General features: G+C 71.1%; 49 protein-coding genes and 1 tRNA gene (2 of these 50 only partly in view). 30 read left to right on the forward strand and 20 right to left on the reverse strand.

What is annotated here, in order from left to right:
- Positions 1 to 886: the 5' portion of a zinc-dependent alcohol dehydrogenase family protein gene (locus ACFQS2_RS08750; RefSeq protein ID WP_377793400.1), read on the reverse strand. It extends 149 nt beyond the left edge of the window; the window shows 886 of its 1,035 coding nt (coding positions 1-886); it begins with the start codon at positions 884 to 886; its stop codon lies off the left edge, out of view.
- A gap of 133 nt (positions 887 to 1,019) precedes the next feature.
- On the opposite strand from ACFQS2_RS08750, the gene ACFQS2_RS08755 reads away from it, so the two are divergent.
- Positions 1,020 to 2,030 carry an alpha/beta fold hydrolase gene (locus ACFQS2_RS08755; RefSeq protein ID WP_377793401.1) on the forward strand — a complete coding sequence of 337 codons (1,011 nt, stop codon included), beginning with the start codon at positions 1,020 to 1,022 and terminating at the stop codon, positions 2,028 to 2,030.
- 10 nt (positions 2,031 to 2,040) lie between these two features.
- On the opposite strand, the gene ACFQS2_RS08760 is transcribed toward ACFQS2_RS08755, so the two are convergent.
- The 4 genes from ACFQS2_RS08760 to ACFQS2_RS08775 all read right to left on the reverse strand — a co-directional run bounded on the left by ACFQS2_RS08760 (position 2,041) and on the right by ACFQS2_RS08775 (position 7,151).
- Positions 2,041 to 3,075, reverse strand: coding sequence for a GNAT family N-acetyltransferase (locus ACFQS2_RS08760; protein ID WP_377793402.1), 1,035 nt, complete (start codon positions 3,073 to 3,075; stop codon positions 2,041 to 2,043).
- Between the two features lie 46 nt (positions 3,076 to 3,121).
- Complete coding sequence (locus tag ACFQS2_RS08765) at positions 3,122 to 3,877, reverse strand: class I SAM-dependent methyltransferase (RefSeq protein WP_377793403.1); 756 nt, start codon at positions 3,875 to 3,877, stop codon at positions 3,122 to 3,124.
- A gap of 74 nt (positions 3,878 to 3,951) precedes the next feature.
- A complete protein-coding gene (locus ACFQS2_RS08770) occupies positions 3,952 to 6,018 on the reverse strand; it encodes a glycoside hydrolase family 2 protein (protein WP_377793404.1) in 2,067 nt (688 codons plus the stop codon).
- A gap of 116 nt (positions 6,019 to 6,134) precedes the next feature.
- Positions 6,135 to 7,151 carry a LacI family DNA-binding transcriptional regulator gene (locus ACFQS2_RS08775; RefSeq protein WP_377793405.1) on the reverse strand — a complete coding sequence of 339 codons (1,017 nt, stop codon included), beginning with the start codon at positions 7,149 to 7,151 and terminating at the stop codon, positions 6,135 to 6,137.
- A gap of 271 nt (positions 7,152 to 7,422) precedes the next feature.
- On the opposite strand from ACFQS2_RS08775, the gene ACFQS2_RS08780 reads away from it, so the two are divergent.
- From ACFQS2_RS08780 to ACFQS2_RS08810, 7 genes are all read left to right on the forward strand, one after another.
- Positions 7,423 to 8,886, forward strand: coding sequence for a DEAD/DEAH box helicase (locus ACFQS2_RS08780; RefSeq protein ID WP_377793406.1), 1,464 nt, complete (start codon positions 7,423 to 7,425; stop codon positions 8,884 to 8,886).
- Positions 8,883 to 9,326 carry a rhodanese-like domain-containing protein gene (locus ACFQS2_RS08785; RefSeq protein WP_377793407.1) on the forward strand — a complete coding sequence of 148 codons (444 nt, stop codon included), beginning with the start codon at positions 8,883 to 8,885 and terminating at the stop codon, positions 9,324 to 9,326. The genes ACFQS2_RS08780 and ACFQS2_RS08785 overlap by 4 nt, the downstream gene beginning before the upstream one ends.
- Positions 9,327 to 9,467: 141 nt before the next feature.
- Entirely contained in the window at positions 9,468 to 9,845 is a 378-nt protein-coding gene (locus ACFQS2_RS08790) for an ArsR/SmtB family transcription factor (protein ID WP_377793465.1), read from the forward strand.
- Positions 9,842 to 10,858 (forward strand): cation diffusion facilitator family transporter, encoded by a 1,017-nt coding sequence (locus ACFQS2_RS08795; protein WP_377793408.1) that lies wholly within the window; start codon positions 9,842 to 9,844, stop codon positions 10,856 to 10,858. The genes ACFQS2_RS08790 and ACFQS2_RS08795 overlap by 4 nt, the downstream gene beginning before the upstream one ends.
- A 241-nt stretch (positions 10,859 to 11,099) precedes the next feature.
- A complete protein-coding gene (gene thpD / locus ACFQS2_RS08800; RefSeq protein ID WP_377793409.1) occupies positions 11,100 to 11,996 on the forward strand; it encodes an ectoine hydroxylase in 897 nt (298 codons plus the stop codon).
- A gap of 278 nt (positions 11,997 to 12,274) precedes the next feature.
- The gene (locus tag ACFQS2_RS08805) at positions 12,275 to 13,669 is read left to right on the forward strand and encodes an FAD-binding oxidoreductase (RefSeq protein WP_377793410.1); all 1,395 of its coding nucleotides are present in this window, start codon (positions 12,275 to 12,277) and stop codon (positions 13,667 to 13,669) included.
- 46 nt (positions 13,670 to 13,715) lie between these two features.
- Entirely contained in the window at positions 13,716 to 14,075 is a 360-nt protein-coding gene (locus ACFQS2_RS08810) for a hypothetical protein (RefSeq protein WP_377016157.1), read from the forward strand.
- A gap of 11 nt (positions 14,076 to 14,086) precedes the next feature.
- Here ACFQS2_RS08810 and ACFQS2_RS08815 read toward each other — a convergent pair whose 3' ends face one another.
- Entirely contained in the window at positions 14,087 to 15,058 is a 972-nt protein-coding gene (locus ACFQS2_RS08815; RefSeq protein WP_377793411.1) for an MsnO8 family LLM class oxidoreductase, read from the reverse strand.
- A gap of 105 nt (positions 15,059 to 15,163) precedes the next feature.
- On the opposite strand from ACFQS2_RS08815, the gene ACFQS2_RS08820 reads away from it, so the two are divergent.
- Together ACFQS2_RS08820 and ACFQS2_RS08825 are read left to right on the forward strand one after the other, a co-directional pair.
- Positions 15,164 to 16,189 (forward strand): LLM class flavin-dependent oxidoreductase, encoded by a 1,026-nt coding sequence (locus ACFQS2_RS08820; RefSeq protein ID WP_377793412.1) that lies wholly within the window; start codon positions 15,164 to 15,166, stop codon positions 16,187 to 16,189.
- A gap of 5 nt (positions 16,190 to 16,194) precedes the next feature.
- Positions 16,195 to 16,854 carry a hypothetical protein gene (locus tag ACFQS2_RS08825; protein ID WP_377793413.1) on the forward strand — a complete coding sequence of 220 codons (660 nt, stop codon included), beginning with the start codon at positions 16,195 to 16,197 and terminating at the stop codon, positions 16,852 to 16,854.
- A 94-nt stretch (positions 16,855 to 16,948) separates the two neighbouring features.
- Here the strand turns inward: ACFQS2_RS08825 and ACFQS2_RS08830 are convergent, their stop codons facing one another.
- Positions 16,949 to 17,767 (reverse strand): endonuclease/exonuclease/phosphatase family protein, encoded by an 819-nt coding sequence (locus tag ACFQS2_RS08830; RefSeq protein ID WP_377793414.1) that lies wholly within the window; start codon positions 17,765 to 17,767, stop codon positions 16,949 to 16,951.
- A gap of 93 nt (positions 17,768 to 17,860) precedes the next feature.
- Between ACFQS2_RS08830 and ACFQS2_RS08835 the strand changes: the two genes are divergently transcribed.
- The 4 genes from ACFQS2_RS08835 (at position 17,861) to ACFQS2_RS08850 (ending at position 22,015) form a co-directional block, all read left to right on the forward strand.
- On the forward strand, positions 17,861 to 18,700 hold the full coding sequence (locus ACFQS2_RS08835; protein ID WP_377016149.1) for an S-adenosyl-l-methionine hydroxide adenosyltransferase family protein: 840 nt from the start codon (positions 17,861 to 17,863) through the stop codon (positions 18,698 to 18,700).
- A gap of 81 nt (positions 18,701 to 18,781) precedes the next feature.
- A complete protein-coding gene (locus ACFQS2_RS08840) occupies positions 18,782 to 19,336 on the forward strand; it encodes an ECF-type riboflavin transporter substrate-binding protein (RefSeq protein WP_377016147.1) in 555 nt (184 codons plus the stop codon).
- On the forward strand, positions 19,333 to 21,153 hold the full coding sequence (locus ACFQS2_RS08845; RefSeq protein WP_377793415.1) for a DUF3744 domain-containing protein: 1,821 nt from the start codon (positions 19,333 to 19,335) through the stop codon (positions 21,151 to 21,153). Before ACFQS2_RS08840 ends, ACFQS2_RS08845 begins: the two co-directional genes overlap by 4 nt.
- Positions 21,154 to 21,184: 31 nt before the next feature.
- The gene (locus ACFQS2_RS08850) at positions 21,185 to 22,015 is read left to right on the forward strand and encodes an energy-coupling factor transporter transmembrane component T family protein (protein ID WP_377793416.1); all 831 of its coding nucleotides are present in this window, start codon (positions 21,185 to 21,187) and stop codon (positions 22,013 to 22,015) included.
- Between the two features lie 60 nt (positions 22,016 to 22,075).
- Here the strand turns inward: ACFQS2_RS08850 and ACFQS2_RS08855 are convergent, their stop codons facing one another.
- The 6 genes from ACFQS2_RS08855 to ACFQS2_RS08880 form a co-directional block, all read right to left on the reverse strand.
- Positions 22,076 to 23,404, reverse strand: coding sequence for a TRAP transporter large permease (locus ACFQS2_RS08855; RefSeq protein ID WP_377793417.1), 1,329 nt, complete (start codon positions 23,402 to 23,404; stop codon positions 22,076 to 22,078).
- Positions 23,405 to 23,406: 2 nt separating this feature from the next.
- Positions 23,407 to 23,988 carry a TRAP transporter small permease gene (locus ACFQS2_RS08860; protein WP_377793418.1) on the reverse strand — a complete coding sequence of 194 codons (582 nt, stop codon included), beginning with the start codon at positions 23,986 to 23,988 and terminating at the stop codon, positions 23,407 to 23,409.
- Positions 23,988 to 25,070: a TRAP transporter substrate-binding protein gene (locus ACFQS2_RS08865; RefSeq protein ID WP_377793419.1), complete on the reverse strand. Its 1,083-nt coding sequence runs from the start codon at positions 25,068 to 25,070 to the stop codon at positions 23,988 to 23,990. The genes ACFQS2_RS08860 and ACFQS2_RS08865 overlap by 1 nt, the downstream gene beginning before the upstream one ends.
- Before the next feature lie 278 nt (positions 25,071 to 25,348).
- On the reverse strand, positions 25,349 to 26,998 hold the full coding sequence (gene groL, locus ACFQS2_RS08870) for a chaperonin GroEL (RefSeq protein WP_377016135.1): 1,650 nt from the start codon (positions 26,996 to 26,998) through the stop codon (positions 25,349 to 25,351).
- Positions 26,999 to 27,380: 382 nt separating this feature from the next.
- A complete protein-coding gene (locus ACFQS2_RS08875; protein WP_377793420.1) occupies positions 27,381 to 27,998 on the reverse strand; it encodes a LytR C-terminal domain-containing protein in 618 nt (205 codons plus the stop codon).
- 96 nt (positions 27,999 to 28,094) lie between these two features.
- Positions 28,095 to 28,424 (reverse strand): DUF3263 domain-containing protein, encoded by a 330-nt coding sequence (locus tag ACFQS2_RS08880; protein ID WP_377793421.1) that lies wholly within the window; start codon positions 28,422 to 28,424, stop codon positions 28,095 to 28,097.
- A gap of 77 nt (positions 28,425 to 28,501) precedes the next feature.
- Between ACFQS2_RS08880 and ACFQS2_RS08885 the strand changes: the two genes are divergently transcribed.
- On the forward strand, positions 28,502 to 29,185 hold the full coding sequence (locus ACFQS2_RS08885) for a uracil-DNA glycosylase (RefSeq protein WP_377793422.1): 684 nt from the start codon (positions 28,502 to 28,504) through the stop codon (positions 29,183 to 29,185).
- Between the two features lie 81 nt (positions 29,186 to 29,266).
- Here ACFQS2_RS08885 and ACFQS2_RS08890 read toward each other — a convergent pair whose 3' ends face one another.
- Positions 29,267 to 29,953, reverse strand: coding sequence for a hypothetical protein (locus tag ACFQS2_RS08890; RefSeq protein ID WP_377793423.1), 687 nt, complete (start codon positions 29,951 to 29,953; stop codon positions 29,267 to 29,269).
- A gap of 126 nt (positions 29,954 to 30,079) precedes the next feature.
- Between ACFQS2_RS08890 and treS the strand changes: the two genes are divergently transcribed.
- A complete protein-coding gene (gene treS / locus ACFQS2_RS08895) occupies positions 30,080 to 31,879 on the forward strand; it encodes a maltose alpha-D-glucosyltransferase (protein ID WP_377016125.1) in 1,800 nt (599 codons plus the stop codon).
- Positions 31,880 to 32,155: 276 nt separating this feature from the next.
- On the forward strand, positions 32,156 to 33,430 hold the full coding sequence (locus ACFQS2_RS08900) for a hypothetical protein (RefSeq protein ID WP_377793424.1): 1,275 nt from the start codon (positions 32,156 to 32,158) through the stop codon (positions 33,428 to 33,430).
- A gap of 299 nt (positions 33,431 to 33,729) precedes the next feature.
- Here the strand turns inward: ACFQS2_RS08900 and ACFQS2_RS08905 are convergent.
- The 3 genes from ACFQS2_RS08905 to ACFQS2_RS08915 form a co-directional block, all read right to left on the reverse strand.
- A tRNA-Thr gene (locus ACFQS2_RS08905) sits at positions 33,730 to 33,801 on the reverse strand.
- 114 nt (positions 33,802 to 33,915) lie between these two features.
- Complete coding sequence (locus tag ACFQS2_RS08910) at positions 33,916 to 34,731, reverse strand: DsbA family protein (RefSeq protein WP_377016115.1); 816 nt, start codon at positions 34,729 to 34,731, stop codon at positions 33,916 to 33,918.
- 192 nt (positions 34,732 to 34,923) lie between these two features.
- Positions 34,924 to 37,113: a protein kinase gene (locus ACFQS2_RS08915; protein ID WP_377793425.1), complete on the reverse strand. Its 2,190-nt coding sequence runs from the start codon at positions 37,111 to 37,113 to the stop codon at positions 34,924 to 34,926.
- A 208-nt stretch (positions 37,114 to 37,321) separates the two neighbouring features.
- Here ACFQS2_RS08915 and ACFQS2_RS08920 point away from each other — a divergent pair, with 208 nt between their 5' ends.
- The 5 genes from ACFQS2_RS08920 to ACFQS2_RS08940 all read left to right on the forward strand — a co-directional run bounded on the left by ACFQS2_RS08920 (position 37,322) and on the right by ACFQS2_RS08940 (position 44,639).
- A complete protein-coding gene (locus ACFQS2_RS08920) occupies positions 37,322 to 38,005 on the forward strand; it encodes an AIM24 family protein (RefSeq protein ID WP_377016111.1) in 684 nt (227 codons plus the stop codon).
- 69 nt (positions 38,006 to 38,074) lie between these two features.
- A complete protein-coding gene (locus ACFQS2_RS08925; RefSeq protein WP_377793426.1) occupies positions 38,075 to 40,429 on the forward strand; it encodes a circularly permuted type 2 ATP-grasp protein in 2,355 nt (784 codons plus the stop codon).
- A complete protein-coding gene (locus ACFQS2_RS08930) occupies positions 40,422 to 41,522 on the forward strand; it encodes a transglutaminase N-terminal domain-containing protein (protein WP_377793427.1) in 1,101 nt (366 codons plus the stop codon). The genes ACFQS2_RS08925 and ACFQS2_RS08930 overlap by 8 nt, the downstream gene beginning before the upstream one ends.
- A gap of 287 nt (positions 41,523 to 41,809) precedes the next feature.
- The gene (locus ACFQS2_RS08935) at positions 41,810 to 42,769 is read left to right on the forward strand and encodes a formate transporter FocA (protein ID WP_377793428.1); all 960 of its coding nucleotides are present in this window, start codon (positions 41,810 to 41,812) and stop codon (positions 42,767 to 42,769) included.
- 403 nt (positions 42,770 to 43,172) lie between these two features.
- On the forward strand, positions 43,173 to 44,639 hold the full coding sequence (locus ACFQS2_RS08940; protein WP_377793429.1) for an FAD-dependent oxidoreductase: 1,467 nt from the start codon (positions 43,173 to 43,175) through the stop codon (positions 44,637 to 44,639).
- A gap of 296 nt (positions 44,640 to 44,935) precedes the next feature.
- Here the strand turns inward: ACFQS2_RS08940 and ACFQS2_RS08945 are convergent, their stop codons facing one another.
- Entirely contained in the window at positions 44,936 to 46,147 is a 1,212-nt protein-coding gene (locus ACFQS2_RS08945; RefSeq protein ID WP_377016101.1) for a pyridoxal phosphate-dependent aminotransferase, read from the reverse strand.
- Between the two features lie 202 nt (positions 46,148 to 46,349).
- Here ACFQS2_RS08945 and ACFQS2_RS08950 point away from each other — a divergent pair, with 202 nt between their 5' ends.
- The 4 genes from ACFQS2_RS08950 to ACFQS2_RS08965 are packed head-to-tail and all read left to right on the forward strand — an operon-like array spanning position 46,350 to position 52,038.
- On the forward strand, positions 46,350 to 48,665 hold the full coding sequence (locus tag ACFQS2_RS08950; RefSeq protein ID WP_377793466.1) for an alpha-galactosidase: 2,316 nt from the start codon (positions 46,350 to 46,352) through the stop codon (positions 48,663 to 48,665).
- A gap of 51 nt (positions 48,666 to 48,716) precedes the next feature.
- Entirely contained in the window at positions 48,717 to 49,631 is a 915-nt protein-coding gene (locus ACFQS2_RS08955) for a carbohydrate ABC transporter permease (protein ID WP_377793430.1), read from the forward strand.
- An 11-nt stretch (positions 49,632 to 49,642) separates the two neighbouring features.
- Positions 49,643 to 50,611: a carbohydrate ABC transporter permease gene (locus ACFQS2_RS08960; protein WP_377016095.1), complete on the forward strand. Its 969-nt coding sequence runs from the start codon at positions 49,643 to 49,645 to the stop codon at positions 50,609 to 50,611.
- Between the two features lie 11 nt (positions 50,612 to 50,622).
- Entirely contained in the window at positions 50,623 to 52,038 is a 1,416-nt protein-coding gene (locus ACFQS2_RS08965; RefSeq protein WP_377793431.1) for an ABC transporter substrate-binding protein, read from the forward strand.
- A gap of 30 nt (positions 52,039 to 52,068) precedes the next feature.
- Here the strand turns inward: ACFQS2_RS08965 and ACFQS2_RS08970 are convergent, their stop codons facing one another.
- Positions 52,069 to 53,235, reverse strand: coding sequence for an ROK family protein (locus tag ACFQS2_RS08970; RefSeq protein ID WP_377793432.1), 1,167 nt, complete (start codon positions 53,233 to 53,235; stop codon positions 52,069 to 52,071).
- A 310-nt stretch (positions 53,236 to 53,545) separates the two neighbouring features.
- Between ACFQS2_RS08970 and ACFQS2_RS08975 the strand changes: the two genes are divergently transcribed.
- Entirely contained in the window at positions 53,546 to 54,238 is a 693-nt protein-coding gene (locus tag ACFQS2_RS08975; protein ID WP_377793433.1) for a hypothetical protein, read from the forward strand.
- A gap of 93 nt (positions 54,239 to 54,331) precedes the next feature.
- Here the strand turns inward: ACFQS2_RS08975 and ACFQS2_RS08980 are convergent, their stop codons facing one another.
- The gene (locus tag ACFQS2_RS08980; protein ID WP_377793434.1) at positions 54,332 to 54,997 is read right to left on the reverse strand and encodes a PH domain-containing protein; all 666 of its coding nucleotides are present in this window, start codon (positions 54,995 to 54,997) and stop codon (positions 54,332 to 54,334) included.
- 100 nt (positions 54,998 to 55,097) lie between these two features.
- On the opposite strand from ACFQS2_RS08980, the gene ACFQS2_RS08985 reads away from it, so the two are divergent.
- From ACFQS2_RS08985 to ACFQS2_RS08995, 3 genes are all read left to right on the forward strand, one after another.
- Positions 55,098 to 55,724 carry a hypothetical protein gene (locus tag ACFQS2_RS08985; protein ID WP_377016085.1) on the forward strand — a complete coding sequence of 209 codons (627 nt, stop codon included), beginning with the start codon at positions 55,098 to 55,100 and terminating at the stop codon, positions 55,722 to 55,724.
- Between the two features lie 303 nt (positions 55,725 to 56,027).
- Entirely contained in the window at positions 56,028 to 56,615 is a 588-nt protein-coding gene (locus ACFQS2_RS08990; protein WP_377793435.1) for a hypothetical protein, read from the forward strand.
- Positions 56,616 to 56,852 carry the start of an anion permease gene (locus ACFQS2_RS08995; RefSeq protein WP_377793436.1) on the forward strand. The gene runs 780 nt beyond the window's last position, so 237 of the gene's 1,017 nt are visible here — the first part of the coding sequence; its start codon is at positions 56,616 to 56,618; its stop codon lies off the right edge, out of view.

The following is a 56,852-nucleotide window of genomic DNA, read 5'->3' on the forward strand; positions in this document are numbered from 1 at the left end:
GGTACTCGCTGACCGCGAGTCCGTGGCTGCCGAGGATCGCCAGCTCCTGGCCGATGACCCGGCCCATCGGAAAGGACGGATCAGCATCGACCCCGAGCAGGAGCCCGACCTGGACATGACGGCCCCGCGGCCGCAGCGAGCTGATCGCGGACCGCGCCGTGCCGGCGGAGCCGAGCGCGTCCAGCGAGACGTGGGCCCCTCCGCCGGTGGCGTCCCGGATGCGCTCGGCGACGTCGTCCCCGGCAGGGATCGCGGTGGCACCGAGCTCGGCGGCGCGGGCGAGGGCGCCCTCGGAGACGTCGATGGCGACCACGTCGGCCCCGACGGCGCGGGCGACCATCACGCACGCCAGGCCCAGGCCGCCGCAGCCGTACACGGCGACCGTCTCCCCGGGGGCCACGGCGGCCTGGACGCGGACGGCGTGGTAGGCGGTCCCCACCCGGCATCCCAGCCCCGCGGCGAGCACCATGTCGATCTCCGCGGGCAGGGCCACCAGGTTGTGGTCGGCCTCGATCACCACCACCTGCTCGGCCCAGGAGCCGGGCAGGTCGAATCCGGGCTGACGCTGGTGCGGGCACACCTGCGGCGCCCCGGCGAGGCACTGCTCGCACCGTCCGCACGAGAGGATGAACGGTGCCGTCACCCGGTCCCCGGGAGCGAATCCGGTCACCTCGACACCGACTCGCTCGATGACTCCGGCGAACTCGTGACCCGGGATGTGCGGGAGGCCGACGGAGTCGTCGTGCCCCTGCCAGGCGTGCCAGTCGCTGCGGCACACGCCGGTCGCGTGCACGGTGACGACAGCCCCGTGCGGCGGGCACTCGGGATCGGGCACCTCGAGAAGTCGTGGCCGCTGCTGGAAGGCGTCGTAGCGCACTGCTCTCATGGGGACATTCTCCCGCGCTCGCCGGGCCCGCCCTCGCCGTCCGCAGGTTCGGATCGTTTCCGCTGTCATGAGACGTGGATCACCTCTAGGCTGGTCGCATGCCTCCAGTGCCCTCGGGACGACGGTTCCGCGCATGAAGCGCCTCGACCGATTCCTCGTGCGCGCGGTGGCCTCGCTGGTCGTCCTGGCACTGCTGGTCCTCGCGGTGCGGGCGGTCAACGGGTGGCGGTTCGACGACGGGGACGCTCCGGATCCGACGGACCTCGCCACCTATGACCTCGAGCACGACGGGCTCGACATCGAGCACGTCACCGGCGACTACCTGGCCGGATTCCATCTGCTCCCGACCGACGGTCCCGCGGCTGCGGGCGTCGTGGTGACCTTCGGCGGCTCGGACGGCGGCCCGGCGTACGCGCAGGCGGTGCGGATCGCCCAGCAGGGCTATGAGGTGTACTCGCTGTTCTTCTTCGGCCAGGAGAACCAGCAGCCCGCACTGGATCGCGTGCCGCTCGAGTTCTTCGAGGAGGCCACGGATCGCATCGAGCAGACTGCCCGCTCCGCCGGGCCGCTGACCGTGAGCGGCACCTCGAAGGGGGCCGAGCTCGCCCTGCTGCTCGCCGAGCACTACGAACAGATCGACAACGTGGTCCTGTTCGCTCCCACCATGCACGTGAATCAGAGCCTCGTGGTCGGGCGCGAGTCCCATTCCTCGTGGACGCTGGCCGGCGAGGAGGTCCCCTTCCTCTCGTTCCGCTCCGCGAGCGCCGGTGACCTGGTCCACCAGCTGTCCGCCGCCGCGTTCAACTACCCGGTGACCTATCGCTCCACCTACGAGAGCATCATCGAGAACTCCCCTGCGGCGGACGAGGACGCCGCGCGCCTCGACCCTTCAGCCGTCGACGGGGGTCTGCTGGTGTTCGCCGGCGGGGACGACCGCATGTGGCCTGCGGACACCGCCGCGCACGAGATCGGTGAGCTGGTGCCCGAGGCGGAGGTGCACGTCTACCCCGACGCCGGTCACGTGTTCTCCGCCGGCGAGGTCGTGGGCGGGCTGCGCAACGGCGGCACCGTGGAGGCGAATGAGCAGGCCGAGCAGGACAGCGAGGAACGGCTGGCCGAGCGCCTCACCGAGTGGCACCGCTGAGCAGCACGGCTCAGCGCAGCGGCTTCTCGTACGTGCTGTCGACGTGGCGGCGGGTGAATCCGAGCGCCTCGTACAGACGGGTCGCGCCCGTCAGGCTCTCCGTGTCGACCTCGAGCTCGGCGGTGGTGCAGCCGGCGCGGGATGCGGCGTCGAGGCTGCGGGCGATGACGGCGCGCGCGATGCCCCGGCCACGGGCCTCCGGTCGGGTGCCGACCAGGGCGATGTGCAGGACTCCGGCGCGGTCCTCCGTGGCGAGGGCATAGCCGAGCACGGTCCCCTCGGCATCGACCGCGATGGTGGACAGCGCCGGCCGGGCGGCGTGCGAGGTGCACAGCGCCCGCCACCGCTCCGGGGTGACCGGGGCCGAGCCCCAGTGATCGGCGAAGGCCGCCACGTGGGCGAGGCGGGTGAGCTCGAGATGGTCCTCCGCCGGCGCGAGCAGCTCCAGGCCGGGGAGCTGACGGGACTCGATGTCGGCGGCGGGCAGGCCGCGCCCCATCGAGAACCAGCTGCGCGCACGGTGGTACCCGCGGCGGTCCAGCACGGGCCGGACATCGGCGCCACCCGCGACCGCGGCGCCGGCACCGTCACCGCCACCGTCACCGTCACCGTCACCGGCCGACGGTTCGGGGTCGCGGCCTCCGGAGACGCGGACGATCGCGTCGGCTCCCGAATGCCGGTCGGCGGCCACCTGGGCCGCACGCTCCTCGCCGCGCTCGAGCAGTGCCGTGCCGAGCCCACGGCGCCGGTATTCGGGGTCGACACCACCGCTGAGCTCGCATCGGGCCCGGCCGTCGCGATCGAGACCGGAGGCGACATCGAGCAGTCCGAAGGCGACCAGTCGCTCCCCGTCGCGCACGGCGAAGCTGTCAGCGCCGAGGTCGTGCCCGGGCATGGAGAGCCAGTCGCGGATGGTCGGCTCCTCCGCCGGCTCCTGACGCTGCTCGGCCGCGTCGATCCGGTTCAGCAATGCGGTCACAGCGGGGGCGTCCTCGAGGGTGAGCGGCGTCCAGGACAGAGCGGCGAGAGTATCGAGGGAGGTCACCGGCGCAGTCTACGAGTGCTGGGCGCGCGAGCGGTCCCGCAGGGCGTCATCGCGCCGGCAGCCGGTACACCGAGACGTGCGAACGGGAGCCACCGGTGAACTCGGAGCGGTCCCAGCCGGCCCACCGGGATTCGAGAGAGAAGCCCGCCAGCTGCGCCATCAGATCCAGCTCGCTGGGCCAGATGTAGCGCTGCGGGGTGCGGTCGATACTGGCCTCGCGGGAGCCGTCGACCGCAGGATCGAAGCGGACGTGGTGGGAGACGAGCTGCTGGGTCAGGGGGTCGATGGTGTCGACCAGCAGGTACCCGGCCTCGGAGACCTCGAGGGTGCCGTCCTTGCCCGGCGCCAGTGAGCGCAGATCCGGCACGCCGAGCTCGATCACGAAGCAGCCGCCGGGCGCGAGGTGCCGGGCGGCGTTGCGGAAGCACTGGACCTGCTGCTCCTGGGTGAGCAGATTCGAGATCGTGTTGAACACGAGATAGGCGAGAGAGAAGCCCTCCCCCGCGCTCGCTGTCGTCATGTCGCCGGCGACGACGGGGATCGTCTGCTCGTCGGCCTTCTCGCGCAGCCGCGCGATCATCGCCTCCGAGAGCTCGAGCCCGACGACCTCGACGCCCGACTCGCGCAGCGGGATCGCGACCCGCCCGGTGCCGACAGCGAACTCGACGGCGCGCCCGCCTGCGGCGAGGTCCCTCAGCATCTCGACCGTCGGCCCGAGCACGTCCGGGGCGAACATGCCCTCGCCGGGGGTGTCGTACCCGGCGGCGGCATGCTCGTCCCACAGACGTGATTGATCGACCATGGACTCATCGTGCGCCGGTGCGAGGCCTCCTGTCGCGGGAATTTCCCCTCAGCGGCCCTCGCGCCGGCACGCGCTCATCGCTGCCGGGAGCCCGGGGCCCACCACCTCCGGCCGGGCTTCTCGCGGCGGGATCGCGCCCCGTCCGGAGCCGCGGCCGACGTGTCCGGCTCGTCCTGCGTCGGCCCGTTCTCCGTGGCCTCGTACGCTGCGACCTCCTCCTGGATGGCGCGGAGCCGGGCCAGGTCGAGCTTGCGACCGCGGGCGAAGTCGACGATGCCGTTCTTCTCCTGGAACACGTCGGTCATCTGCGTGTAGCAGTAGGCGAACATCAGCGGATCCTCGAGCAGCACGCGGGTCAGTCCCTCGAAGCGCTCGTAGAGCTCCTCCTCGCTGCGGATGCGCTCGCCGTAGCCCCAGGACTGGGCCGCATTGTTCCCGGCCTTCTCGGCCTCGGCCGCCTCTCGGGCCTCCTGCTCGTTCCACCAGATGCCGCCGTACTCGGAGACGAAGTAGGGCTGGCCGGCGTACGGCAGCGAGAAGGCCCCGTCGGCGAAGGGCATCTCGTCGGGGCCGAGATCGTGCCGGTTGACGTGAGGCCTGCCGTCGGCCAGGCCGGCCTGTTCGACGCGGAACCGTTCCGGGTCCTGCTCGTAGGAGTGGGAGTCGTAGATGTCGGCGCCGCGCACGCGGTGGGAATAGCCCGAGGCGTCCAGCACCGGCCGCGTGGGGTCGGCGAGCTTGGTCGCGTCGTACATCGCCTGGGTGACGTCGTCGAGCTGGGTGAAGCGGTCGTGCAGGACCTGGTGGGTCTCGTTCAACGGGCACCAGCCGATGATCGAGGGATGGTTCAGGTCGCGCTGGACGGCCTCGATCCACTGCCCGACGAAATTGGCAGGCGGCTGCTGATTGTCGCCGAGCGGGCCGTAGCCGGAGACACCCCAGTCGCCGAACTCGCCCCAGGTGAGGTAGCCGTGCAGATCGGACCAGAACAGCATCCGCTGCTCGAAGACCTTCTGGTGCAGGCGCGCTCCGTTGAAGCCGGCCTCGAGGGAGAGGCGGATGTCCGTGGTCAGCGCCTCGTCCGCCGGCGCCGTCATGAAGGATTCCTCCCAGTACCCCTGGTCCAGGATCAGGCGCTGGAAGACCTTCGTGCCGTTGATGCGGAACTCATGGTCGCGCAGCGAGGTCGAGCGAAGGCCCGCGTAGGAGCGGACCTCGTCCAGTGCGCCGCCGTCCGCATCCAGCAGTCGCACGGTGAGGGCGTAGAGCTCCGGAGCGCCGGGGCCCCAGATCCGCACAGCGTCCTCGGGGATCGTCAGCTCCAGGTGCGGGGCGAGATCGAGGTCGGCGCGCACCTCCGCCCGGGCGACCTCCTCGCCGCCGGGCACCGAGGCGACGACCTCGAGGCGCGTGCCGGGCGTGGTGCGCGACAGCGGCACGTCGATCGCGAAGCAGCGACCTGCGAGCGAGGGCAGGATCCGCAGCGAACGGATCTCGTCGGCCGGGACGCCCTCGAGCCACACCGTCTGCCAGATGCCGGTGGTGCGGTGGTAATTGGCGTGGGTGGGACGGAACTTGCTGTCCTGCTTGCCGCGCGCCTGGGGGCCCGTGTGCGGGTCGCGGGCGCGCACCACGATCTCGACCTCCGCGCCGGGTTCGGCACCCGGGACGCCGGAGAGGTCGGCGGCGAAGTGGGTGAAGCCGCCGCGGTGGCGGGCCACCTCGACGCCGTTCGCCCACACGGTGGCGTCGTGGTCGACGGCCTCGAAGCGCACGATCGGGCGCAGACCCTGCCAATCGGCGGGAATGGTGACGGTACGGCGGTACCAGACGGCCTCGAGGAAATCTCGGTTGCCGACGCCGGAGGCCTCGGTCTCCGGCGCGAAGGGCACGGTGATCGTGCCGGCGAGCTCGCGCTCGACGAGGCCGCGTTCGCGCCCGGTGTCGCCCTGGTCGATCTCGAACTGCCAGGTGCCGTTGAGGTTCAGCCAGGCGGGGCGTTGCAGCTGAGGCCGGGGGTGCTCGGGCTTCGGGACGTCGGTGGCGGCGGACAGCGGTGCATCGAGCTGCGCGGCGAGTTGATCGGCGCGGGAGAACAGGGAGCTGAGGTGCTCCGGCAGGTCGGGGTTCTGGGCGTTCACGGACAGCTCCTGGGATCGGCGGGGCTCGGCGCTGAGTCACCGGCGCTCTCGAGGCACCGGCACGGATCGTTCAGGTCCCAGTCAAGCGCACCCGCGACGCGCTTGCAACGTGGGAATCAGTGATGGCCCGGCGGCCGCGTCGAATCGCGCTCGATCAGGCGGTGCGGGATCACGGTCTCGGCTCCGTCCTCGTGCGCCGTGCCCGCCAGGGCTGCGTCCAACGCGGCCGCGATCAGGGCATCGAGGTCCGGGGCCACCGTGGTCAGCGACGGCCGCGACCACGCGGCCTCGGGCACGTCGTCCCAGCCCACGACCGCCACCTCTGCCGGCACTGCCACGCCGCGATCGGCCAGGGCGCTCAGGGCGCCGAGGGCCAGCAGGTCGTTGCCGGCCACGACCGCATCGACGTCGATCGTCTCGGCCAGGACCTCCTGCACCGCGCGGTACCCGGCCTCGCGGGTCCATGAGCTGACAGCGCGGACGAGCTCGGGGTCCCGGGGCAGGCCGGCACTGTCCCTGGCGGCCCGGAACCCCGCGAGCCGGTCCGCGCCGGTGGAGCGCTCGGCGCCTTCGGCACCGAGGAACAGCAGTCGCCGGTGTCCGCCGCGGGCGAGGCGCCGCACCACCTCGGCCGCGGAGGCGGCGTTGTCGATCGCCACGTGCACCACGTTCGGGGCGGCCGGCAAGGACTCCCCCAGCAGCACCACAGGAGGCCCGGACTCACGCCCGGCCAGGTCCGCCGGATCCAGGGCGGAGGGCGAGATGATGACGGCGTCGACGGGGCGGGCGGTGCGGCCGTGCACGTGGGCGCGCTCCGTCTCGGCGCTGTGCAGGGAGACCTCGACGCTGACGGTGTAGCCGCGCTCGCGGGCGGCGGCCTGGGCCCGCTCCGCCAGGCGGGCGAAGTAGGGGTTCTGCAGCTCGGGGACGACCAGCGCGATCGACCGGGTGGGGCCTCCGCGCAGCTCCCGGCCCACGTGGTTGGGCACGTAGCCGAGCTCGTCGATCGCCTCCAGGACCTTCGCGCGGGTCTCGGTCCGGACCACGGGGCGGTCGTTGACGACGTTGGAGACCGTCTTCCACGACACCCCGGCGCGCTGGGCGACGTCCTTGATGCTCACCCTGCGCGCCATTCGCGGACTCCTCCGTCTCCCCGTCGTGAACTGTTCTGGCGACAATACCGGCGTGTTCGCAGCCGATGCCGGAACAGGTGTATGTCACATCCGGTGCGGTGATCGTCCTCCCTGGACAGCGGCGGGTCTAGTGTTGTCGGAGCGTGCCGTCATCCCGCCGCGGCACAGGTCCCACCTCGTATGGTGGTGACAGCGCAGGCTTCGAGTCGCTGCCATGGCAGCGCCTGGCGCAACGCACCGGGCGGGATCTGCACCTTCAGAACGGATTCCCGTGACCTCCCCTGACTTCGCACGCCTCGGCGTGCCCTCCGTCCTGCTCGACGCGCTCGCGCCCCAGGGCATCACCCAGCCCACCCCCATCCAGGCCGCGACGCTGCCGGACTCCCTGTCCGGGCGCGACATCCTCGGCCGTGGCCGCACGGGCTCGGGCAAGACCTACGCCTTCGGCCTGCCCCTGGTCGCACGCCTGATCGCCGAGCCCCGCCGCCGCGCCGCGCGCCGGCCCCGCTCGCTCATCCTCGCCCCCACGCGTGAGCTCGCCTCCCAGATCTCCGAGTCGCTGCGGCCGCTGGAAGCGGCCGCCGGGCTGCGCAGCGCCGTCGTGTTCGGCGGCGTCGGCCAGAATCCCCAGGTCAAGGCGCTCGCCGCCGGCGTCGACGTGGTCGTCGCCTGCCCGGGCCGGCTGCTGGACCTGATGGGACAGGGCCACGTGGACCTCAGCGCCGTCGAGATCACCGTGATCGACGAGGCCGATCACATGGCCGACATGGGCTTCCTGCCCATGGTGCGCCGCATCCTGGATGCGACGCCGAAGCAGGGCCAGCGCATGCTGTTCTCGGCCACCCTCGACGCCGGTGTGAACAAGCTGGTCAAGCAGTTCCTGTCCTCCCCCGTGACGCACTCGGCGGACCCGGCCACGAGCCCCGTCGGCACCATGGAGCACCATGTGCTCGAGGTCGACGCCGCCACCCGGTTCGACGTGCTGCGCGACCTCGCCGCGGCGCCGGGCCGCACGATCATGTTCACGCGCACGAAGTACGGGGCGAAGAACCTCGCCCGCAAGCTCGCCGCGCGCGGTGTGGACGCCGTCGACCTGCACGGCAACCTCTCGCAGAACGCCCGCACCCGGAACCTCGAGGCCTTCGGCTCCGGGACGAACACCACGCTGGTGTGCACCGACATCGCCGCCCGCGGCATCCACGTCGACGAGGTGGCCGTCGTGGTCCACGCCGACCCGCCCGTCGAGCACAAGGCCTACCTGCACCGTTCGGGCCGCACCGCCCGCGCCGGCGAGAGCGGCACCGTGATCACCGTGCAGACGCCGGACCAGAAGCGCGATGTCCACGACCTCATGCGCAAGGCGGGCATCAAGCCCACCTTCCACGCGAGCGTGGTCCCCACCAGCCCCGTGCTGACCGTGCTCGCCCCCGGCGAGCGCACGGAGATGCACGAGCCCCGTGAACCCGCCCCGGCCGCTGAATCCCAGCGCTCCGGTGGCGGTCAGGGCCGTGGCCAGGGCGGCCGTGGCCAGGGCGGTCGCGGCGGGGGACGCGGTGGCCAGGGCGGCCGCGGTCAGGGCGGCGGACGTGGTCGTTCCGGCGGCCAGGGCCGCAGCGGCGGCGAGGGCGGCGGACGCCGCGGCGGCCAGGCGGCTCCCGCGGGCTCGGGCGCACGACGCCAGGGCGGCTCGAGCGGCTCCGGCCTCGCGGCCTACTCCTCCGGTCGGAACCGATGACCGAGGCGAGCGCCGGACGGCGCAGGGCCGAGGCCCCCACCAGGCACAGCATCGACGAGATCCTCGCCGCCGCCCGCCAGGGCCACGAGCAGGTCGAGCCGGTCGAGCTGTCGACCCTCCTGGATCAGGGCGTCCACGTGATCGACATCCGTTCCGCGGTCACGCGCGAACCCGAGGGGCACATCCCCGGTGCCACGGTGATCGAGCGACTCGTCCTCGAGTGGCGACTCGATCCCCAGAGCGCCGACCGCATGGCCGACGGGCCGGACTACGACGACCAGATCGTCGTGGTCTGCAACGAGGGCTACTACTCCTCGCTCGCCGCCCGCGACCTGCGTGATCTCGGATTCCACCGCGCCACGGACCTGGCCGGCGGCTTCCGCGCCTACCGGGCGGCGGGGCTGCCCGTCGCGGGTGAGCCCGCGCGCTACGTGGACTGAGGATCGACCACCCAGGAGGGGCGGTGCCGAGACGGCGCCGCCCCTCCTGCATGTCCGGAACTATCACCGGGATCACAGCCGACACTTCGTTCCTTGCGCAACCATGCAATCCGCGGCAGACTCGCCGACGTGCACACCCCGATGACGTCCGGTCCGGCCGCCGAGGCGGCCGGCCACCGCCAGCACGCGGAACCCACCGAGCCGCAGCTCGCCGCGGCTGCCGACACCTTCGCGATGCTCGCCAGCCCGGCCCGTCTCCACCTCGTCCAGCTCATGAGCTCGGGCCACCTGGACGTCGGCACCCTGGCTGCGCGGGTCGGGCTGAGCCTGCCCACCACCAGTCAGCATCTGAGCAAGCTGCGCCTGGCCGGCATCGTCTCCGCCCGCCGCGAGGGCCGCCACAGCTACTACACGGTCGATGATCCGCACGTGCTCTCCCTGGTCGAGCAGATCTTCGAGCACATCGCGCCCGACGGGACGCTCGCCCCCGACCCCCCGCCGAAGGACTCCCCCGCATGACGCCCCCACCCCCGCAGAGCCCTGCTGCGGCCGAGCCCACGAAGGTCGACCTGCGCCGGTACGCGTGGCTCTCGATCATCGCCGCGATCCTCACGATCGCGCTGAAGACGGGGGCGTGGGCGCTGACGGACTCCGTCGGCCTGCTCTCCGACGCCGCCGAATCCACGGTGAACCTGGTCGCGGCCGTGGTGGCCCTGATCGCGCTGACCGTCGCAGCCCGCCCCGCCACCGAGCGCTACCTCTACGGCAGAGCGAAGGCCGAGTACTTCTCGGCCGCGGTCGAGGGCGTGATGATCTTCGTGGCGGCTGCGGTCATCCTGGTCACCGCCGTCGAGCGCTTCGTGAACCCGCGCCCGCTGGAGAACCTCGGCATCGGCCTGATCATCGTGGTGCTCGCCTCCCTGATCAACGGCGGCGTCGCCCTGGTCCTACTGCGCGCCGGGAAGGCGCACCGCTCGATCACCCTGCGGGCCGACGGCAAGCACCTCATGACCGACGTGGTCACCAGCGCCGGCGTGCTGATCGGGGTCGGTCTGGTGGCGCTGACCGGCTGGGAGCGTCTGGATCCGATCATCGCCTTCGCCGTGGGCGTGAACATCATCGTCACCGGCATCGGCCTGATCAACGAATCGGTCTCCGGGCTGCTGGACAAGGCCCTGCCCGAGGAGGACCACGAGGTCATCACCGACGTCCTGCGTCGGCGCACCCACGGGAACGTCACCTTCCACGGGCTCCAGACCCGCGAGGCCGGCCAGCAGAAGTACATGAACGTCCACGTGCTGGTGCCCGACGAGTGGACCGTCAAAGTGGGGCACGACTACATCGAGGGCCTCGAGGACGAGCTGCGCGAGAGCTTGCCCGACCTCACGGTGCTCACCCACCTCGAGCCGATCTCCGATCCGGCCTCCTACGAGGACATCCCCACGGCCCACGTCCAGATCCACGACGACGAGCACGATCCGACCCGCCCGCCGCAGCATGGCAGCAACGGCACCGGCCACGGGACTGCATAGGCGTCCATCCGTCCGGCACCAGGCGCAGCAGATGCCGCCGCAGGGTCCCCACCCCCGCTGCTGAGCCGGCATCTCCACCCCGTCAGCTGAGCCGGCGAAGCGACGACCAGGTAGAACACTCGCGCCTTGCCATGTAGCCTCCCGACACTGCCGGGCTTCCCGCCCGGCATCGGCATGTCCCGGGTCGTGCCATCGGCGTGGGGCATGCCGCCGATGCGAGCACGATCGAGGAAAGGAAACCATGTCCACGGCGACCATGACCGACGATCACTACCGCACCCGACTCACGGAGGTGATGGAGCCCTACGCCCGTGAGCACCCCACCGTCTGGGGAACCCCGGACGACGGCCCCTTCGACGCCGAGGAGCTGACGGCGCACGAGCAGCGGGGTTTCACCATCCTGCAGGACTTCATCGCCCCCGATGAGGTGATGACCTATCGGCAGGAGCTGAACCGGCTGACCGGCGATGAGTCGCTGCGCGAGGACGAGCGGGTGATCACCGAGCGCGCCTCCGGCGAGGTCCGCTCGATCTTCGCGGTCCAGCAGCTCAGCGACCTGATCGACCAGCTCGCCCGCGACCCGCGGGTGCTGGATCGCGCGCGTCAGCTGCTGGGTTCCGAGGTGTACCTGCACCAGACCCGGATCAACTACATGCCCGGGTTCAAGGGCAGCGGGTTCTACTGGCACTCGGATTTCGAGACCTGGCACGCCGAGGACGGCATGCCGCTGCCCCGCGCCGTCAGCTGCTCGATCGCGCTGACGCCGAACTTCCCCTACAACGGCGGGCTGATGGTGATGCCCGGCTCCCACCTCACCTTCGTGCCGAGCCTGGGTGAGACCCCGGAGGACAACCACAAGTCCTCGCTGAAGGAGCAGACGGTCGGCGTGCCCTCCCAGGAGGTCATCACCGACATGGCCCACCGGCACGGGATCGACCAGTTCACCGGCCCCGCCGGCTCCGCGCTGTGGTTCGACTCGAACATCATGCACGGCTCCGGCAACAACATCACCCCGTTCCCGCGCTCGAACATCTTCATGGTGTTCAACAGCGTCGAGAACGAGCTCCAGGAACCGTTCGCGGCCTCCGCGCCGCGCCCGGACCACATCGCCCACCGGGACGCTCAGCCGCTGCGCTGACCACACCGGCGAAGGGCAGGAGCGGGGCACCCAGTCATCGCCGGGCGCCCCGCTCCTGCCGTCCACGGGATGCGCTCGCCCTGCTCAGGCGATGGAGACCGTGCTCGCGGTGCGCACGAGGTAGGGCCCGGCTTCCCGGGCACCGACCTGGATCCGGGCGTGGGATGAGCACCGTTCGCGCCTCCGCGCACGGTGTCCCACCATGGGGAGCACACACCACCGTGGCAGGAAGAGCCCACCATGGGCGACGACCTTCCAGCCCTGACGAGGAGCTTCGAATGACCGGTCCCCCGGCATCCGGCACCGATCTCGACGATCTCGCCGCACGCCTGCGCACCGACCTGGGCGCGGACGCCGTGTTCGAGGACCCCGAGACCAAGTACGGCGGTGACTATGCGGTCCCCGGCGTGCCGGGCCTCGGCTTCATCCTGGCCCTCCCCCACGACGTCGAGGGCGTGCAGGCGACCTTGCGGCTGGCCCACGCCACCGGCACCGCCGTCGTGCCCCGCGGAGCGGGCTCGGGACTCTCCGGCGGAGCGAGCGCGGGTGAGGGCTGCATCGTCCTGGGCCTGGAACGACTGACCGCGATCCGCGAGATCGATCCGATCGACGAGGTCGCCGTGGTCGAGCCGGGCGTGATCACCGCGGACCTCTCGGCAGCGCTGGCGCCCCACGGCTTCTTCTACGCTCCCGATCCCGCCAGTGCCACGCTCTCCAGCATCGGCGGCAACATCGCCACCAATGCCGGCGGTCTGCACTGCGCCAAGTACGGCGTGACCCGGGAATCCGTGCTGGCACTGGACGTGGTGCTGGCCGACGGCACCTTCCTGCGCACCGGCCACCGCTCGATCAAGGGCGTGACGGGGTTGGACCTCACGCAGCTGCTGGTCGGCTCGGAAGGGACCTTGGCCGTGGTGGTCGCCGCGACCCTGCGCATCCATCCGGTGCCGGTCGCACGCCGGACCGTGCTCGCACGGTTCCCCTCCACCACGGCGGCCGCCGCCGCGGTCGGGGCGATCTCGCGGAGCCCGGTGCGACCGGCCGCGACCGAGCTGATGGACGCCGGGACGCTGCAGGACATCGACGAGCGCACCGGCGCCGGGATCAGCCAGGGCGCCACGGCCGTGCTGCTGATCGAGCTCGACGGCTACGGGATCGAGGACCAGACCCGGGATCTGACCGCGGCCCTGACCGCCGCGGGAGCCGAGATGACGGTTATCGAGGACGGGACCGAGGCGGAGCGGCTCTGGGAGCTGCGCCGCTCCGCCCGCGGCTCCGGGGCGGGCCGGTTCCGCCTCGGGGAGGACGTGGCGGTGCCGAAGTCCCGCCTCGCCGAGGCCTACGCCGAGCTCGAGGCGATCGGTCGCGCCCACGGGATCCGCGCCTCTGCCGTCGCCCACGCGGGCGACGGGAACCTGCATCCGGCGCTGTCGCTGCCGCGCGGGGAGCATGACGCGGCCGCGGAGCTGCCGGCCCCGATCCTCGCTGCGGCGGACGACATGGTGCGGGCCGCCCTCGCCCTGGGCGGGACGATCAGCGGCGAGCACGGCATCGGCACCGCCAAACAGGGCTGGCTCGACCTCGAGCTCTCCGACGTCTCCCGTGATCTCCAGCGCCGCCTCAAGGACGTCTTCGATCCCACCGGGATCCTCAATCCCGGCAAGGGGCTGTGACGAATCGACCGCGTTTCGACCACTCTGAAGAATTCGAGGGTTCACGATGAGGAAGCAGGCGATCTATTTCGGTGTCCTGGCGGCCGTGGGAGCGATCGCGATCCTGTGGCTGTTGCTGTGGCGTCCCACCGTGACGTACAGCCACCTGTATGACCGACAACCCTGCTTCGCCGTCCTAGAGCCGGTGGAGGATGCCTATCTCCTCCCCAGGGAGCCCCACAACGCCAGCGATCCGACGGAGTGGAGCGGGGGCGACCAGGAACGGCTGCATCGCGCCTGCGAACGGGTCCGGACCCGGAACACTGCGATCTCGGCGCTGTTGATCACGCCGACGCTGCTGCTCGGTCAGGCAGCGTGGAGAGGCCGATCGAGCCGAGAGCCGGAGTCCTCGTCGGATTCGGAGTGAATTATTCTCCGTCAATCCAGCAACAGCTCGGCGAGGCGCACGTCGGAGTCAGCGAGCGCTGCGCGGTCATAGGTCGAGGCGCTCGAGAGGATCTCCTGAGCCCCGGTGCGTTCGATGATCTGCTGGAGGCGGCGGCTCACGGTCTCCGCCGTGCCGGTGATGGTCGCGTCCAGGCCCTTCTCCACGCGCTGGCGCTCCTTGCTGCTCCAGGTGGTCCGACGGATCTGCGCGACCGGCTCGAGCGCCTCGAACATCCCCGTGGTGCGCGAGCGGGCCATGGCCCACACCTCGGGCAGGGCCAGCTCGCGGGCCTCAGCGTCGGTGTCGGCGATCAGGGCGTCGGCCGAGGCGATCACCATCGGCGAGCTGCCGTGATGGGACCGGAACGCGCGGCGGTAGGCGGCCAGGCGCTCGGGCAGCTCCGGTGCATCCAGGATGGGCCCGCCGATCACGACGGGCAGGCCGAGCTGCGCGGCGACATCCAGGCCCGCGCCGGTCGCCAGGACGAACAGGGGGATCTCCGCAGTGGGGCGAGGATGCGCGGTGACGTCGGCCTCCCCGGCGAGGTGGGCGCGCACCTCCGCGATCTCCGCGGCGAAGCTCTCCGTGTCGGACTCCAGGCGCCCCAGCGCGCGGCGCACCGGTTCGGTGAAGCCGAGCGAACGACCCAGGCCCAGGTCGACACGACCGGGATAGAGACCCTCGAGCATCTGGAACTGCTCGGCGACCACGAGCGGGCGGTGGTTGGGCAGCATGACACCGCCGGAGCCGAGACGGATCGTGGAGGTCTGCGCGCCGACAGCGCCCAGCAGCACTGCCGGGGAGCCGCTCGCGATGCCCGGCACCGCATGGTGCTCGGCGACCCAGAAGCGGTGGTAGCCGGCCGCCTCGACCTGCTGCGCCCGCTCCACCGTGTGGACGAGAGCGGTGCCCTCCTCCTCGTCGCTGCGCGTGCGGGAGCGGTCGAGCAGGGAGAGCCTCATGCCGTGATCAACGCGGGCCACGCCGCTGAGCTTCCCGATCCGGAGGTCTGAAAAATCTCAACTATCAGCGGGGTCCGGCCCGATGCACGTCGATACGCTCGAGGTATGACTGCGCCTCACGTTCCGCTCTCGATCCTCGACCTCGTCTCCATCTCGGAAGGCATGACGGTGCGGGAGGCGATCTCCGCGTCCATGGAGGGCGCCCGGACCGCCGACCGGCTCGGCTACGAGCGCTACTGGTTCGCCGAGCACCACAACACCGAGTCCCTCGCCTCCTCGGCGACATCGCTGCTGATCGATCGCGCCGCCTCGATGACGCAGCGGATCCGAGTGGGCTCCGGCGGGATCATGCTGCCCAACCACTCCCCGCTGGCGGTGATCGAGCAGTTCGGCACCCTCGCCCAGTTCCACGGCGACCGCATCGATCTCGGGCTCGGGCGGGCACCCGGCACCGACCAGCTCACCGCGCAGCTGCTGGCCCGCACGTCGGCCGAACCGCAGGCCTTCATCGCGGCGGTCGAGCAGATGCGCGACTGGTCACGGGAGGAGCCCTCGGCCGGGGGCCTGCCGATCAGTGCGTCGGTCGCCCAGGGCACCGAGGTGCCCATGTGGATCCTGGGCTCGACAGCCAACGGGGCGCGCCTGGCCGGGCAGCTGGGCATGCCCTTCTCGGTGGCCTCGCACTTCGCGCCGTTCCAGTACCTGCAGGCGCTGGAGACCTACCGCTCGGAGTTCGATCCGTCCGCGAAGTCCGCTCAGATCGAGCGCCCGCACACCATGGTCGGGGTCAACCTGGTCGTCGCCGAGACCGACGAGGAGGCGCAGCGGCACTTCTCCACGCTGCAGCAGATGTTCCTCGGCGTGGTCACCGGCCAGCGGCAGAAGATCCAGCCGCCGCGGCCGATCGAGGAGGTCGCCGCCGATCATCTCCTCCAGCAGGTCGACCAGACACTCTCGATCCGGGCCGTCGGCTCCCCCGCCACCGTCGTGCGCCAGCTGGAGGAGATCGTGGCGACGACCGGGGCCGACGAGCTGATCCTCACCGCCTACTACTACGACCCCGCCGACCGGCTCAAGGGACTCGAGCTGCTGGCCGAGGCCTGGGGGCTCGGCACGGGCGCGAACGGCTGACGCCGATGGTCGCGCTCCCGCACGCCGAGCAGGTGCCGACGGGGACGCCCGGCATGCCGTGGCCGACGGGGCCGCGGCGAGGCGGCCGTGTCCCTCGCGCCGTCGCTCTCGTCCTGGTCACGGTGAGTCTCGGCGGCTGCGGGCTGTTCGGTGAGGGCGGCCGGGGCGCCGCTCCCACTCCGGGCTGGGAGCACGACGAGAGCAGCGACCGGTACTACGTGCCGGGCGAAGTCAGCCACTCCACCGACCTGGTCGACGAGCACTTCCCCGGGCTCGCGGAGGTGACTGCCGTGAGCGTGGCCGAGGGCCGCTTCACCGATCCGGACGAGCGGGTACCGATCCCTGCACCGGACGACTACTGGTGGCAGGCCGTGATCGAGCTCCCGCCTGGCGAGGCGGCGCGCCTGGTGGCTGAGACCCGCGCCCAGCAGGCCTCCGACGGGGGTGACTACTCCACCCTCGCGCAGACGATGAGCGAGGGCGAGCTCCTGGCCGTCATGGTGCCGGCGCTGGAGCCAGAGATCTCGCCGTGCCCCGGGGACTGGATCTCGGTGCATCCTGCGGTGATCGAGAGCAGCAACACCACCGTCGCGGGCGACCTGCTGGAGGCCGCCGTAGTGTGCGAGGGCGGGGAGCAGCTGCTCACGTCGGCCAGGGACATGTGAGAGCCGGGCTGTCCCGGACCGGCCAGGGGTCAGTCCAGGTCGACGCTCCATTCAGGCCGGGGTGGGGCCTGGTCGGAGTCAGGCCTGGTCGGAGTCAGGCCTGGTCGGGACGGACCACGGCGGTGACGGCGGCGTGGTCGCTCGCGGCCACGCCCTGGATGTCGTGGACGTGGGCGGCGTAGGCCTCGATCATCAGCCCGCGGGTCATGATCCAGTCGATGCGCGCGGCCCCCGCCTCGGGTCGCCGGTAGTCCGGGAACGTGCCGATGTCCTCGCCCTCGAGAGCGCCCGTCTCGTCGTGGGCGTCCTCGAAGCCGGCATCGCGCAGCACGCGCCAGGGGGTGCTCTCCCCGGCGGCGGCGTTGAAATCGCCCATCAGCACGGCGGGGATCCCGTCGGCCACCTCGCGCAGCCGCTGGGCGATCACCCCGGCGCCCTTCTCACGGGCCACGTGCCCGGCGTGGTCGAGGTGCGTCACCGCCAGCACCAGGTCACCACCGCCGGCGCGGTCGCGCACGCGCGCCCACACGGCGATCCGCGGGCAGTGCGCATCCCAGCCCACCGAGCCGATCAGCTCCGGCTCCTCGGAGACCCAGAACTGGTCCCAGTCCAACAGCTCGAACCGCTCACGACGGACGAACAGCAGGTTGTGCTCGCCGCGGCCACCGCCCTCACGGCCGTACCCCAGCCGCAGATGGCTCGCCGCGAGGGCCTCGTCGAGAACCGGGATCTGCGAGGCCAGCACCTCCTGGGTGCCGACCACGTCGGCGTCGGCCGAGCGCAGCAGATCGACCAGCACCGGGGCGCGGTCATCCCAGTGATCCGCCTGGCCGGCCACGGTGCCGGGGCGGTGCAGGCGGATGTTCTGGGTCAGGACGCTCAGGGCGGGCGGCTGCGCGGACGGGAGGATCATGCTCCCCATCATGTCTCACGCCACACGCTCGTGACGAGGGGCCGTCCGTGGGACGCCCCGCACGCCGAAGCGGCGAACCCGCATAATTCGCCTATGAACGCTCTGGTGCTGCAATCGGATTTCGGACTCGACGACGGCGCGGTCAGCGCCATGTACGGCGTCGCCGTCGGCGTCGATCCCACGCTGCGGATCCACGACGTCACCCACAACATCCCGCCGTACGACATCTGGGAGGGCTCCTACCGTCTCGCCCAGGTGCTCACCTACTGGCCTGCGGGCACGGTGTTCGTCTCGGTGGTGGACCCGGGTGTCGGTTCGGACCGGCTGTCCGTGGTCGCGCGGACTGCGACGGGCCACTACGTGGTCACGCCCGACAACGGCACGCTCACCCATCTCGACCAGCTCTTCGGGATCACCGAGCTGAGGGAGATCGACGAGACCAGGAACCGGCGGCCGGGCTCCGAGGAGTCCTACACCTTCCACGGCCGCGACATCTATGCGTTCACGGGGGCACGGCTGGCCTCCGGCACCACCACCTACGAGGAGGTGGGCCCGAGCCTGGATCTCTCGACCCTGGTGCGGCTGCCGGTGATCGAGCCGGAGCTCACCGAGGGGGCCGTCGTCGGCACCATCGACACCCTGGACGTGCGCTACGGCTCGCTGTGGACCTCGATCCCGCGGCCGCTGTTCCGCGAGCTCGGTGTCGAGCCCGGCGATCGGGTCACCGTCCGCGTCCACCATCACGACACCGTCGTCCACGCCGCCCAGGTCACCTACGCCCGATCCTTCGCGGCGGTCGAGGTGGGAGAGTCGCTGCTGTACGTGAACTCCCTGGACCGGATGGCGATCGCCATCAATCGCGGCCACTACGCGCGCGCCTTCGCGCTCGGCACCGGCGCCTCCTGGCGCGTGACCCTGGTGCCGGTGCGCTGACATGACGATGCTCCTCCGACGTGCCTCCCCGGCACCCCGACTCGCCTCATCCTCCTGCCCGCCGCTCCCGAAGGAACCCTCATGAACCGTACGTACTCGCCAGTGACCCAGGTGGTCGCGATCGGCATCGGTGCCGCCCTGTTCTTCGTGCTCGGTCGCTTCGTCGCGATCCCCTCGTTCGTCCCGAACACCTCCATCAGCATCCAGTACGCGATCCTCGCCGTCTTCGCCGTGCTCTACGGGCCGCTGGTGGGGGCGCTCGCCGGATTCCTCGGTCACCTCCTGATCGATGCCACCGGGTTCGGGATCTGGATCAGCTGGGAGCTGGCCTCGGGCGTGTTCGGCCTGGTGGTCGGCCTGCTCGTGCTGCGCCATGCGATCGGGGACGGCGAATTCGGCAGGAGCACCGCGATCCGCGTGAACCTCGCGATCATCCTCGCCAACGCCCTCTCCTGGCTCCTCATCGCACCGCTGGGCGACGTGCTGATCTACGCCGAGCCGGCCGGCAAGGTGTGGGCGCAGGGCACCCTGGCCTTCGTCTCGAACTCACTGACCGCCTGCATCATCGGCACGATCATCCTCTCGATCTACGCCCGCACCCGCACCAGGACCGGGTCGCTGAGCCACGACCAGTGACGGCGCCGTCCCCATCCAGCGCCGGCGACGTGCTCATCGAGCTGCGCGGGTACTCCTTCCAGTACCGCGCGCAGTCCGAGCCGACGCTGCACGACATCGACCTGCGGATCCGGCGCGGGGAGAAGATCGCCGTGGTCGGTGCCTCCGGTTCGGGGAAGTCCACGCTGATCAGCGCGATCAATGGCCTGATCCCGCACCGCCACCGCGGCGAGGCCGGTGGGAGCATCCGGGTGCTCGGCAAGGATCCGGCCGCGGTGCCGCTGGTGGAGACCGCGGCCGGGGTCGGCACCGTGCTCCAGGACAGCAACAGCCAGTTCGTCGGCCTCACCGTCGGCGAGGACATCGCCTTCAGCCTCGAGAACCAGCAGGTGCCCCACGCCGAGATGCCTGCCCGCGTGGCCCGCGCCGCGGCCCTGGCCGGCATCGGTGATCGCCTGGAGGATGCCCCGCAGAACCTCTCCGGCGGCCAGAAGCAGAGGGTCGCGATCGCGGGCGTGCTGGTCGACGACGTCGAGGTGCTGCTGTTCGACGAGCCCCTGGCGAACCTGGACCCCGCCACCGGCCGCTCCGCGGTGGAGCTGATCGATACGCTCCACCGCGATCACGGCCGCACGATCGTCCTGGTCGAGCATCGTCTCGAGGATGTCCTGCACCGGGAGGTCGACCGGATCGTGCTGATGGCCGGCGGTCGGATCGTGCTCGATGCCTCGCCCGACGAGGTCGTCGCCTCCGGGCTGCTCGAGGAGCACGGCATCCGGCCGCCGCTGCACGTGGCCGCGCTGCGCTACGCCGGGACGCCGGTCACGGCTCAGCAGCGACCCGCTCGAGTGGAGACGATCGCGCTCAGCGAGGAGCAGATCGGCGCGGTGCGCAACTGGGTCGGCCGCAGCGGCGACGACAGCGCGATGGGATCAGGTCCCGGCCCGTCGGGCACGATCCCCACTGGGAGCCGAGGGACGAGCACGGAGACGGATCTCCCCCGCTCCGGTACGACGGCCCTGGCCCTCGAGGATGTGCGCTGCGAGATACCCCTTGGCCCCGAGAGCACCACCGCCGTGCTCGAGGGCGTGACCGCCCGGGTGCGCCGCGGGGAGATGCTGGGCGTGCTGGGCTCGAACGGAGCCGGCAAGTCCACCCTGGCACGCGTCATCTGCGGATTCGAGCGCGCCACCGGCGGCACCGTGCGCATCGGGGCGCTCGACGCCACGGGCTGGACCCTCGCCCAGCGCGGGGAGCACGTCGGCTTCGTGCTGCAGGAACCGGGCCAGATGATCTCCAAGCCGCTGGTGGCCGAGGAGATCGCCCTGGGCATGCGCGCCCGCGGCATGGCGGAGGACGAGATCACCCGCCGCACCGCCGCCGTGCTCGAGGTGTGCGGGCTGCGCCCGTTCCGCTCCTGGCCCGTCTCCGCCCTCAGCCATGGTCAGAAGAAGCGCGTCACCATCGCCTCCGTGCTGGCGCTCGAGCCCGAGGTGCTGATCCTCGACGAGCCCACCGCCGGGCAGGACTTCGCCCACTACACCGAGTTCATGGAGTTCCTGCGGCAGGTGAATACGACCGGCACCACCGTCGTGCTGATCACCCACGACATGCACCTGGCGTTGGAGTACACCGACCGCGTGCTGGTGATGTCCGACGGCGTCCTGCTCGCCGATGACGATCCGGCCGCCGTGCTGACCGACCCCGAGCTGACCCGGCGGGCCGACCTCGTGACCACGGGCCTGCACGCGCTGGCGCAGCAGAGCGGTCTCGCCGACGCGCACGCCCTGGTGCGCCGTTTCGTCGAGGTCGATCGCGCCACCCGGAGCGCAGCATGACCCCGGGGGCCCTCACGGACGGAGCCGCGATTTGAGCGCCCCGCTGCTGGGCTACGTCGACCGCCCCGGACCGCTGCACAGGCTCTCGGGGGTCTCCAAGCTCGTCCTCGTCCTCGGCGTCGTGATCGGTGCGATGCTGGGATTCGATGTGCGCTACCTGGCCGTCGTGGCTCTGGCCTCCGTCGTGCTCTGGGCCGTCTCCCGGGTCCGGCTGCGGGACTTCGCGGTGGTGCTGTGGCTGATCCTCGTCTTCATGACCCTGAACAACATCGGGATCTTCCTGTTCGCCCCCGGCTACGGCACGGATCTCTTCGGCACCCGCCATGTCCTGCTGGAGGGGCCCTGGCGCTGGGATCTGACGACCGAGCAGCTGTTCTACCAGCTCGCCGTCACCCTGAAGTACGTCGCGGTGCTGCCCGCTGTGCTGCTGTTCGTGGCCACCACGAGGCCACCGGAGTTCGCCTCCTCGCTCGCGCGCATCGGGGTGCCCGCGCGGATCGCCTACGCCGTCTCCCTCGCGCTGCGGTACATCCCCGACGTCCAGCGCGAGTTCCGCACCATCTCCCAGGCGCAGCAGGCGCGAGGCATCGACACCTCCCGCAATGCTCCTCTGAGTGCGCGGGTGCGCAATCTCAGCGCCGTGCTGATGCCCCTGCTGCTGGGCACCTTCGACCGGATCGAGTCGGTCTCTGCCGCCATGGAGCTGCGCGGGTTCGGGCGGGAGCGCGGGCGCACCTGGTCGGTGCGCACCCCGCTGCGCGGCCGCGACGTGGCGGTGATGCTCACCGCGCTGGCACTGGTGGTGGTCCCGGTCGTGCTGCTGGTGATCAACGGCGGGCGGTTCTGGAACCCGTTCACCTGAGCCGAACCGGCGACGCCGCGGTACCGGGACCCTCAAGCCCCGCTACCGCGGCGGGCACCCTCACTCGCTGGACATCCCCAGCAGGTCGGGCAGGAACAGGGAGATCTGCGGGACGAACACGACCAGCAGCAGCCCGGCCACCAGCGGCACGTAGAACGGCAGCAGGCGGCGGATGACCGGCTCGACCTTGACCCGCCCGATCCGGGCGCCGACGAACAGGATCACGCCGACCGGCGGGCTGATCGTCCCCAGGCACAGGTTGAAGGTGATCATCATGCCGAAGTGGATCGGGTCGATCCCGAGCCCCTGAGCCACGGGCAGGAAGATCGGTGTGAAGATCAGGATCGCCGGGGTGGGATCCATGAACATCCCCACCAGCAGCAGCGCCAGCATCATCAGCAGCAGGATCACCGTCGGTGAGGTCGAGACGCCCAGCAGCGCCTCGGCGATGGACTGCGGGATCGTCGCGTAGGCGAGGACCCAGCTGAGCACCGAGGAGACCGCGATCAGGAACAGCACCACGGCGGTCGTCCGGGTGGCCGCGAGGAACACCTCCGGCAGCTTCCTCACGGTGAGCTGACGGTAGATGAACCCGAGGATCAGCGAGTACACCACGGCGATCACCGCGGACTCGGTCGCGGTGAAGACACCGGCGAGAAGACCGCCGATGACGATCACGATCATGAACACGGCGGGGATGGCGCGCAGCAGGGTCAGCACGCCGAGCCGCAGGCCCACGCCGCCCGTCGCACCGCCGCCGTCGTGGCCCACCAGGGACCGCCGCCGCAGCGCCACCAGCAGCACCGTGGCCACGCACGCCAGGACCCACACCAGGCCCGGACCGTAGCCGGCGGCGAACAGGGTGGCCACCGATGTCGAGGAGACCAGCGAGTACACGATCAGCGTGTTCGAGGGCGGGATGAGCATCCCCGAGGGCGCGGAGGCCACGTTGACCGCGGCGGCGAAGGCCGGGTCGTACCCGTCCTTGCGCTGGCGTGGACCGAGGATCCCTCCCACTGCGGCCGCCGACGCGACGCCGGCGCCGGAGACCGAGCCGAACAGCGCATTGGCGACCGCGTTGGTCTGCGCCAAGGAGCCCGGCATGCGCCCCACCAGGACCTTGGCGGCGTCGATCAGGCGGGCGGCGACGCCGCCGGTGTTCATCAGCTGACCGGCGAGCACGAAGAACGGGATCGCGAGCAGGGTGAAGGAGTTCGCGCCGGTGAACATCCGCTGGGCGGAGACGAACACGGCCGGCTCGGGGCCGACGACGGCCAGCAGCGCGATGACGGAGGGCAGGCCGATCGCGATCGCGATCGGCGCGCCGACCGCGATCAGGATGACGACGCCGATGATGAGGATGATGCTGGCCAGGAGTGCCGGATCCATGGTCACCGCCCCTTCGTGTCGTCGTCGGTGTCGGCCGCTCGGGCGGCGCCCGTCGGGAGCGCCGCGTCCTCCGGCCCCGCAGGCGGCTCGTCGCCGGCCTCCGCGGTGGGCTCGAGCCGCTCCCCGCGGACCACACGGACGAGATCCTCGGTCGCCAGGGCCGCGATCATGAGGCCTGCGATGGGCAGCGCCAGGTACATCTGGCCGACGGAGAAGGGGAAGCCGGGGATGGTCTGCTCCCAGGAGATCGCCGTGCCGCGCAGCCCGCCCCAGACCATCGCCAGCAGGCTGAACAGCAGGGTGGCCAGCTGGACCAGGATGCGGAAGAGGTGCTGGAGGCGCTGCGGTGCTCGTTCGGCGATGATGTCGACCGCGACGTGGCCGCGTTCGCCGAAGACCAGCGCCATGGCGAACAGGCCCAGCCAGACGAACATGTACTGCGCGGTGGTCGTCGTCCAGGCGCTGGGGCTCTGGAGGACCTGGCGGGTGAAGACCTGCCAGACCACCACGAGTACGAGCACCGCGAACAGCGCGATGCACAGGACCTTGAGGGCGGCGAGGAGTCCGGATCGTGCTCGTGCCATCACGGCGCCTCCTCGGATGCGGCGCGGATCGCCTCGTACATCGCGATGTCCGCCTCGTCCTGGAGGATCGCGTAGCCGGTCTCCTCGATGATCGGCGCGAACGCTGCGGGATCTGGCTCGTGGATCTCCACCCCGCGCTCGCGCATCTGCTCGGTGGCCTTCTCCGTCTCCTGCCGCCAGATCTCCACGAACGCGTTCTGGGTCTCGGTGAACGTCTCTCGCAGCGCGCGCGAGTCCTCGGGGCCCATCTCCTCGAGCAGGTCGGTATTGGCCAGGAAGAAGTCGAAGCCGATGAGGTGATTGGTCAGCGTGTAGTGTGTGGCGACCTCGTAGTGGCGCTGGGTGACGTAGCTGATCTCGTTGTTCTCGGCGCCGTCGAGCACACCGGCCTGCAGGCCGGTGTAGACCTCGCTGTAGGCCATCGGGGTGGGGACCCCGCCCATGGCGTTGATCAGGTCGAGGAAGATCTTCGACTCCTGCACCCGGATCTTCAGCCCCGAGAGGTCGTCGGGGGATTCGATCGGGCCCGGGGCGGTGTAGAGGTGGCGGCTGCCCTGGGTGAAGCCTCCGAGCACCGTCAGCCGCATGTCGGGTTCGAGGGAGGTGAACAGCTCCCCCACGATCGAGTCGTCGAGCATCACCCGGTTCTGGTGGTCCATGTCGTCGAAGACGCCGGGGACGTTCATCGGCAGGAACCGGGGCGAGGAGTTCTCGATCTGGGTCCCGGAGATGACCGCCATGTCGATCGCGCCATCCGAGACGAGCTGGACGGTCTCCTGCTGATCGCCGAGCGAGTTGTTCGCATAGACGCGCACGCCCCACCGGTTGTCCGTCGCGCCGGCCAGGCGCTCCCCGAAGTCGAGCAGGGCCCCGTAGCTGGGATGGTCCTCGGCCTGGCCGAGCGAGACGGACAGGATCCGGTCGACGTCGGTGACTGCTCCGGCGCGGGAGACGCAGCCTCCCAGGAGCGCTGTTCCGGCACCGGCCACGGGCAGCGCCGTCAGGAATCCACGACGCCCGAAGCCTTTCCCGGGTGGCCGCTCTCCCGCGGTGGCGCGGGGGACGTCTCGTCGACGAGACATCGTTGTTCGCACTGCATTCCTCCTCGAATGGACATGCCGCGGCGCTCGGGGCGCGATGTGCGCACCCCGAGGGCCGTGAAGCCGGATCAGCGTGCCAGGCGCGCAGAATCCGGCATCAACCCTTGCCACGCGTTGCCGGGGCCGGGGCCGGCAGGGACGCGGACATGCCCGGGACCGGAGCATGCGAAGGGCCCCGACCCTCCCTCAGGAGGATCGGGGCCCTGCACTCGCACGGGACGAGCGACACGGGATGAGCCGTGCGGCAAATGATCAGGAGATCACATCATGCCGCCCATGCCTCCCATACCGCCCATGCCACCCATGTCGTCGCCGCCACCGCCGGCCGGCGCCTTGGGCTCCGGCTTGTCGGCCACGACGGCCTCGGTGGTCAGGAACAGGCCCGCGATGGACGCGGCGTTCTGCAGCGCGGAGCGGGTGACCTTGACCGGGTCGATGATGCCGGCCGCGACCAGGTCCTCGTACTCGCCGGTGGCGGCGTTGAGGCCGTGGCCGACGGGCAGGTTCTTGACCTTCTCGGCCACGACGCCGCCCTCGAGACCGCCGTTGACGGCGATCTGCTTGAGCGGGGCCTCGACGGCGACCTTGACGATGTTCGCGCCGGTCGCCTCCTCGCCGGTGAGCTCCAGCTTGTCGAAGGTGTCCTTACCGGCCTGCAGCAGCGCCACGCCACCACCGGCGACGATGCCCTCGTCGACAGCGGCCTTCGCGTTGCGCACAGCATCCTCGATGCGGTGCTTGCGCTCCTTGAGCTCGACCTCGGTGGCCGCGCCGGCCCGGATGACGGCCACGCCGCCGGCCAGCTTCGCCAGGCGCTCCTGGAGCTTCTCGCGGTCGTAGTCCGAATCCGAGTTCTCGATCTCGGTGCGGATCTGAGAGACGCGGCCGGCGATGCGCTCGGCGTCGCCGGAGCCCTCGACGATCGTGGTCTCGTCCTTGGTCACGACGATCTTGCGAGCCTGGCCCAGCAGGTCCAGCTCGGCGGTCTCCAGCTTGAGGCCGACCTCCTCGGAGATGACCGTGCCGCCGGTGAGGATCGCCATGTCCTCGAGCATCGCCTTGCGGCGGTCGCCGAAGCCGGGAGCCTTGACGGCCACGGACTTGAAGGAGCCGCGCAGCTTGTTGACCACGAGCACCGCGAGGGCCTCGCCCTCGACATCCTCGGAGATGATCGCCAGCGGCTTGTTGGACTGGATGACCTTCTCCAGCAGCGGCAGCAGGTCCTTGACCGAGGAGACCTTCGAGCTGAGCAGCAGGATGTAGGGATCCTCCAGGACCGTCTCCTGGCGATCGGAGTCGGTGACGAAGTAGGGCGAGATGAAGCCCTTGTCGAACCGCATGCCCTCGGTGAGCTCCAGCTCGAGGCCCATGGTGTTGGACTCCTCGACCGTGATCACGCCTTCCTTGCCGACCTTGTCGAGGGCTTCGGCGATGAGCTCGCCGATGGCCGGGTCGGCCGCCGAGATGGCGGCGGTGTTGGCGATCTGCTCCTTGGTCTCGACCTCGTGGGCCTGGGACAGGAGGGTCTCGGAGACCGCGGCGACGGCCTTCTCGATGCCGCGCTTGAGCGCCATCGGGCTGGCGCCGGCGGCGACGTTGCGCAGGCCCTCCTTGACCAGGGCCTGGGCGAGGACGGTGGCGGTGGTGGTGCCGTCACCGGCGATGTCGTCGGTCTTCTTGGCGACTTCCTTGACGAGCTCGGCGCCGATCTTCTCGTAGGGATCGTCGAGTTCGATCTCCTTGGCGATCGACACGCCGTCGTTGGTGATGGTGGGGGCGCCCCAGGACTTCTCGAGCACGACGTTGCGGCCCTTGGGGCCGAGGGTGACTCGGACGGCGTCGGCGAGCTGGTTCATACCCCGCTCGAGGCCGCGCCGGGCCTCCTCGTCGTAAGAGATGAGCTTGGCCATTGTGGAATCTCTCCCGTGTGGTGTGGTGTCCACCCGACCCTCGTGCCCGCGACGGACGGCACCCCACGCCGTGTTCATGTCCCACGGCGCCGGATCCCTCACGGGGCCGGAATGTTGGTGGCCGGCGAAGCAGCGGACTGCTCCCCGGACAGGCTCACGACTCTCGAGGGCGGCCTCGCCGATCGGCGCTGTCACTCTCGATCATCGAGTGCCAGATCATCATAAGCACTCCGACCCGGAGAGTGCTAACCCTGGGCGGCTTCTTCTGGCAGCGGAACCTCCGGGGAGTCCATTCGCCCGACGATGCAGAATGCGCGCCGCCCTCCCGGATCGGGGGTCGACGCGCGCCCTGCATGCGTGAGAGGCCTTCGGCCTGCGGGATTCAGCCCTCGCCGCCGTCCTCGCCGCCGCCGTCCTCGCCCTCGGCGTCCGCGCCGGGTTCGTCGACAGCCACGAAGGTGATGCGTGCGTCGTACTCATCGCTCTGACGGGCCTCCCCGGCACCGACCTGCTGGGCGAGTGCCTGCGCGCTCTCGGCGTCGGCCTCGTCGCGGTAGAACACGACGGGCTCCTCCTGCGTGTTGTCCGCGGTGGCGACGCCGACTTCCGTCCATCCCTCGCCCTCGAGGGTCTCCTCCCAGGTTCCGGCCAGCCCGTTGATGCCGCCGGCATTGACGACCAGCACGGGAGTGGACAGATCCGGCTCCGGGGCCGGCTCCTCCTCGGTGGTCGCCTCCTCGCCGTCGGCGGGGGCCTCCTCGCTGGACTCGCTCGCGGCGGGTGTGGTGGGGTCCTCGGCCCGCTCGTCCCCGTTGCCGCCCATGCCGCCGATGAGGAAGAGCAGCACGACCAGCATCACCACGGCAGCGCCGATGATGATGATGTAGAGCAGGTTCTGGCGCCAGAACGGCTCCTCGGCGCGGTGGGCGCCGTGGAAGGAGGCGCTGTCCGCCTCCTCGTCGAAACGGTCCGGCGGGTAGGGATACTGGGAATCAGCCACGGCCCCATTAAACCTGCTCCGGGCGGCAGGTTGTCGGAGCACACGCCCCGCACGTCGGGTCGGCACGGACCCGCCTCGGCCCGGGTCGGTCCTCGCTCAGGCCACGCGATCGGCGCCGCGCGCAGGGGCGGCGCCGTGCTCGGAGGTGCGCTGCGAGCGCAGCCGGTTCACCAGCGCCGGGGCCGCCCTCAGCGCCGCCGGCTCGTCGAGCAGCGTGTTCAGCCTCACGTAGTAGCCGACCTTGGAGATCCCGATCTCCTCGCGGATCGCGCGCTCCTTGGAGCCGACGTAACGGAAGGTCCGCGATTCCAGGGCGAGGATGCGCTGATCCAGGTCCGACAGCTCCGAGGAGGCGGTCGGCGGGGCGTCCTGCGAGCCCTGACGGGCCGCGTCGGGCTCCGCAGAGGCGTCGTGGTCGGAAGGCATGGACCGACAGTACGGCTCCCGAGGCGCCGGTCATCGGCGGCGCGCCGCACCCCTGGCGAGGATGGAAGACTGGTCACATGCCGCAGCCGCTCACCGAGATCATCAGTGCCGATTGGGCCCGCGAACTGTCCCCGGTGGAGGACCGGATCCATGCCCTGGGCGAGTTCCTGCGCGCCGAGGTGGACGCCGGCCGGGGATACCTTCCCTCCGGCGACCGGGTGCTGCGCGCCTTCACCCGCCCGATGGCCGACGTGCGGGTGCTGATCGTCGGCCAGGATCCCTATCCGACGCCGGGACATCCGATCGGCCTGTCCTTCGCCGTCGAGCGCGATGTGCGTCCGCTGCCCCGGTCGCTCGCCAACATCTACGCCGAGCTCGAGGACGACCTGGGGATTCCCCGCGCCGTGCACGGGGACCTGACCGCCTGGCAGGACCAGGGGGTGCTCCTGCTGAACCGGGTGCTGACAGTGGCACCCGGCAGCCCCGCCTCCCACCGTCGGCGCGGGTGGGAGGAGGTCACCGAGCTCGCGATCCGCGCCCTGGTGGCACGCGGCGGTCCGCTGGTGGCGATCCTCTGGGGCCGCGACGCCCAGTCGCTGATCCCGATGCTCGGGGGCGTGCCGCACATCGCCAGCGCCCATCCCAGCCCGCTGTCGGCCTCCCGCGGCTTCTTCGGGTCCCGGCCGTTCTCGCGGGCGAACGCGCTGCTGGAGCAGCAGGGCGCCGCACCGATCGACTGGCGCGTGGAGCAGCCGGACTGACCCCGGGTCTGTCGCATCCCGGGGTCGGCGCAGTGCGTCCCGAGACGTGGGCCGGGCCGGGGCGGCCTGCGGACGGTGTCCCTACGCCCAGGCCCAGCTCTCCAGGATCTGCCGGAGCTCCGGGGAGATCTCCGTGCTGCCGTAGGTCTCCACGACGATCTGCATCACCTGGTCGCCGACATCGGCGCAGTAGGTCTCCGAGACCACGTCCTGGTCCTCATGCGTCCCGGTGGCGCGATAGGCTACGAGCTCCTGACCATCGAGCTCGACGGGATCGATCTCAGTGGCGTCGCCGGTCTCGTCCCAGCTGAAACCGAGGAACGCGGACTGCTGCTGGCACTCCGCCTGGGCGTGGAGGTCGCTCGAGAAGAGGTAGACGTCCAGAGAGTTGCCGGCGTAGGCCTCGTAGTCCTCCTCGTCGATCTCCTCGTCGCGCAGCTGGATGAGCAGCCCGGTCTCCGCCTCCTCCGAGGTGACCTCGCCCGCGACCCACCCCGCCGGGTACTCGAGGCTGAAGGTCTCCTCCTCGAGGCGCTGGGCCTGGGCGGCAGTGGTCTCCGTGCCCGATCCGTGGTCGCGTCTCTGCGTGGCGAGATAGATGACTCCGCCGGTCACGGCGAGCAGCAGCAGCACGATCACCAGCCCGGCGCAGCCGAGCATGACCCACATCCCCGTCCGCCGGCCCTGCTGCGGCCCCGCGGCCTCCGGCGGCGGCATCTGCCCGCCCGTCGGCACTCCCCCGTGCCCTGTGTGGGGTGGCTGCCCCATGGTCCCTCCTGCCCCCGAGATCGACACCCGCCGACGGCACCGCCCGCGGGTTCGGGACCATGGTACGGAGCGCACTAGTGTGGTGGCACGTCGAGCGACAGCCCGCCCTACCGCCGCGGAGGAACGATGCCCCTCAATGCCGCCCAGTTCTCCCCTCAGGGACCCGGGGTCGACTACGACCCCCACTGGTACCGCAAGGCCGTGTTCTACGAGGTGCTCGTACGCGGCTTCGCCGACGGCAACGGGGACGGCAGCGGTGACTTCACCGGCCTCATCGAGAGGCTCGACTATCTGCAGTGGCTGGGCATCGACTGCCTGTGGCTGCCGCCCTTCTTCGCCTCTCCGCTGCGCGACGGCGGCTACGACATCTCCGACTACGAGGCCGTCCTGCCCGAGTTCGGCTCGATCACCGACTTCGAACGCCTGGTCTCCGAGGCCCACCAGCGCGGGATCCGCGTGATCATCGATCTGCCCATGAACCACACCTCGGACAAGCATCCATGGTTCCTCGAGTCCCGCTCGGATCCCGAGGGGCCCTACGGTGACTTCTACGTGTGGTCCGACACGGACGAGAAGTACTCCGAGGCCCGCATCATCTTCGTGGACACCGAGGAGTCCAACTGGGCGTTCGACCCGGTGCGCCGCCAGTTCTACTGGCACCGCTTCTTCTCCCACCAGCCCGACCTGAACTTCGAGAACCCCAAGGTCCGCGAGGCCATGTTCGACGTGGTGAAGTTCTGGCTGGACAAGGGCGTGGACGGATTCCGGGCCGACGCCGTGCCCTATCTCTACGAGGAGGAGGGCACCGACGGCGAGAACCTCCCCGCCACCCATGAGTTCCTCGCCGAGCTGCGGGCCTTCGTCGATGCCCGCTGGCCCGGCAAGGTGATCATCGCCGAGGCGAACCAGTGGCCGCGCGACGTGGTCGCCTACTTCGGGACCGAGGAGCGGCCCGAGTGCCACATGTGCTTCCACTTCCCCGTGATGCCACGACTGTTCTACGCCCTGCGCGAGGGCAACGCCCGTCAGATCGTGGAGATCATGGCCGACACACCGGACATCCCCTCGGGTGCCCAGTGGGGCACGTTCCTGCGCAACCACGACGAGCTGACGCTGGAGATGGTCTCCGGTGAGGAGCGCTCGGCGATGCTCGGCTGGTACGCCCCCGACTCACGGATGCGCGCGAACGTCGGCATCCGCCGGCGGCTGGCTCCGCTGCTGGACAACTCCCGCTCCGAGCTGGAGCTGATCCACGCGATGCTGCTGTCGCTCCCCGGTTCACCGTTCCTCTACTACGGCGATGAGATCGCCATGGGTGACAACATCTGGCTCGATGATCGCGACGCGGTGCGCACGCCGATGCAGTGGACCCCGGACCGCAACGCCGGGTTCAGCGAGATCACCGACCCCGGCAAGCTCTACCTCCCGGTGATCCAGTCGCTGGTGTACCACTACGCCACCACCAACGTGGAGGCGGAGATGGCCCACTCCGGGTCGATGCTGCACTTCGTGCGGTGGATGCTGGCGGTGCGACGTGAGCACGACGCGTTCGGCATGGGCAGCTATCGCAACATCCCCGCCGACTCGGACCGGGTGCTGGCCTTCACCCGCACCTACGACGGCGCCGAGTACGGCGAGGACGCCGAGGAGCACGCCGAGACGCTGCTGTGCGTGTTCAACCTGGCCCCGCACCCCGTGACCACCACGCTCGAGCTGGGCGGGCTGGGCCGACGCACGGTGCGCGACCTGTTCGGCGGCCACGAGTTCCCGCCGATCAGCGACGACGGGAAGCTCATGGTCATGCTCGGTTCCCAGGGCTACTACTGGCTGAAGGTGCGCCCCCTCCATCCCGACGGGGAGCCGATGACGGTCACCACGGCACTGCCCGTCGTGCCCGAGGAGGAGGACGCCTCCTCGAGCATCTGATGCTAGCGGGCACGCGCTCCGTACGCGCGCGCCACAGGCCACAGGTCACAGGCCACACGGCGCACGCCGCACGCCGCACGCCACACGCCCCGACCCCGTTCGCGCGCTGGCGTGCACGCCCGCAGCCCTCGTGTGAGGCGCGACCGCCGACGTGCCTCTGCCCACGTCGCGACCATCGAGAACGCTCCGTTCGAGCGTCCCGGAGCCGGCGGCGGTATCGTGCGCGGTCGGTAAGGGTCCGATCCGGGCCGCGGTACGAGTGAACGGGAGGCGACGGTGACGACACCACGATCGAGGGCCGAGGAGGCCCAGGATCCGACCACGTCGCCGGAGCGGCTGCTGGAGATCACGCAGCGCCACCCCCAGCTCCACGGCCTCGTCGTGCGCAACCCGTCGTGCCCCGAGGTGGCACGTCAGTGGATCCTCGCGACCAACCCCTGGGCGAAGGACTCGTTCGACGCCGAGTCCGACACCGCTCCGACCCGTACGGTGCCCGCCGACAGCACGGAGTCCGACGACGAGGCAGCGACCCGCGAGGCGGCGACGGGGGCGAGCACCGCAGCCCTGCCGCCGCTGGCCGATGCGACACCTACTGCAGCCACACCGGCGGCAGCCAGTCCCACCGAGGACGACCCCTACGCCACCTCGGTGTGGGGCGATTTCGCCGACGCGGGCGGGTCAGAGGGAGGGGCATCGTCGCCGGCACAGCCCGGCCCGGCGGCCGGCCGCACCGGCGAGAGCCCCACCGTGCGTCTCGCCGCCGGCAGCTCCGCAGTACCGCTGGGCCAGACCAGCCCGGTGACCCCCGCCCCCGTGCCGGCGCAGCAGGCCCAACCGGGGCCACAGCCCCCGCCGCCGCAGAGCCAGCCGCAACCCCAGAACCCGTGGGGGCCTGCCGCCGCAGCTGGTGTCACCGGCGGCGCGGCGAGCGGCCCGGGGCCGCTCGAGGTCGGCACCGGCGGCGGCACCGCCCCGCCCGACGAGGATCCCCCGGATCGACGCCGCGCCTGGTTCGCCTGCGGCGGCTGCCTGGTGCTGGCCCTCATCCTGCTCGTGGTGGCAGGCCTCGTCGGCCGGGCCTGGCTGACCGAGGACTCCGGGGACTACGACCGCAGCACGGCGAGCCCGACAACCTCCGAGGAGCCCTCGGAGACGGCGGAACCCACCGAGGAGGAGACGACGGAGGAGGAGCCAGTCTCCCCCGCTCCCGAGGATGCCCAGGAGCTGGAGACGATCAGCTCGCCCACCGGGAACATCTCGTGCCGGCTCGGCGAGGACAGCGTCGGCTGCTCCCTCGACGAGGAGCACTACTCCGACGCAGGACTCGAGGACTGCGGCGACGAATCCTTCGCCATAGCGGTGGCCGCTGGTTCCCCGGTCCGCAACTGCGGGCAGACCTACGGCGGCAGCTCGCCCCAGACCCTCGAATACGGTCAGAGCGCCGTGAACGGCGATGTCGCGTGCACCAGCAGATCCGACGGGATGACGTGCTGGAACACGAAGACCGGCAAGGGATTCATGGTCAGCCGCTCGACGTACGAGACGTTCTGAGCGGCCCGGGCAGGTCAGTGCATGCAGGTCGCAGCTGCTCAGTCCCCGGCCAGGGACGCCACCGTCAGCACGGTTCCGCCGACCGCCGCGAAGATGCCGATTGATCTCTATCGGGATCCAGAAGCCGGAATGCGGCCGTGCCTGCCGATCACCCGGCGCCCGTCCTCAGGGACCTGAGCGATCATCTGATCGGCCTGGTCACGGCTGCGCGGGCGCAGGTGACAGGCACCTCACGGCATTCCCCCGATACTGATCGCCCCGAAAGCCATCCCGGCGTGGGGCGCCGTGGCGAGGTTTCGAGCTGGAGACGAGATTCGAACTCGCAACCGCCTGTTTACAAGACAGGTGCGCTACCGTTGCGCCACTCCAGCGGGTGGGGCCGGCCGACGAATCGACCGGCCCCGAAAGTGTAGAGCAGGTGGCCCGAGCGCTACCACGCGGTGAGCGCTACCACGCGCATCTGCCGGCTCGGCTGAGCTGGCCGCTCAGCCCTGGCCGGCGTCGGAGGCGCCGCCGGCGTCGGAGGCGGAGCTGCCGCCCGCGGCCAGCACCGCCTCTCGCAGGGCGCCCGGCGTGGACCAGTCCTCGAACGCTGTGCCGTCGATCGCGACGTAGGGGGTGCCGCCCCCGGCCTCCGCCCCGTAGGGATCGGCGACCTGTCGCACCCACGGCTGATAGGTGGCATCGGTGATGCAGCTCTCCACCTCCGCCGAGGCACCGGCTTCCTGCGCGTAGCCCCAGATCTGCTCGTCCGTGAGGCCGGCCGAGCCCTCGGCCGGCTGGTTGGCGAACATCAGCTGCTGGAAGGGGATCACATTGTCCGGGTTGTCCTCGTAGACGCACACCAGGGCGCTGGCCGCGCGGGAGGAGAAGTCACCGGTGGTCGACTGGGTGTCGAGCAGGCGGCGCGGGACCAGATGAAGCGTGGCCTCCTCGTTCTCCACCATGGTGGCGACGTCTTCGCCGTTGGTCTCCTCGAACTGCCCGCAATAGGGGCACATGAAGTCGAGGTGCAGCTCGACGACCGGCTTCCCGGAGTCCTCCGGGGCGCCGAGCTCCAGGTACGGCTGGTCGGCACTCATGCCCTCGGGGACCGCGACGGGGCCGGCCGGCTGCTGCGACTGGTAGATCAGGTAGCCGAGCCCGCCGAGGATGGCCAGTGCCACCACAGTGATCGCGGCGATGACCACCGTCCGTACCGAGCGCTGGCGGCGCAGCTCGGCCTGACGCTGTGTGCGCAGAGCCTCTCGCTGGGCCTCGCGGCGCTCCTGCGCGGACTTCGACGAACCGGACGCGGCCATGATGCTCCTTGCCCCCGGACCGGGGCTGCGGTGGAAGACAGGTCGCAGGGAGTTTAACTGCCCGAGTCTGAGCATTGCTGATCACGCCGACGCGGCTGCTGCCGGCGAGCGCCTGCACGTCGGCGCCGCCGGTGCGCTCGGCGTCACCGGTGCGCTCGGCGTCACCGGTGCGCTCGGTCTCGTCTGCGCGACTCAGCCGCGCCAGAGGCCGATGTCGTCCAGCCGTGGCCCGGCCGGGAAGGGGAAGTAGTCCACCATTGCCTCTCGCGCGAGCAGGGTCGTGACCACTGCGGCCAGCAGGAGCAGAAGGAGGCCCACCACCACGGCGCTCCAGACGAGGTCGGGCGCGGCCGCGTCCAGCATCCGGTGCGCGCCGGTGCGGGTGGTGCGGCTGCCCAGCCCGACCCACGTGATCAGCAGCGTCACCGTGATCGCGATGGCGAACGCGACCCCGTCGGGCGGTGGCGTGCCCTGGGCGAGGGTCCATGCCGCATCCACTGCGACGCCCACCAGCACACCCAGGATCAGGGGAAACAGCGCCTGCAGCGCCATCTCCAGCAGGCCGAGAACGAACCCGAACGGTGCGGAGAGACCGGCGGCCCACCGGGGACCCGCGCCCGTGGAGCCACGCAGACGCTTCCGCTCGACGGACCGGTGGGATCTCTCCCACGTGCGGGCGAGCGCGCCGAGCAGCAGCATCAGGGCCAGCGACACGTACGGAGCGACCGCGGCCAGGGTGATGATCAGCAGGTGCCCGATCCACACCAGCAGCGGCCTGCGGGGCGGCGGCACGGGCATGGGCGGCGCGCCGGCGCCGTACGGCGACTGACCCGGATACTGCGACTGGCCCGGGTACTGCGGCTGGCCTGCGGGCTGCGGGTGATCAGCGGGCTGCGTCGGTGCCGCGACCTGCTGCCCGGCATATGACTGGGGTGGATACGGCTGCTGGGCGTATGCCTGCGGCGGGTACGGCCGCTCGGCGTATGCCTGCCGCGTCGGAGAGGGCGGAATCGACTGCTGCGGGGCACGCTGCACGGGGCGTCCGGCGGCTCCCGCCGGCCCGGCGTGGTCCTGCCCGGTGGCGCTCTGCTCCGGGGCGGGCACGGCCGGGAACTGGCGGGTGGGTGGCCCTGTCACCGGCAGCATCTCCGTGGCAGGTTCGGACGGCGACTCGACGCGGGGCAGCGCCTCCGTGGGTGCCTCGACGGGAGTGCTCACGCGCGGGAGGCTCTGCGTCGCCCGCTCACCGTCCGGCACCGCCGGCAGCACCTCCGTGGCCGGGTCACCCTGTGCGCCGCCGGCCGGCCGGGCCTGCCGGCCGGTTCGAGCAGGGCCGGTGCCCTCGCCCGCGGAGCTGCCGACCGGCGCGGTGGCGTCCGTCTGCCCGGCGGCCTCCTGCTCGGCATCGGTCTGCCAGGCCGCATCGGCGCCCACGACGGGCAGGACCGCCGTACGACCGTTCGCATCGAGGGCCTCCGTCGGCCCCGGGTCGTCGTAGTAGCTCAGATCCAGCTCGGCCAGCCGCGCCAGCAGGTCGTCGGGATCCGGCCGCTGCGCGGGATCGGACTGCAGGGCCGATCGCAGCAGCTCGCCGAGCTCGCTCGGCATGCCCTCGAGGTCGATCTCGCCGCGCTCGGCGCGCAGGAACACCAGGTCCGCCCGGCCGCTGCCGTAGGGCTCGCGGCCCGTCGCGGCGAAGGCCAGCAGCGCGGCCCACGCCCACCAGTCCCCCGCCTCCCCGGCGCGGTCGGTGCGGATCACCTCGGGATCCAGATAGGCGGCCGTGCCCATCACCAGACCGGTCGAGGTCAGGCGGGACTCCTCCGCGGCGATCGCGATCCCGAAGTCGATGATCACCGGGTCCAGCCGGTCCCCGTCGGGATCGAAGACCGCCAGGTCCTCCTCGGAGGCGCCGCGCAGCAGGACGTTGCTGGGCTTGAGGTCGCGGTGGATCACGCCGGCGCGATGGATGTCGCGCAGGGTCTCGCCCATGACCAGGCCGAGCTCCCGCACTGCCTCCGGGTGCAGGCCGCCATGGGCGCGCACGGCATCCTCGAGCGTCGGCCCCGGGACGAACTCGGTGACCACGAAGGCGTCGGAGGAGTCCAGCTCCGCATCGAGGATCCGCACGATGTTCTCGTTGCGCACCAGCTTCTGGGCGGCGACCTCGCGCGCGAGGCGCTCACGGGCGCGAGGGTCATCGGAGATCTCGTGACGCAGCAGCTTCAGGGCGACGTCCCGTCCGTCCGCGTCGTGGGCCCGGTAGACGATGCCCATGCCGCCCGCGCCGATCCGGCCCAGGACCTCGTAGCCGGATTCCTCGGCCAGCGCCATCAGCCGCGGGTCACGGCGGGCGCTGCGGGAGGAATCGGTCTGAGCCATGAGCGCCATGCTACGAGGCGCCGCCTGACCTCCGGGTCATCCTCACCGGACCCGCACAGAGCCCGCACAGCGGCGCCGAAGCACCGCACGGGGAAGTCCGGCAATCCATTCCCGCCCGCCGTCCCGCGTGAGAAGATCCCCCTGCGGCGCGGTGGGCGCCGCCCTGCGACCCCGGGCAACCGCCCGGCTGCCGAGAGGAAGGGCCTCCATGCGCTCCAACTTGTTCGACGCCTCCAACCAGGAACGACAGACCAACGACCGGTGGGCGCTGCAGTCCTCCAAGCTGCTGCGCTGCGCGCTGAACCCGCAGGCGCCCGAGATCATCTCGGCCGCCGGCGCGATGGTCGCCTACCAGGGCCAGATGGACTTCTCCTACCAGGGCTCCGGTGGCGGCATGAAGCTGCTGAAGAAGATGGCCACCGGCGAGGGCGCGAACATGATGCGCACCACCGGCCACGGCGAGATCTTCTACGCCCGCCAGGCCAACGAGATCTTCCTGATCCAGCTCGAGGGCGAGGCGCTGACGCTGAACACGAAGAACATGCTGGCCTTCGACGGCTCCATCCAGTGGGACATCAAGTCCCTCGGCGGTGCGGGCTTCATGGCCGGCGGCCTGTTCAACCTGTTCCTGCAGGGCCAGGGCATGGTCGCGGTCACCTCTGACGGCCCGCCCATGCTGCTGGACTGCTCCCAGCAGCCCACGTTCGTCGATCCGCAGGCGGCGGTGTGCTGGTCCGCGAACCTCCAGCCGCAGATCAAGAACGACTTCAAGATGGGATCGCTGATCGGCCGCGGCTCCGGCGAGTCCTTCCAGCTCGGCTTCCACGGCCCGGGCTTCGTGGTGGTCCAGCCCTCCGAGGGCATGCCGGTGGTCAGCTCCTCCTCGTCCTGATCATCTGCTCGTCCTGATCACCGCGGTCGAACCGTCCACCGCACAGCTCGCCGCGCCTACGATGGCCCGGTGAGCATCGCACCCCCGCAGGCGCTGGTCGACGAGCTGGCCGCCCTGGGCCCCGTCGGTCGTCGACGGGCCGCTGCGTCGGCGGCGTCGATGATCGCCGCCGACGTCTCCGTCTCCGCGCCCGTCGTCGACCCCGTGCCGGTGGTCCTGGACGCCGAGGCGTGGGAGGAGATCTCGACCGGGCTGATCCAGCGGGCACGTCTGCTGGACGCCCTCTACGCCGACCTGTACGGGCCGCGCACCGTGCTGGGCACGGACGTCGCCCCGGTCGGCGATCTGCTGCGCGACCCGGCCTATCTGCGGGCGGCCGTCGGCATTCCCTCCCGCGGCGCGCATCACCTGTTCGCCATGACCTCCACGCTGACCCGCGGCGCCGACGGGACCTGGGTGGTGCTGGAGGATTCGGTCGACGTGCCGGGCGGCGCCGGGACCGCGCTCGAGATGCGCCGGGTGCTCTCCCGCTGCGCGCCGACGCTGTACCGCACCACCCCGCTGCGCCGTCTGCACCCGTTCTTCGACGCCGTGCGCACCGGCCTGCACCACCGCACCCGCACCGACGGCAGAGCGGGGCGCACGGTGGTTCTGACCGATGACGCCGACGATCCCCTGCGCGCCTTCGACCACAGCTGGCTGGCCAACCTGCTGGGCGCCCCGGTGGTCTCGGCCGGGGACCTCCGCACGGGCTCCGGCACCCTCGCACTGCGACTGCCGGGGCTGGAATCCGATCCCGGTGACGCGGTCGACGCGATCATCCGTCTGCTGCCCTCCCCGCTGCTGGATCCCCTGGACCTGGGGCCGACGCCGCTGGGCGGCGTGACCGGTCTGGTCGAAGCGGCCCGCTGCGGTGACGTCGAGGTGTTCAACCCCTTCGGTGCGGGTCTGCTCGAGAACCCGGCGCTGCGCGCCGCACTGCCGGACCTGTGCCGTCAGATCCTCCACGAGGATCTCCAGCTGCGCCCGGCGGGCCCGACCGCGGGCGGGGATCCCGCGCCGGGATCGGCAGCGACGACGGATGCCGCGGCACCGCCGGCCTCCGCGGCGGCGGAGCGGGCCGGCTGGCTCTCCCTGGACCCCGACGGCGGTGACGAGCTCGTCGAGCGGCCGGTACGCATCCGTCTGCTGGTGATCGCCTCCGAGGACGGGTTCGACGTGCTGCCCGGCGGCGTGGCGCATACCGATGACGAAGGGCCCGAGGCCCTCAAGGATGTCTGGGTCGCGGTCCCGGAGACCTCGGCCCTGCCGGGAGGACCCGGTGAGGACCCGCCGGGGTCCGAGCTGCCGGAGGCCACCGCCGCGAGCGCTCCGCGCGGCGTGCTGAGCGCCTACCCGGCCATGACCCGTTCGATCGGCTCGGACCTGTTCTGGTTCGGCCGCTACCTGGAACGGGTCGACTCCACCGCCCGGCTGCTGCGCACCGTGCTGGACACCTCCAACGATCTCGGCTCGGAGCGGGGCCGTACCGCGCGCGTCGCGCAGTCCGTGCTGCTGAGAGCAGTCACCGACGTGACCACCACCTATCCCGGGTTCCTCGCCCTGGATCCGCACGATCCCGAGGCGGTGCGCACCGAGATCACCAGCCTGCTCACGGATCTCGGCCGCCCGGGCTCACTCGCCCAGTCCTACGCCGCGCTCGCTCACACCACCCGCACCCTGCGCGATCTCATCTCCGACGACGTCTGGCCCGTCATCGCCCGGATGCGGGAGCGGCTGCGCACCCTCGCCGGCCCCGAGACCCCGCCGCTCGAAGAAGGGCTGACGGACATCGTCGACGGCTGCCTGACCCTCTCCGGCGCGGTCGCGGACTCGATGCCCCGCAACTTCGGCTGGGACCTCACCGAGGCGGGCCGCAAGATCGAGCGGACCATGGGCCTGCTCGCGCTCCTGCGCGCCACCCTCGGCCGACGCCGCACTCGCGCCGCCGAGGTCCGCATCGCCGGAGCCGTCGCCGCGATCACCGAGTCCGGTGCCTCCTACCGGCGCTCCTACCATGCGGCCGTCCAGTCCGAGCTGCTGGTCGAGCTGCTGCTCAGCGACGTCACCCTGCCGCGGTCGATCGCCTTCCAGCTCGACCGGCTCCACGCCACCCTCGACCGTCTGCCCGAGGTCACCCCCTCCCCCGAGCTCCGCGCGCCGCTGACCGCGCTGCGCTCCCGCATCGCCTCCTGGGCCCCGCGCGACCTGCTGCGACCGGCCGAGGACGCCGGCGGCGCCGACACCTCCGACGGGGCCCCGACAGCCCTGCTCGAGGAGACCGACGCCGCGATCGCCTCGCTGCGCGAGCTGGCCACCGCGATCGAGAACCGCTACTTCCGTCCCTCGGAGTCCACGTCCCTGTGGGGAGTCGATGATGTCTGAGCCGACCGAACCGACCGGGCAGGCCGAGCAGCCCGAGGACGGGCGCGATCCTCTGCGCCCGGGAGCCGCGCCTGCCTCCGCATCACCAGCGGCGTCATCGGCGGCGTCACCGGCGGCGCCACCGCCTGCCCCGGAGATCCCGCTGCGCACCGAGACCGAGGAGCCGGCCGAGGCGGCCCACTACCGCGTCCACCACCTCACCTCCTACCGGTACGCCAAGCCCGTCTCGCGCAACTACGGCCGCGCCCACGTCGAGCCCCGGGCCACGCCCCATCAACGGGTGCTGTCTCACGAGGTCGTCGTGGACCCGGCGCCGGCCCGGCTGACCGCGCACACCGACTTCTACGGCAACTCCTCGACGTATCTCCTGGTCGATGAGCGGCACGAACGACTCGACGTGCATTCGCACGCCCGGGTCACCGTCGCCGAGCGCCGCTATCCCCTCGAGCCGATGTCCCGCCCCTGGGAGCTGTGCACACCGGAGAACTGGGGTCCCCTGCTGCCGGCCTCCAGCATCGACTTCGTCCACTCCTCCCCTCGCATCCCGGGCGGCACCGCGGCGCGCGAGATCTCCGAGCGGGTGTTCACCCCCGAGCGCCCCATCGGGGAATGCCTGGCCGAGCTCACCGCGCTGATCCACACCGAGTTCACCTACGACTCCCGTGCCACCACCGTCACCTCCACTCTCGAGGACGTCCTGGCCGCCCGGCACGGCGTCTGCCAGGACTTCTCCCACGTCGGGGTGGCCGCGGTGCGTGCCGCCGGACTCGCCGCCCGATACGTCTCGGGATACCTCCGCACCGCCCCGTCGGCCGAAGGTGCGCTGGTCACCCAGCCGGCCGGGGAGATGATCGGCTCGGCGGCCTCCCATGCCTGGCTCAGCGTGCTGGTCCCCGGCACCGGCTGGGTGGACATCGACCCCACCAACCGCACCTTCGTCGATCAGCGCTTCGTGACCACCGCCTGGGGCCGCGACTACGGCGACGTGCCGCCGCTGAAGGGCATCGTCGTCGGCCCGCCCGGAGCGACCAGCACGCTCGAGGTCGCCGTCGGCGTCGTGCCCGTGACCCCGGAGGCCTCGAGCGCCGAGTGAGGGCCACGAGCCCGCGGCCGGGGCTGCCGGGCACGCGATGAGGGAGAGGGCTACGAGCCCATAGCGGGGCTGCCAGGTCGGGATGCGGGACGCGAGGTCGACGACAGGCCTGCGAGCGCACGGCGAACTCTCCAGCCGACCGGGCGGTGGAAACGTAGCCCGCCGGGCCGGCGGCGACATAGCCTGACGCTGCGTCGGCGCCGTGGCCTGTCGGGCAGAGGCAGGCCATCGCACCGCGCCCCCACCGCCCGTGACCGAGCTCGTGCCGCGCCCGCGAAGGACTCCCGATGGCCTCCACCTCCTCCCCCGAGCCGGCGGACGCCGCCGCGAAACCGCCCTCGCCCGTCATCCCCAAGCCCGACGCGCTGGCGGACGTGCTCGAGGACAGCCTCGTCGCCAAAGCCACCGCGCCGCTGGGCCGGATGTTCCTGCTGACCCTGAGCGGCGGCGCCTACATCGCCCTGGGCTTCGTGTTCATGGTGACCACCCAGCAGGGCATGGACGCCTGGCCCGTCGGGGCGGCGAAGCTCATCGGCGGCATCGCGTTCTCCGTCGGCCTGGGCCTCGTCGTCATCAGCGGCTCGGACCTGTTCACCGGGACCACCATGACGTTCATGCCGTGGCTGTCCAAGCGGATCCCGACCGGCCGCATGCTGGGGCACTGGGGCATGTCGGCCGGAGGCAACTTCATCGGATCGCTCGCCGTGGCCCTGCTGCTGCTGTTCGCCGGCACCCACACCGGCAACGACTCCGCGTGGGGCCTGGTCGTCCTGGACACGGCGCAGGCCAAGGTCTCCTACGACTGGCATCAGGCGTTCTTCCTGGCGATCCTCGCCAACTTCGCCGTGTGCCTGGCGGTGTGGGTCGCCACCGCCGGCAAGACCGTCACGGACAAGATCCTCGCGGTCATCGGCCCCATCGCCCTGTTCGTCGCCACCGGCTTCGAGCACTCCGTGGCCAACATGTTCATCCTGCCCATGGGGCTGCTGATCAAGGCGGCCGCCGGGGACTCCTTCTGGGCCGGGCAGGCACTGCAGGACGCAGGCGTCGACGTCGGCACCTACGCATCCCTGACGGTCGGCTCCGCCCTGTGGAACAACCTCATCCCGGTGATCCTGGGCAACATCGTCGGCGGCGCGGTGCTCGTGGCGGCCTACTTCTGGGCCTCCTACCGACGCGGCGACGACGATCTGGTGGCCGAGGACCAGCGTCGCGCGCACGAGAGGCGCGAGGACGGGCGCGGCTGATCCCTGAGGGGCCGAGCCATGTGGCGCGGTGTCGCGCGAGGCCGAGCCCTGAGGGGCGGGAGCCCGTGGCGCGGCATCGGGCGAGGCGGGTCGAGCCCGGCGATGCTGAGCGCGCCTGTCACGCGGCGTCATCCGCCGACTTCGGCCTTCACGGCGCCGAGAACCGCTGCGTCGGCCGGCGTCCTGGACGGCGCGGCGGCGAAGATCCAGGTCACGCCCGCTGGCCGCATCGGCCGGCATGGGCTCGGATCGCGTCCCTGCGACTCGGGCCGGGCCACGAGGCGTCTGCCAGCTCACACCGGCCGGGAACGCCACGATTTTCGCGTATACAGTGGTGCGGAAATCTTCGCGCGCTCGACGACGCACCCGACCCGGCGCTCCTGCGCCACGAGACCGAGGTGAGATGTCCTTCTCCCAGCAGCCCTTCCGTCTGGCAGTCATCGGCTCCGGCCCGGCCGGCGTCTACGCCGCCGAGACCCTGCTGCGCTCAGAGCCGGTCAAGAGCGGTGAGCTCGAGGTCAGCATCGACCTCTTCGACCGCCTCCCCGCGCCCTTCGGCCTGATCCGCTACGGAGTCGCCCCCGACCACCCGCGCATCAAGGGCATCATCACCGCCCTGCACCGCATCCTGGGACGCGGCGACATCCGCTTCCTCGGGGACGTCGAGTTCGGCACGGACCTCACGGCCGACGACCTGCGCGCCCACTACGACGCGGTCATCTTCGCCACCGGCGCCCTCAAGGACGCCGACCTCGACATCCCCGGCATCGAGCTGGAGGGCTCCTACGGCGCCGCCGACTTCGTCGCCTGGTACGACGGCAACCCGGACTACCCGCGCACCTGGCCGCTCGAGGCGGAGCAGGTCGCGGTGATCGGCAACGGCAACGTCGCCCTCGACGTCTCCCGCGTGCTCTCCAAGAGCGCCGACGAGCTGCTGCGCACCGAGATCCCCGCCAACGTCTACGAGGGCCTGCGCGCCGCCCCGACCACCGACGTGCACATCTTCGGCCGTCGCGGCCCCGCGCAGACCAAGTTCTCGCCGCTGGAGGCCCGCGAGCTCGCCCACCCCAAGGGCCTGCAGGTCGTCATGGACCCCCGCGACCTCGAGCAGATCACCGAGGCCGAGTGGGAGGCGATCAAGGCGGACAAGCGCACCGACCAGGTCGTCTCGACCTTCGCCGGGTGGCTCGAGGAGCAGCAGCGCCGCGAGGCCGCCGGCGAGGAGCCCACCGACATGCACGGCGGCCCCGTCCAGCGCCGGCTGCACATGCACTTCTGGCACCGCCCCGTCGAGGTGCTCGGCGAGGACGGCACGGTCACCGGGATGCGCTTCGAGCGCACCCGCCTGGACGCCGACGGTCGCGTCGAGGGCACCGGCGAGTACATCGACTACGAGCAGGGCGCCGTCTACCGCGCCGTGGGCTACTTCGGCTCCGAGCTGCCGGGCGTCCCCTACGACCCCCAGCGCGGCGTGATCCACAACGTCGCCGGTCGCGTCACCGAGGCCGACGGCACCGTGGTGCCCGGCGTCTACGCCAACGGCTGGATCAAGCGCGGCCCGGTGGGCCTGATCGGCGCCACGAAATCCGACGCGATCGAGACCATCAACTCGCTGCACGAGGACATCGCCGCCGGCACTCTCTCCGCCGCGCCCGAGCGGGAGGAGGACGCGATCCTGCGCCTGCTCGAGGACCGGGGCGTGCAGTACACGACCTGGGAGGGCTGGACCAGCCTCGACGAGCACGAGAGAAGCCTCGGCGCCGCCGCGGTCGATGCCGACGGCGAGCCCCGTGCCCGCATCAAGGTCGTCGAGCGCGAGGAGATGGTCCGCGTCTCCCGCGAAGGCATGCAGGAGCCCTCCCGCGCCTGACGAAGTGCCGGATCCGGCGCACCGCGCCCGGGACGCTCGCGCCAGGCACCACGTGCCCGGGTTGCCCGCGGCAGGCCGCACCTTCCAGCCTGCCTGGGCTGGCCGCGGCCACCTACCAGCCCGTCCGAGCCCGCTCGCGCCGCCGACTGTCCACGCGCGGTACGCCTGGCGCATCTGCCGTGACATGTGCACGGCAGATGCGATGAGCGTCCCGTTGACGGACACGGTCCGGCCAGAAGCACGGTCCGCTGTGGACGCAGGCACGGTCCGCCGTGCCGCTGGGCCGGCCGGCGCGGTCAGCGGCGGATCGAGGCGAGGTGGTCGGCGATGCGGTCGACGGCGTCGGCCAGCAGCTCCGCGTGGGGCAGCGTGACCAGCCGGAAGTGGTCCGAGGTGTCGAGATTGAACCCGGTGCCGTGCGTGACCAGCAGTTTCTGTGAACGCAGCAGGTCGTAGGCGAACTGCTCGTCGTCCTCGATCGCGTACATCTCGCGGTCGATCTTGGGGAACATGTACAGCGCACCCTGGGCCTTGACGACGCTGACCCCGTCGATCTGGCTCAGGCCCTCGTAGGCCACGTCCCGCTGCTCCCGCAGCCTGCCGCCGGGCAGCAGCAAGTCATTGATCGACTGGTAACCGCCCAACGCCGTGGCCACCACGTGCTGGGCGGGCACGTTGGGGCACAGCCTCATGTTGGCCAGCACGTCCAGGCCCTCGATGAAACTGGTGGCGTCGTCCTTGGGTCCGTACAGCGTCATCCAGCCGGCGCGGAATCCCGCCACCCGATAGGCCTTCGAGAGTCCGTTGAAGGTGATCGTGAACAGATCGGGGGCGAGCGAGGCGACCGGGGTGTGGACCACGTCGTCGTAGAGGATCTTGTCGTAGATCTCGTCGGCCAGGATCATCAGGCCGTGCTTGCGCGCGACCTCGACGATGTCGCGCAGCACGTGCTCGGGGTAGACGGCCCCGGTGGGGTTGTTGGGGTTGATGACCACGATCGCCTTGGTGCGCGGGGTGACCTTGTCGGCGAGATCGGTGACATCGGGCCACCAGCTGGACTCCTCGTCGCAGCGGTAGTGCACGGGCCGGCCCCCGGCGAGCGACACCGCGGCGGTCCACAGCGGATAGTCCGGCTGCGGGATGAGGATCTCGTCCCCGTCGTCGACCAGGGCCTGGCACACCATCTGGATCAGCTCGGAGACCCCGTTGCCGAGGTAGACGTCGTTCAGCTCGATGCCCGGCATGCTGCGCGTCTGGTAGTACTGCGCGACCGCCCGGCGCGCCGCCGGGATGCCTCGGGAGTCCGAGTAGCCCTGTGCGGTGGGCAGGTTCCGGATCATGTCGACGAGGATCTCGTCGGGCGCCTCGAAGCCGAACGGCGCCGGGTTGCCGATGTTGAGCTTGAGGATCTTGTGACCCTCGGTCTCCATCCGGGCGGCCTCGGCGGGCACCGGTCCCCTGATCTCGTAGCACACGTCGCGCAGCTTCGAGGACTGGGTGAAGATCATCTGGGACTCCTGGGGCCGGATCGGGTGAGCGCCAGCGTAGCGCCGCACGCCCCCTCGGCGAGGACATGACCGCATCGCGTGCCGCCGGGCTCTTGACGTCCGTCGGCCGGTTTAGTTTCATAGTTTCAATTAACGGTCCGTCCTTGTCGCCGTCGACATCCACCCCGCCGGACCGTGCCGCCGCCCCATCTGGAGGCCGATGATGTCCCCACGCCGGACGCCCGTGGACACCGCCGTGACCGCTCCCCGAGCGGGCGCCACCCACCGAGTCCATCTCACCGCGGCCGGGGTCTCGCTGGTCCTCGATGTCACCGACGGCCGGATCCCGGCGATCGTCCACTGGGGCGCGGCTCTCGGCGCCAGTGGCGGCGACGGGCCGACGGGAACTGCGCGCGAACCGGGCACCGCGGGCGAACCGGGACCTTCGAGCCGGCCGGCAGCTCTCGGCGCGGCCGCACTCGACGCGCTGTGCGAGGCTGCCGTCGACGTCGTCCCCAACAACGCCGTGGACGTCCCGGTGCGCCTCGGGATCATCCCTCAGCAGTGCGACGGCTGGATCGGGCGCCCCGGCCTGACCGGCTCACGGGCCGACGGCTCCGGATGGGCGCCGCGCCTGGTCACGCGGTCGCTGCACCTCGAGGGCCGGCCGCTCACCGCGCCGCACGTGGAGACAGGTCCTGCCCGGCTCCGTGTCGATCTGGCCGACGAGGACCTCGGCCTGGCCGTCGCCCTGGACATCGAGCTGCTCGAGTCCGGATTGCTGCGATTGCGCGCCGCCCTGACCAACACCCTCGAGACGCCGTACGACCTCGACGAGCTCACCCTCGCCCTGCCGGTCCCGGGCGACGCCGACGAGCTGCTGGACTTCGCGGGCCGCTGGGGCAAGGAGCGCACCCCGCAGCGCAGTCGCTTCACCGTCGGCACCCACCTGCGTGAGAACCGGCGCGGCCGCACCGGCGCAGACGCCGCCCACGTCCTGCACGCCGCCCGGCCCGGCCTGGGGTTCCGCACCGGCGAAGCCTGGGCCGTCCACACCGCCCACTCCGGCAACCATCGCCACCTGGCCGAACAGATCAACACCGGCACCCGTCTCCTCGGCGGCGGCGAGCTGCTGCTGCCCGGCGAGGTACGACTGGGAGCCGGCGAGCAGTACGTCGGCTCCTGGCTGTATGCCTCCTACGGCGCCGGGCTCGACGACGTGGCCCACCGCTTCCACCGCCATCTGCGCTCCCGCCCGCACCATGTCGATCCCCGGCGGCCGGTCACCCTGAACGTCTGGGAGGCCGTCTACTTCGACCACGACCTGGCCCGGCTCACGGATCTGGCCGACCGGGCCGCCGCGCTGGGCGTCGAGCGCTACGTCCTGGACGACGGCTGGTTCGGGTCCCGGCGCGACGACACCTCTGGGCTGGGCGACTGGATCGTCTCGGCCGACGTCTGGCCCGACGGGCTCGGCCCGCTGATCGACCACGTGCGCGGCCTGGGCATGGAATTCGGACTGTGGTTCGAACCCGAGATGGTCAACGAGGACTCCGACGTCGCCCGCGCCCACCCGGAGTGGATCATGGCCCCCGCTCCGGACCGGATCCCGCTGGAATCACGCCACCAGCAGGTGCTGAACCTGTCGATCCCCGCCGCCTACGCCCACGTGCGCGACCAGATGTCGGCGCTGCTGGAGACCTACGACATCGACTACCTCAAGTGGGACCACAACCGCGACCTGCTGGAGGCGGCCACCCGCGCCACCGGCCGCGCCGCCGTCCACGAGCAGACCCTCGCGACGTACCGGCTGATGGACGAGCTGAAGGCGGCTCATCCGGGCCTGGAGATCGAATCGTGCTCGTCCGGCGGCGCCCGCGTGGACCTCGAGATCCTCGAACGCACCGACCGGGTCTGGGTCTCGGACTGCATTGATCCGCTCGAGCGCCAGCAGATGAACCGCTGGACCTCCCAGCTGATCCCGCTGGAGCTGATGGGCAGCCACATCGCCTCCGGCCGGTCGCACAGCACCGGCCGTCTGCACACCCTCGGCTTCCGCGCGGCCACCGCCGTGTTCGGCCACCTCGGCATCGAATGGGACCTGGCGGCCGCCACCGAGGAGGAGCTGGAGGAGCTGCGTGAGTGGATCGCCTTCTACACCTCTCGCCGCGAGCTGCTGCTGACCGGTGACCTGGTGCGGGCCGATCGTGGCGAGAGCGCCCTGTGGGTCCACGGGGTCGTCGCGGCCGACCGCGGCAGCGCCGTGTTCTCGCTCGCCGCCGTCGGCCGGTCCGCCGAGTCCCAGCACGAGCGGCTCCGGTTCCCCGGCCTGGATCCGGCGGTCACCTATCGTCTGCGCCCCGTCCGGATCGGCCCGCGGCCGTCGGGGCTGACCATGCCGCCGTGGATGACCCGAGCCGCCGACGAGGACGGCCTGCTCGTCCCCGGCGCCGCTCTGACCCACTCGGGTCTCGCCGCTCCCCTGCTCGATCCCGAGCAGGCCCTGCTGATCGACATCTCCCGCGCCCCGATGCACTGACCACCTGCCCGGGCCAGGTGGTCCGGGCGACCCGATCGAAAGAAGGTAGCCATGTCCACCGCGACGACGTCGACGCGGTCGGCCCCCACCCGCCGCCGGCATCCGGACGATACGAAGCTGGCGCTGCTGTTCATCGCCCCGGCCTCCGTCGGCCTGCTGGTGTTCCTGGTGTGGCCGCTGCTGACCGGGATCTACTACTCCTTCACGGAGTACACCACGCTGACCCCGCCCACGTGGGTGGGGCTGGAGAACTACCGGGCCATGCTCACCGACCCGGTGTTCTGGAACTCGTTGAAGGTCACGGTGCTGTACGTGGTCATCAACATCGGCGTCCAGACCGTGGTGGCCCTGGTGATCGCCGTGCTCATGCAGCGCCTGACCCAGTCCACCATCCTGCGCTCGCTGGTGCTGGCCCCGTACCTGGTCTCGAACGTCGTCGCGGCGATCGTCTTCCTGTGGATCCTCGACACCCAGCTGGGCATCTTCAACATCTTCCTGCAGTGGATCGGCTTCGATCCGGTCGCGTTCTGGTCCAGCGAGACCTGGGTGATCCCCACCGTGGCGCTGGTCAACGTGTGGCGCCACATGGGGTACACCGCGCTGCTGCTGTTCGCCGGACTGCAGTCGATCCCCGGACACCTCTACGAGTCCGCCCGCACCGAGGGGGCCGGTGAGATCAGCCTGTTCCGCCGGATCACGCTGCCCCTGCTGCGACCGATCCTCGCGCTCGTGCTGATCATGTCGATCATCGGGTCCTTCCAGGTCTTCGACACCGTCTCGGTGACCACCCAGGGCGGCCCCGCCGACGCCTCGAAGGTGCTGCAGATGTACATCTACGAGAACGCCTTCGGCCAGTACCAGTTCGGGTACGCCGCGGCGCTGTCCATGGCGCTGCTGGTGATCCTCATGGTGATCACCTTCGCCCAGTACCGCATGACCCGTGCCGGCCAGTCGGACCTGGACTGAGGGAGGACATCATGACCACCGCACCGCATCCGGTCACCGACGACGTCCGCGAGGGCTCCCCCACCGGGCCGCGCGCCGCCGACTCCGCCATCACGAGGCCCCGCCGCGGCATCCCCTGGGGCAAGATCCTCGCCTGGGCCGTGATGGTGATCTTCCTGCTGATCACCCTGTTCCCCTTCTACTGGATGCTGCGCACAGCGCTCTCCAGCAACAATGCCCTGGGCACCGATCCGGCCAGCCTGCTTCCCGTGGGCCTGAACACCGGCGGCTTCGAGCGAGTCTTCGGCATGCAGGACGTGGAGACCGCGATCTCCGAGGGAGGCTCGGGCGCCTCGATCAACTTCTGGCGCTACCTGCTGAACTCGGTGATCGTCGCGACCACCATCACCGTGGTCCAGACGTTCTCGTGCGCGATGGCCGCCTACGCCTTCTCGCGTCTGCACTGGCGCGGGCGGGACACCGTGTTCATGATCTTCCTGGGCTCGCTGATGATCCCGCAGATCTTCACGCTGCTGCCCAACTTCATCCTCATCAAGAACCTGGGCCTGGTGGACACGCTGCTGGGGATCATGCTGCCGACCCTGTTCATCTCCAGCTTCGCGATCTTCTTCCTGCGCCAGTTCTTCAACAACATCTCCCGCGAGGTCGAGGAAGCCGCTCTGATCGACGGCGCCAGCAAGGTCAGGGTGTTCTTCACGCTCATCCTGCCGATGTCCAGCGCTCCGCTGGCCACGCTGGCCCTGCTGACGTACATGACGGCGTGGAACGAGTACTTCTGGGCGCTGATGGTCTCCTACACCGACCAGTCCCGAGTGCTCACCGTCGCCCTCGGCGTCTTCCGGGCGCAGGCCCCCGGGACCGGCCCCGACTGGTCCGGACTGATGGCGGCGACCCTGGTGGCGGCCGCGCCCATGCTGATCCTGTTCGCGCTGTTCGCGAAGAAGATCGTCAATTCCATCGGCTTCAGCGGCATCAAGTGAGGTACCCCGGCATGAGTATCAGGAACCACCGCGACCCCGTCTCCCGCACCCCGTCCGCGGCCCGCGGCGGCGCCGTCAGCCGCCGCCGTCTGCTGCAGGGATCAGCTGCCCTCGCCGCAGGCGCCGCCGGCGCCGGCACACTGACCGCGTGCGGAGGTGTCGCTGCCCCCGCCGGCGCCACCGAGATCGACTACTGGCTGTGGGATGCCAACCAACTGCCCGCCTACTCCGCGGCGATCGACGCCTTCATGGCGGAGAACCCCGACGTCTTCGTGCGGGTGACCCAGCTGGGCTGGGAGGACTACTGGACGAAGCTGACGGCCAGCTTCGTGGCCGAAGCGGGCCCCGACGCCTTCGCGGATCACCTGGCTCGGTATCCCGAGTTCCTCGAGCTCGGTGTGATCTCGCCGCTGGACGGGATCGGGCCCCTCGACGACCTGCCGGCCGACCGGTTCCAGGAGGGCCTGCAGGAGCTGTGGACCGGCCCGGACGGTGCGCGCTACGGGATCCCCAAGGACTACGACACGATCGCCGTGATGTACGACCTCGCCATGATCGAGGAGGAGGGGCTCAGCCCCGAGGACCTGGCGAACCTGGACTGGAACCCCGAGGACGGCGGCAGCTTCGAACAGATGCTGGCGCGGCTGAGCGTGGACGCCAACGGCGTGCGCGGGGACCAGGACGGCTTCGATCCGGCGAACGTGGCCCGGTACGGCCTGGCCGTGGCGCCGGGAACCGACTACGTCGGCCAGACCACGTGGGGGCATTTCGCGCTCATGACCGGATGGACGTTCACCGATGAGGAGACCTGGGGCACCCGATTCAACTACGACGACGAGCGCTTCGTGGCTGCGATCGACTGGTACTTCGGGCTGGTCGACAAGGGCTTCATGGCTCCGTTCGGGACGTTCGGGGATTCCAGCCCTCCCCAGACCCAGCTGCAGTCCGGCTCCTCCGCCCTGGCCACGGACGGCTCCTGGATGATCACCACCTACAACAACGTCGAGGGCATCGACCTCGGCATCGCCCCGCTGCCGGCCGGGCCGCTCGGGCACCCGGTCTCGATGTTCAACGGGCTCGGGGACTCGATCTCCGCGCAATCGGAGAACAAGGAGGAGGCGGCGCGCCTGATCGCCTACCTCGCGTCCGATGAGGCCCAGCGGATCATCGGCGAGCGCGCCCCGTTCTTCCCCTCCACCGATGTGGGCACGCAGACCGCGATCGACAGCTACGCCGCCGACGGGCTGGACGTCACTCCGTTCACCGACCGCGTGAAGAACGGCGAGACGGGCCTGTACCCGCTGGTGGAGAATTCCGCCTCGATCATGTCGATCATGCAGCCGGCGTTCGACCAGTGCTGGATGCGGCGGATCGACGGGGCGGATTTCGCCGCGTACAACGAGAGGGTCAACGCTCTGTTCGAGTGACTCCCGCCCCCGGTCGCCGCCGCCCGCGGATCAGGCGTCGGGGCCGACGAACTCCTGGATGGCGATCACGGCTGCGCCCCGTGCCCACTCGTCGAAGTCGCCCGGCAGGTCACGCACCACGATGTCACGCTGCGCCGGTGCGAGGTCCGTGCGCAGCACGTCCTCGAAGAGCGGATCGGCGGCTCGGACCAGGTCGAGGGTCTCCCCGCCGAGGACGATGGCTTCGGGATCCACCAGGGCGGTGATGGTGGCCGCGGTGGAGGCGAGCGCGCGGGCCAGGCCCCGGACGAGATCGAGGGCGTCCCGGTCACCGTCGGCCACGCGCCGGCGCAGATCGTCCACGCCCTGGTCGGCGGTGAGGATCCCCGCCTCGCGAGCGCGCGCGAGCACCTGGTCGGTGCGGGCCGCCCGGCCGACCGTCAGCAGCGCGCCGTCCCGGTCGAGGCCGACGGGGAGCCGCTCGGTCAGTCCCGCCAGGCGGGTGTGCCCCTCGACCACCCGGCCGTCCAGGACGGTGCCGATCGCCACCCCGGCACCGATCGTGAGCACGGCGAAGGAACGATACGCGCGACCGATGCCGAACCAGTGCAGCCCGTGGACCATCGCCAGCAGGTCGTTCTCGACGACCACCGGGAGGTCCAGGCGCGCTTCGAGCGCCGCGGCGAGTTCCACCGGTTCGCTCCAGTCCAGCAGGGTGGAGGAGAGGACGGTGCGGCGATCGGCGACGCGGCCGCCGAGACTGACCCCGACCACGGTCAGGCGGGGATGCGCTTCGGCGAGAGCGGCGACGGGCGTCGCGATCGAGGTCAGCACGGTCTCGGGCGAGGTATTGGCCAACGGCAGCACCAGGGTCTCGAGAGCGTTGCCGCGCACCGTGGTGACCATGGCGTGGATCTCGTCGGCGGTGACCTTGACCCCGATGAAACGAGGGCCGAGGTTCTCCTCGATGTCGAGGGGCTGGTGCGGGCGCCCTTTGGGGCGCACGACGCTCTCCAGCGAACGCAGACGGTGGGCGTCCAGCAGTTCGCGTGTCGCCCGGGTGACAGTGGGGGCCGACAGCCCGAGCCGGGAGGTCAGCTCGCTGCGAGAGCGGGGCCCGAACCGCAGCAGATCGCGGTAGACCGCGCGGACGCTGTCACTGCCGAGATCATCGACCGCGAGCGATCCCGCCTCTCGGTCCGCGCCTCGCTCCGTCATTCTGCGACCTTATCGCCCGATCGGCACTCAGCGGCGAGAAAGTCCTGACCGGGCGCGATCGGCCGGTCCACCAGGACATCGAGAGGCTTCGGTCCATGGTCCGGGGCGAGGCATTGACCGACGCCGTGCAGAGCGCCGGCTGCGCCGTGCGCTCACTCTGACTCGGCGTGCTCGCGCTGAGGCGGCGCCCTTGGTTCCGTGCGCGCCGACGGGCAGAGACGTGCGTCCTGGGCCCGGTCTCTGACATGCTTCCGGTGTCAACGACCCCGGCGCGAGCCAGCGCCCCGGGACCGAGCATCGAGGGGATTCCATGAGCGAGACGACTGCCGGCACCGCGACGGACGAGCAGATCACCATCTACACGGCCTACGAGATCGAGTTCATGCTCAGTCTGCGCGCGACCGAGAACGGTGCGATCACGCGGGAGCAGATCGGGCTCCGCAGCGCTCCCGAGGAGGCCAGGGAATTCGTGACCGCCGCAGTCACCTCGGGTCTGCGGGCGCGCGGCAAGGTGGCGCGCTCCGCCGATGGACAGTGGGTGCTGGGCGAGGAGGGGCAGGTCGTGGCCACGGCCCTGACCGCCGCGGATCGGTGGCTGGGCATCGCGCTGGCCGAGGGCGAGGCGATGCGGATGGCGTTCGTGATCAAGGCGAACGATGCGATCCTGATGCTGACCCAGGACGAGCTGGACTCCTTCGCGGTCTCCGCGCTGCCCGACCGCTCGCACGTACCGGCCTCCGTCGCCGACATCGTCATCGCCTTCCTCGACGAGGGCCACGAGCGCACCGTGTCGCTGCGCCGCACCGATATCTCCGCCCCTGACCAGGCGGTGCCGATGATGTTCCACACCGAGCAGGACCGCACATGGCGGATCGGCCATCTGCCGCTGGACGACGAGGGGATCCTGAACGTCTCCGACGTCGCCCGCGAGGACATCGGCGAGGCGGTCCGGCTGCTGTGGGAGGACGGCGTCAGCCGTGCCCCCTCGGCTCCCGGCGCCTGAGGCGATCCGGACCGCCGGCGGCCCAGGCTCAGAACGCCGGTCCGGGCTCGCCGGCCCGGGCGCAGAGCGCCGACGGCCCCGTGCCGCAGCCGTTCACAGCGGACCGGCGGTCGCCCGCTGCCGGCGATGCAGCTCGCGACGCAAGGCGCGCACGTCCTGCCCGGAGGGTTGTCCGTAGGTCCAGATATGGCGATCGAACGCCGGCATCACCACGCGAGAGCCGTCACGCAGCCGGAGCGCTGCCGTCAGCCAATGCACCGGGTGGACCACTCGCGATTCGACGGCGAGGATCCGCTCCCACGGCACCTCCCGGGCTCGCACGGCGCCGACCACCCGCAGCCCGGCCTCGGTGATCTCCACGCGGGAACGGGCCGTCCCCAGGGCCACGGCCCCGAAGCGCAGTCCCAGCAGGCCCAGGACCAGCGCCGCCACAGCGACGCAGAGCATGATCAGCAACCGGCCGATCCCCGGTGAGTGGCCCTCCTCGACCGTCAGCCAGAGCGCGACGCCGATCGCCGCCAGCACGAGCGCCGTCCCCAGGGCGGCGGCGGACACGACGGCGCGCACAGCCGTATCCCGGGTCGCGGCGGCCGGGAACAGCGCTCGGATCTCTCCGCGACCGTGACGGGCGGTCTGACGACCGCGCTTCGCGCCCGACAGGTCCGAGACCATCCGCTGGACCGTGGCACTGCTGCGGGAGTAGTCGGGCAACACGGTGCGCGGCCCCGTCTCGGGGCCGATCTGCCGGGGAATGGTCATGAAGCCAGGCTAATGCTCGCGGCGAACCAGGTCGATGGGCCCTTCTCCCCATGCCCATCGGCCCGTGCGCGCAGGCAGGACGGTGCGTACAGTTTCGTCCATGCCCTCCCACGGATCGAACTCTCCCCGCTTCCGTCGCCCGGCCCCCCTGTTCCCCGCCACCGCGGACGCCATCCCCGGAGAACCGGACCCGTCGGCCTCGACCGAGATGGCGCACGACTCCGCGCAGGCGCTGCTGGACGGCGTCTTCCACAGCTCGGACCCGGAGGTGGTCCAGCGCGTGATGCACCTCGCGGCCGACGGCGGACTCGCGGACCTGGCCGCGCTGTGGTCCAGCTCGCCCGCCACCACCCTCCCGGGAGCGCTGTGGCGCCTGTACGTGCTGCACACCTGGGTCCAGCACCACAGCGAGGACGTCGTCCACCGCTACCGCGCCGGTTCCCGCACCATTCCCGGTCTGCGCTACCTCTCCGGGTTCGCCGAGCCGCCGGACGTCGACCAGGTGCGTCGCACGATGGACGAGATCCTGCGCGGTGCCTTCACCGGCGACCTCGCCCTGGCCCTGACCCGGGCCGGAGCGGTGGCCACGCTCGTCGCCCACGGCACCGCCCATCTGGCCGACGACGACCGCGACGACGAGCGCACCCGGCAGGCCGAACGGCTGCTGCGGACAGGCGAGGAGCTGGCCGCAGCGGGACGGCACGCCGAGGCCGGTCAGCTGGATTGAGGTCCGTGGCCGGCAGGATCCGGCCGGACGTGGCACGCGCCATGTCCGCCGCGGCCCTGCTTGCGTCCACCCGACCGCCGTGTCCTACGATGGTCAGGCGCCGGGCCGCGGTTGCCCCGGGCTCCAACATTTGCCGCTTCGAGCGGCCTTCGCGCCGACAGGCGCATCCCGGTCCGGCGCCCCAGCTTCACACGGACAGCAAGCGCCCCGCTCTCGGGCACGGCGGATGCAGGTACTGCGCCGACGGGCGCGGGGAGGCGGCCTGAGTTGGTGCAGTTCTTCCCACGGCGGACCGAACGCCCGATGTACGACCTGTTCGGCGATCTCGCCGAACTCCTGGTCCAGGCCGCCGACACCCATTCCAAGCTGGTCGGCCACGGCTACCGCGAGCGCACCCGCATCACCCCGAAGCTGCACGACCAGTCCACCCGCGCCGAGGAGCTCGGCCGGCGCATCGCCCAGCGTCTGGCGCGCTCGCTGATCACGCCCTATGAGGCGGAGCTGCTCTACGACATCTCCCTGACCATCGCGGACACCGTCGATGCGATGAACCACACCGCTGAGCTGCTGGTCCTCTCGCGCGTCGGCGCTCTGCCCACGCCGCTGCTCGAGGCGGCCACGGGCATCGAACGCGCCTCGGAGCTGACCGTCACGGCGACCTGGTCGCTGAGCCGGGTGCAGGAGCTGGGTGACTACTACACCCAGATCCGCAAGCTCAAGCGCCAGGGCGACCGGCTGGTGCGACAGTCCCTGGCCGAGGTCTACAAGCGCGGCGGCGCGATGACCGAGGTGCTGCCCCTGCACGACGTGATCGAATCCGTCGGCCGCACCATCGCCCTGCAGGAGCACACCGCCCGGCTCGCGGATCTGCTGCGCGTCAAGGACGCCTGAGTGTCGCCGGCCCTGCTTGCGATCGTCCTCGTCCTGGCACTGGTCATGGCGTACGTCAACGGCTTCCACGACGCCTCGAACGCGGTCTCCACGGCCATCACGACCCGCTCGCTGAAGGAGTCGACCGCGCTGGCCATGGCCGCGGTCCTCAACCTCCTCGGAGCCCTGCTGGGCATGCTGCTGCTCGCCGTGACCGCACACTGGGCCGTCAGCCTGCTGGGGCTCGGCGAACTGGCG

Origin of the sequence: Brachybacterium sp. GCM10030267 (genome assembly GCF_042666875.1) — a bacterium.
In the GTDB taxonomy this organism is placed as follows: Bacteria; Actinomycetota; Actinomycetes; order Actinomycetales; family Dermabacteraceae; genus Brachybacterium.

Bases quoted from the DNA above. Each gene is read 5' to 3' on its own strand.
- ACFQS2_RS08840 (WP_377016147.1), top strand. From the start codon at position 18,782: ATGAACCGTACGTACTCGCCAGTGACCCAGGTGGTCGCGATCGGCATC.
- ACFQS2_RS08915 (WP_377793425.1), bottom strand. From the start codon at position 37,113: ATGGCTCAGACCGATTCCTCCCGCAGCGCCCGCCGTGACCCGCGGCTG.
- ACFQS2_RS08755 (WP_377793401.1), top strand. From the start codon at position 1,020: ATGAAGCGCCTCGACCGATTCCTCGTGCGCGCGGTGGCCTCGCTGGTC.
- ACFQS2_RS08910 (WP_377016115.1), bottom strand. From the start codon at position 34,731: ATGGCCGCGTCCGGTTCGTCGAAGTCCGCGCAGGAGCGCCGCGAGGCC.
- ACFQS2_RS08820 (WP_377793412.1), top strand. From the start codon at position 15,164: ATGACTGCGCCTCACGTTCCGCTCTCGATCCTCGACCTCGTCTCCATC.
- ACFQS2_RS08970 (WP_377793432.1), bottom strand. From the start codon at position 53,235: ATGACGGAGCGAGGCGCGGACCGAGAGGCGGGATCGCTCGCGGTCGAT.
- ACFQS2_RS08980 (WP_377793434.1), bottom strand. From the start codon at position 54,997: ATGACCATTCCCCGGCAGATCGGCCCCGAGACGGGGCCGCGCACCGTG.
- ACFQS2_RS08935 (WP_377793428.1), top strand. From the start codon at position 41,810: ATGGCCTCCACCTCCTCCCCCGAGCCGGCGGACGCCGCCGCGAAACCG.
- thpD (WP_377793409.1), top strand. From the start codon at position 11,100: ATGTCCACGGCGACCATGACCGACGATCACTACCGCACCCGACTCACG.
- ACFQS2_RS08865 (WP_377793419.1), bottom strand. From the start codon at position 25,070: ATGTCTCGTCGACGAGACGTCCCCCGCGCCACCGCGGGAGAGCGGCCA.
- ACFQS2_RS08880 (WP_377793421.1), bottom strand. From the start codon at position 28,424: ATGCCTTCCGACCACGACGCCTCTGCGGAGCCCGACGCGGCCCGTCAG.
- ACFQS2_RS08860 (WP_377793418.1), bottom strand. From the start codon at position 23,988: ATGGCACGAGCACGATCCGGACTCCTCGCCGCCCTCAAGGTCCTGTGC.
- treS (WP_377016125.1), top strand. From the start codon at position 30,080: ATGCCCCTCAATGCCGCCCAGTTCTCCCCTCAGGGACCCGGGGTCGAC.
- ACFQS2_RS08890 (WP_377793423.1), bottom strand. From the start codon at position 29,953: ATGGGGCAGCCACCCCACACAGGGCACGGGGGAGTGCCGACGGGCGGG.
- ACFQS2_RS08950 (WP_377793466.1), top strand. From the start codon at position 46,350: ATGTCCCCACGCCGGACGCCCGTGGACACCGCCGTGACCGCTCCCCGA.
- ACFQS2_RS08830 (WP_377793414.1), bottom strand. From the start codon at position 17,767: ATGATCCTCCCGTCCGCGCAGCCGCCCGCCCTGAGCGTCCTGACCCAG.
- ACFQS2_RS08885 (WP_377793422.1), top strand. From the start codon at position 28,502: ATGCCGCAGCCGCTCACCGAGATCATCAGTGCCGATTGGGCCCGCGAA.
- ACFQS2_RS08960 (WP_377016095.1), top strand. From the start codon at position 49,643: ATGACCACCGCACCGCATCCGGTCACCGACGACGTCCGCGAGGGCTCC.
- ACFQS2_RS08945 (WP_377016101.1), bottom strand. From the start codon at position 46,147: ATGATCTTCACCCAGTCCTCGAAGCTGCGCGACGTGTGCTACGAGATC.
- ACFQS2_RS08855 (WP_377793417.1), bottom strand. From the start codon at position 23,404: ATGGATCCGGCACTCCTGGCCAGCATCATCCTCATCATCGGCGTCGTC.
- ACFQS2_RS08815 (WP_377793411.1), bottom strand. From the start codon at position 15,058: ATGAGGCTCTCCCTGCTCGACCGCTCCCGCACGCGCAGCGACGAGGAG.
- ACFQS2_RS08825 (WP_377793413.1), top strand. From the start codon at position 16,195: ATGGTCGCGCTCCCGCACGCCGAGCAGGTGCCGACGGGGACGCCCGGC.
- ACFQS2_RS08940 (WP_377793429.1), top strand. From the start codon at position 43,173: ATGTCCTTCTCCCAGCAGCCCTTCCGTCTGGCAGTCATCGGCTCCGGC.
- groL (WP_377016135.1), bottom strand. From the start codon at position 26,998: ATGGCCAAGCTCATCTCTTACGACGAGGAGGCCCGGCGCGGCCTCGAG.
- ACFQS2_RS08985 (WP_377016085.1), top strand. From the start codon at position 55,098: ATGCCCTCCCACGGATCGAACTCTCCCCGCTTCCGTCGCCCGGCCCCC.
- ACFQS2_RS08955 (WP_377793430.1), top strand. From the start codon at position 48,717: ATGTCCACCGCGACGACGTCGACGCGGTCGGCCCCCACCCGCCGCCGG.
- ACFQS2_RS08765 (WP_377793403.1), bottom strand. From the start codon at position 3,877: ATGGTCGATCAATCACGTCTGTGGGACGAGCATGCCGCCGCCGGGTAC.
- ACFQS2_RS08790 (WP_377793465.1), top strand. From the start codon at position 9,468: ATGACGTCCGGTCCGGCCGCCGAGGCGGCCGGCCACCGCCAGCACGCG.
- ACFQS2_RS08965 (WP_377793431.1), top strand. From the start codon at position 50,623: ATGAGTATCAGGAACCACCGCGACCCCGTCTCCCGCACCCCGTCCGCG.
- ACFQS2_RS08835 (WP_377016149.1), top strand. From the start codon at position 17,861: ATGAACGCTCTGGTGCTGCAATCGGATTTCGGACTCGACGACGGCGCG.
- ACFQS2_RS08785 (WP_377793407.1), top strand. From the start codon at position 8,883: ATGACCGAGGCGAGCGCCGGACGGCGCAGGGCCGAGGCCCCCACCAGG.
- ACFQS2_RS08810 (WP_377016157.1), top strand. From the start codon at position 13,716: ATGAGGAAGCAGGCGATCTATTTCGGTGTCCTGGCGGCCGTGGGAGCG.
- ACFQS2_RS08775 (WP_377793405.1), bottom strand. From the start codon at position 7,151: ATGGCGCGCAGGGTGAGCATCAAGGACGTCGCCCAGCGCGCCGGGGTG.
- ACFQS2_RS08805 (WP_377793410.1), top strand. From the start codon at position 12,275: ATGACCGGTCCCCCGGCATCCGGCACCGATCTCGACGATCTCGCCGCA.
- ACFQS2_RS08990 (WP_377793435.1), top strand. From the start codon at position 56,028: ATGTACGACCTGTTCGGCGATCTCGCCGAACTCCTGGTCCAGGCCGCC.
- ACFQS2_RS08795 (WP_377793408.1), top strand. From the start codon at position 9,842: ATGACGCCCCCACCCCCGCAGAGCCCTGCTGCGGCCGAGCCCACGAAG.
- ACFQS2_RS08920 (WP_377016111.1), top strand. From the start codon at position 37,322: ATGCGCTCCAACTTGTTCGACGCCTCCAACCAGGAACGACAGACCAAC.
- ACFQS2_RS08975 (WP_377793433.1), top strand. From the start codon at position 53,546: ATGAGCGAGACGACTGCCGGCACCGCGACGGACGAGCAGATCACCATC.
- ACFQS2_RS08930 (WP_377793427.1), top strand. From the start codon at position 40,422: ATGTCTGAGCCGACCGAACCGACCGGGCAGGCCGAGCAGCCCGAGGAC.